Source organism: Paenibacillus thiaminolyticus (assembly GCF_003591545.1).
GTDB lineage: Bacteria > Bacillota > Bacilli > Paenibacillales > Paenibacillaceae > Paenibacillus_B > Paenibacillus_B thiaminolyticus_A.
In genome coordinates, this window is record NZ_QYZD01000007.1 from 1 (window position 1) to 57671 (window position 57671).

At 56.3% G+C, this 57671-nt stretch carries 55 protein-coding genes and 1 riboswitch (1 of these 56 running past the window's edge); of the genes, 12 read left to right on the top strand and 43 right to left on the bottom strand.

The window, feature by feature from the left end:
- Positions 1-108 precede the first annotated feature (108 nt).
- From DQX05_RS10070 to DQX05_RS10150, 16 genes are all read right to left on the bottom strand, one after another.
- A complete protein-coding gene (locus tag DQX05_RS10070) occupies positions 109-327 on the bottom strand; it encodes a hypothetical protein (RefSeq protein WP_119793185.1) in 219 nt (72 codons plus the stop codon).
- The gene (locus DQX05_RS10075; RefSeq protein ID WP_182914691.1) at positions 270-620 is read right to left on the bottom strand and encodes a sigma-70 family RNA polymerase sigma factor; all 351 of its coding nucleotides are present in this window, start codon (positions 618-620) and stop codon (positions 270-272) included. Before DQX05_RS10075 ends, DQX05_RS10070 begins: the two co-directional genes overlap by 58 nt.
- A gap of 129 nt (positions 621-749) precedes the next feature.
- On the bottom strand, positions 750-1166 hold the full coding sequence (locus DQX05_RS10080; protein ID WP_119793188.1) for a phage holin family protein: 417 nt from the start codon (positions 1164-1166) through the stop codon (positions 750-752).
- Positions 1167-1817: 651 nt separating this feature from the next.
- The gene (locus DQX05_RS30645) at positions 1818-2987 is read right to left on the bottom strand and encodes a pyocin knob domain-containing protein (RefSeq protein ID WP_182914692.1); all 1170 of its coding nucleotides are present in this window, start codon (positions 2985-2987) and stop codon (positions 1818-1820) included.
- A 97-nt stretch (positions 2988-3084) separates the two neighbouring features.
- The gene (locus tag DQX05_RS10095; protein WP_119793190.1) at positions 3085-3723 is read right to left on the bottom strand and encodes a hypothetical protein; all 639 of its coding nucleotides are present in this window, start codon (positions 3721-3723) and stop codon (positions 3085-3087) included.
- The gene (locus DQX05_RS10100; RefSeq protein ID WP_119793192.1) at positions 3716-4900 is read right to left on the bottom strand and encodes a baseplate J/gp47 family protein; all 1185 of its coding nucleotides are present in this window, start codon (positions 4898-4900) and stop codon (positions 3716-3718) included. The genes DQX05_RS10095 and DQX05_RS10100 overlap by 8 nt, the downstream gene beginning before the upstream one ends.
- Positions 4872-5240, bottom strand: coding sequence for a contractile injection system sheath initiator (locus DQX05_RS10105; RefSeq protein ID WP_119793193.1), 369 nt, complete (start codon positions 5238-5240; stop codon positions 4872-4874). Before DQX05_RS10105 ends, DQX05_RS10100 begins: the two co-directional genes overlap by 29 nt.
- A complete protein-coding gene (locus tag DQX05_RS10110) occupies positions 5237-5509 on the bottom strand; it encodes a hypothetical protein (RefSeq protein WP_087444607.1) in 273 nt (90 codons plus the stop codon). The genes DQX05_RS10105 and DQX05_RS10110 overlap by 4 nt, the downstream gene beginning before the upstream one ends.
- A 49-nt stretch (positions 5510-5558) precedes the next feature.
- Positions 5559-6353, bottom strand: coding sequence for a phage protein (locus tag DQX05_RS10115; RefSeq protein ID WP_119793195.1), 795 nt, complete (start codon positions 6351-6353; stop codon positions 5559-5561).
- Positions 6337-6657 (bottom strand): phage baseplate plug family protein, encoded by a 321-nt coding sequence (locus DQX05_RS10120; protein WP_119793197.1) that lies wholly within the window; start codon positions 6655-6657, stop codon positions 6337-6339. Before DQX05_RS10120 ends, DQX05_RS10115 begins: the two co-directional genes overlap by 17 nt.
- 61 nt (positions 6658-6718) lie before the next feature.
- Positions 6719-7453, bottom strand: a complete 735-nt coding sequence (locus tag DQX05_RS10125) for a LysM peptidoglycan-binding domain-containing protein (protein ID WP_119793199.1) — start codon at positions 7451-7453, stop codon at positions 6719-6721.
- Between the two features lie 37 nt (positions 7454-7490).
- Positions 7491-9266 (bottom strand): hypothetical protein, encoded by a 1776-nt coding sequence (locus tag DQX05_RS10130; protein WP_119793200.1) that lies wholly within the window; start codon positions 9264-9266, stop codon positions 7491-7493.
- A 164-nt stretch (positions 9267-9430) separates the two neighbouring features.
- Positions 9431-9715, bottom strand: coding sequence for a hypothetical protein (locus tag DQX05_RS10135; protein WP_119793202.1), 285 nt, complete (start codon positions 9713-9715; stop codon positions 9431-9433).
- A 33-nt stretch (positions 9716-9748) separates the two neighbouring features.
- The gene (locus DQX05_RS10140) at positions 9749-10153 is read right to left on the bottom strand and encodes a phage structural protein (RefSeq protein ID WP_006677497.1); all 405 of its coding nucleotides are present in this window, start codon (positions 10151-10153) and stop codon (positions 9749-9751) included.
- A 262-nt stretch (positions 10154-10415) separates the two neighbouring features.
- Positions 10416-11414: a DUF3383 family protein gene (locus DQX05_RS10145; RefSeq protein WP_119793204.1), complete on the bottom strand. Its 999-nt coding sequence runs from the start codon at positions 11412-11414 to the stop codon at positions 10416-10418.
- On the bottom strand, positions 11414-11890 hold the full coding sequence (locus tag DQX05_RS10150) for a hypothetical protein (protein ID WP_119793206.1): 477 nt from the start codon (positions 11888-11890) through the stop codon (positions 11414-11416). The genes DQX05_RS10145 and DQX05_RS10150 overlap by 1 nt, the downstream gene beginning before the upstream one ends.
- A 393-nt stretch (positions 11891-12283) precedes the next feature.
- Between DQX05_RS10150 and DQX05_RS10155 the strand changes: the two genes are divergently transcribed.
- The gene (locus DQX05_RS10155; protein WP_119793208.1) at positions 12284-12745 is read left to right on the top strand and encodes an ArpU family phage packaging/lysis transcriptional regulator; all 462 of its coding nucleotides are present in this window, start codon (positions 12284-12286) and stop codon (positions 12743-12745) included.
- An 85-nt stretch (positions 12746-12830) separates the two neighbouring features.
- On the opposite strand, the gene DQX05_RS10160 is transcribed toward DQX05_RS10155, so the two are convergent.
- A complete protein-coding gene (locus tag DQX05_RS10160) occupies positions 12831-14462 on the bottom strand; it encodes an ABC-F family ATP-binding cassette domain-containing protein (RefSeq protein WP_119793210.1) in 1632 nt (543 codons plus the stop codon).
- Positions 14463-14984: 522 nt separating this feature from the next.
- On the opposite strand from DQX05_RS10160, the gene rsgA reads away from it, so the two are divergent.
- Entirely contained in the window at positions 14985-16085 is a 1101-nt protein-coding gene (gene rsgA / locus DQX05_RS10165; protein ID WP_397335252.1) for a ribosome small subunit-dependent GTPase A, read from the top strand.
- Between the two features lie 159 nt (positions 16086-16244).
- On the opposite strand, the gene DQX05_RS10170 is transcribed toward rsgA, so the two are convergent.
- Both DQX05_RS10170 and DQX05_RS30265 read right to left on the bottom strand, forming a co-directional pair.
- On the bottom strand, positions 16245-17210 hold the full coding sequence (locus DQX05_RS10170) for an MBL fold metallo-hydrolase (RefSeq protein WP_119793214.1): 966 nt from the start codon (positions 17208-17210) through the stop codon (positions 16245-16247).
- Positions 17211-17338: 128 nt separating this feature from the next.
- Positions 17339-17530, bottom strand: a complete 192-nt coding sequence (locus tag DQX05_RS30265) for a hypothetical protein (protein ID WP_147385170.1) — start codon at positions 17528-17530, stop codon at positions 17339-17341.
- 184 nt (positions 17531-17714) lie between these two features.
- On the opposite strand from DQX05_RS30265, the gene DQX05_RS10175 reads away from it, so the two are divergent.
- Positions 17715-18866 (top strand): virulence factor, encoded by a 1152-nt coding sequence (locus DQX05_RS10175; protein WP_119793216.1) that lies wholly within the window; start codon positions 17715-17717, stop codon positions 18864-18866.
- A 175-nt stretch (positions 18867-19041) separates the two neighbouring features.
- Here DQX05_RS10175 and DQX05_RS10180 read toward each other — a convergent pair whose 3' ends face one another.
- The 4 genes from DQX05_RS10180 to DQX05_RS10195 form a co-directional block, all read right to left on the bottom strand.
- Complete coding sequence (locus tag DQX05_RS10180; protein WP_119793217.1) at positions 19042-20889, bottom strand: ABC transporter ATP-binding protein; 1848 nt, start codon at positions 20887-20889, stop codon at positions 19042-19044.
- 959 nt (positions 20890-21848) lie between these two features.
- Positions 21849-22712: a MurR/RpiR family transcriptional regulator gene (locus DQX05_RS10185; RefSeq protein WP_472924365.1), complete on the bottom strand. Its 864-nt coding sequence runs from the start codon at positions 22710-22712 to the stop codon at positions 21849-21851.
- A gap of 15 nt (positions 22713-22727) precedes the next feature.
- The gene (locus DQX05_RS10190; protein WP_119793219.1) at positions 22728-23606 is read right to left on the bottom strand and encodes an ROK family protein; all 879 of its coding nucleotides are present in this window, start codon (positions 23604-23606) and stop codon (positions 22728-22730) included.
- Positions 23607-23676: 70 nt separating this feature from the next.
- Complete coding sequence (locus tag DQX05_RS10195; protein ID WP_119793221.1) at positions 23677-24372, bottom strand: N-acetylmannosamine-6-phosphate 2-epimerase; 696 nt, start codon at positions 24370-24372, stop codon at positions 23677-23679.
- Positions 24373-24663: 291 nt separating this feature from the next.
- A riboswitch (Lysine riboswitch) is annotated at positions 24664-24850 on the top strand.
- A 121-nt stretch (positions 24851-24971) separates the two neighbouring features.
- On the opposite strand from DQX05_RS10195, the gene DQX05_RS10200 reads away from it, so the two are divergent.
- The 6 genes from DQX05_RS10200 to DQX05_RS10225 all read left to right on the top strand — a co-directional run bounded on the left by DQX05_RS10200 (position 24972) and on the right by DQX05_RS10225 (position 35371).
- The gene (locus tag DQX05_RS10200) at positions 24972-26423 is read left to right on the top strand and encodes an amino acid permease (protein WP_119793223.1); all 1452 of its coding nucleotides are present in this window, start codon (positions 24972-24974) and stop codon (positions 26421-26423) included.
- Between the two features lie 154 nt (positions 26424-26577).
- Positions 26578-27951 (top strand): cytochrome ubiquinol oxidase subunit I, encoded by a 1374-nt coding sequence (locus DQX05_RS10205; RefSeq protein WP_119793225.1) that lies wholly within the window; start codon positions 26578-26580, stop codon positions 27949-27951.
- Complete coding sequence (locus DQX05_RS10210; protein WP_119793226.1) at positions 27948-28985, top strand: cytochrome d ubiquinol oxidase subunit II; 1038 nt, start codon at positions 27948-27950, stop codon at positions 28983-28985. Before DQX05_RS10205 ends, DQX05_RS10210 begins: the two co-directional genes overlap by 4 nt.
- Positions 28986-29099: 114 nt before the next feature.
- Positions 29100-31589 carry a GH39 family glycosyl hydrolase gene (locus DQX05_RS10215; protein ID WP_119793228.1) on the top strand — a complete coding sequence of 830 codons (2490 nt, stop codon included), beginning with the start codon at positions 29100-29102 and terminating at the stop codon, positions 31587-31589.
- Between the two features lie 197 nt (positions 31590-31786).
- Positions 31787-33034 (top strand): PTS sugar transporter subunit IIC, encoded by a 1248-nt coding sequence (locus tag DQX05_RS10220; protein WP_119793230.1) that lies wholly within the window; start codon positions 31787-31789, stop codon positions 33032-33034.
- Positions 33035-33058: 24 nt separating this feature from the next.
- Positions 33059-35371 carry a beta-glucosidase family protein gene (locus tag DQX05_RS10225; RefSeq protein WP_119793232.1) on the top strand — a complete coding sequence of 771 codons (2313 nt, stop codon included), beginning with the start codon at positions 33059-33061 and terminating at the stop codon, positions 35369-35371.
- 67 nt (positions 35372-35438) lie between these two features.
- Here the strand turns inward: DQX05_RS10225 and DQX05_RS10230 are convergent, their stop codons facing one another.
- The 10 genes from DQX05_RS10230 to DQX05_RS10270 form a co-directional block, all read right to left on the bottom strand.
- The gene (locus DQX05_RS10230; RefSeq protein WP_119793450.1) at positions 35439-36362 is read right to left on the bottom strand and encodes a response regulator; all 924 of its coding nucleotides are present in this window, start codon (positions 36360-36362) and stop codon (positions 35439-35441) included.
- Between the two features lie 30 nt (positions 36363-36392).
- On the bottom strand, positions 36393-37646 hold the full coding sequence (locus tag DQX05_RS10235; RefSeq protein WP_119793234.1) for a sensor histidine kinase: 1254 nt from the start codon (positions 37644-37646) through the stop codon (positions 36393-36395).
- 95 nt (positions 37647-37741) lie between these two features.
- Positions 37742-38392, bottom strand: coding sequence for an amino acid ABC transporter permease (locus DQX05_RS10240; RefSeq protein ID WP_119793235.1), 651 nt, complete (start codon positions 38390-38392; stop codon positions 37742-37744).
- Positions 38392-39063, bottom strand: a complete 672-nt coding sequence (locus DQX05_RS10245) for an amino acid ABC transporter permease (protein WP_182914704.1) — start codon at positions 39061-39063, stop codon at positions 38392-38394. The genes DQX05_RS10240 and DQX05_RS10245 overlap by 1 nt, the downstream gene beginning before the upstream one ends.
- Before the next feature lie 85 nt (positions 39064-39148).
- The gene (locus DQX05_RS10250) at positions 39149-39955 is read right to left on the bottom strand and encodes a glutamate ABC transporter substrate-binding protein (RefSeq protein WP_119793239.1); all 807 of its coding nucleotides are present in this window, start codon (positions 39953-39955) and stop codon (positions 39149-39151) included.
- A gap of 70 nt (positions 39956-40025) precedes the next feature.
- Entirely contained in the window at positions 40026-40754 is a 729-nt protein-coding gene (locus DQX05_RS10255; RefSeq protein ID WP_119793241.1) for an amino acid ABC transporter ATP-binding protein, read from the bottom strand.
- A complete protein-coding gene (locus DQX05_RS30650; protein WP_182914693.1) occupies positions 40732-40944 on the bottom strand; it encodes a hypothetical protein in 213 nt (70 codons plus the stop codon). The genes DQX05_RS10255 and DQX05_RS30650 overlap by 23 nt, the downstream gene beginning before the upstream one ends.
- 28 nt (positions 40945-40972) lie before the next feature.
- A complete protein-coding gene (locus DQX05_RS10260) occupies positions 40973-41656 on the bottom strand; it encodes a response regulator transcription factor (RefSeq protein ID WP_119793243.1) in 684 nt (227 codons plus the stop codon).
- A complete protein-coding gene (locus tag DQX05_RS10265) occupies positions 41610-43085 on the bottom strand; it encodes a HAMP domain-containing sensor histidine kinase (RefSeq protein WP_119793245.1) in 1476 nt (491 codons plus the stop codon). The genes DQX05_RS10260 and DQX05_RS10265 overlap by 47 nt, the downstream gene beginning before the upstream one ends.
- Positions 43082-44032 carry a substrate-binding domain-containing protein gene (locus DQX05_RS10270; protein ID WP_259391893.1) on the bottom strand — a complete coding sequence of 317 codons (951 nt, stop codon included), beginning with the start codon at positions 44030-44032 and terminating at the stop codon, positions 43082-43084. Before DQX05_RS10270 ends, DQX05_RS10265 begins: the two co-directional genes overlap by 4 nt.
- 402 nt (positions 44033-44434) lie before the next feature.
- Here DQX05_RS10270 and pgtP point away from each other — a divergent pair, with 402 nt between their 5' ends.
- Positions 44435-45799: a phosphoglycerate transporter PgtP gene (gene pgtP, locus DQX05_RS10275; protein WP_119793248.1), complete on the top strand. Its 1365-nt coding sequence runs from the start codon at positions 44435-44437 to the stop codon at positions 45797-45799.
- Between the two features lie 112 nt (positions 45800-45911).
- On the opposite strand, the gene DQX05_RS10280 is transcribed toward pgtP, so the two are convergent.
- The 4 genes from DQX05_RS10280 to DQX05_RS30655 form a co-directional block, all read right to left on the bottom strand.
- Positions 45912-46937 carry a type II TA system antitoxin MqsA family protein gene (locus tag DQX05_RS10280; RefSeq protein WP_259391894.1) on the bottom strand — a complete coding sequence of 342 codons (1026 nt, stop codon included), beginning with the start codon at positions 46935-46937 and terminating at the stop codon, positions 45912-45914.
- A gap of 573 nt (positions 46938-47510) precedes the next feature.
- Positions 47511-48713: a transglutaminase domain-containing protein gene (locus DQX05_RS10290; RefSeq protein ID WP_119793252.1), complete on the bottom strand. Its 1203-nt coding sequence runs from the start codon at positions 48711-48713 to the stop codon at positions 47511-47513.
- 293 nt (positions 48714-49006) lie between these two features.
- The gene (locus tag DQX05_RS10295) at positions 49007-49978 is read right to left on the bottom strand and encodes an alpha/beta hydrolase (protein ID WP_119793254.1); all 972 of its coding nucleotides are present in this window, start codon (positions 49976-49978) and stop codon (positions 49007-49009) included.
- 2 nt (positions 49979-49980) lie between these two features.
- On the bottom strand, positions 49981-50154 hold the full coding sequence (locus tag DQX05_RS30655) for a hypothetical protein (RefSeq protein ID WP_182914695.1): 174 nt from the start codon (positions 50152-50154) through the stop codon (positions 49981-49983).
- Positions 50155-50407: 253 nt separating this feature from the next.
- On the opposite strand from DQX05_RS30655, the gene DQX05_RS10300 reads away from it, so the two are divergent.
- Complete coding sequence (locus DQX05_RS10300) at positions 50408-50773, top strand: FlxA-like family protein (RefSeq protein WP_119793256.1); 366 nt, start codon at positions 50408-50410, stop codon at positions 50771-50773.
- Between the two features lie 205 nt (positions 50774-50978).
- On the opposite strand, the gene DQX05_RS10305 is transcribed toward DQX05_RS10300, so the two are convergent.
- Both DQX05_RS10305 and DQX05_RS10310 read right to left on the bottom strand, forming a co-directional pair.
- Positions 50979-51632, bottom strand: coding sequence for a bifunctional 4-hydroxy-2-oxoglutarate aldolase/2-dehydro-3-deoxy-phosphogluconate aldolase (locus DQX05_RS10305; protein ID WP_119793257.1), 654 nt, complete (start codon positions 51630-51632; stop codon positions 50979-50981).
- A gap of 84 nt (positions 51633-51716) precedes the next feature.
- The gene (locus tag DQX05_RS10310; protein ID WP_119793259.1) at positions 51717-52700 is read right to left on the bottom strand and encodes an ROK family protein; all 984 of its coding nucleotides are present in this window, start codon (positions 52698-52700) and stop codon (positions 51717-51719) included.
- 376 nt (positions 52701-53076) lie between these two features.
- Here DQX05_RS10310 and DQX05_RS10315 point away from each other — a divergent pair, with 376 nt between their 5' ends.
- Positions 53077-53286 carry a hypothetical protein gene (locus DQX05_RS10315; RefSeq protein WP_119793261.1) on the top strand — a complete coding sequence of 70 codons (210 nt, stop codon included), beginning with the start codon at positions 53077-53079 and terminating at the stop codon, positions 53284-53286.
- Between the two features lie 174 nt (positions 53287-53460).
- Here DQX05_RS10315 and DQX05_RS10320 read toward each other — a convergent pair whose 3' ends face one another.
- The 4 genes from DQX05_RS10320 to DQX05_RS10335 all read right to left on the bottom strand — a co-directional run.
- Positions 53461-54195 (bottom strand): YkyA family protein, encoded by a 735-nt coding sequence (locus tag DQX05_RS10320; protein ID WP_119793263.1) that lies wholly within the window; start codon positions 54193-54195, stop codon positions 53461-53463.
- Positions 54196-54218: 23 nt separating this feature from the next.
- Complete coding sequence (locus DQX05_RS10325; RefSeq protein ID WP_259391895.1) at positions 54219-55076, bottom strand: polysaccharide deacetylase family protein; 858 nt, start codon at positions 55074-55076, stop codon at positions 54219-54221.
- Positions 55077-55504: 428 nt separating this feature from the next.
- The gene (locus tag DQX05_RS10330; RefSeq protein WP_119793264.1) at positions 55505-56491 is read right to left on the bottom strand and encodes a D-2-hydroxyacid dehydrogenase; all 987 of its coding nucleotides are present in this window, start codon (positions 56489-56491) and stop codon (positions 55505-55507) included.
- Positions 56492-56530: 39 nt separating this feature from the next.
- A protein-coding gene (locus DQX05_RS10335) for a DNA topoisomerase III (protein WP_119793266.1) crosses the window boundary here: on the bottom strand, positions 56531-57671 show its 3' portion. Its footprint extends 992 nt past the window's final position; only the last 1141 of its 2133 coding nucleotides appear in the window; its start codon lies off the right edge, out of view; the stop codon is at positions 56531-56533.

The following is a 57671-nucleotide window of genomic DNA, read 5'->3' on the forward strand; positions in this document are numbered from 1 at the left end:
GCTCGTTATGATAAATCTGTTCTGCTTTCCCGTAGGGTTCATTTCGCCGTAAAAAGCCGCAACCTTCCAGGCAGCGGCAGCGATCATACAAATGGTTCCTCGCCTATGCTATACCTCGGCATGCTTCAACAGATCAATCAGCTCCAGGCGAAGGCTCTGCTCCGCATCCTCCTTCGGCATGCGCATGAAGCGGCACATATATTGAATATCGGGTTCGAAATAGCGAATCAAGCGCAAAAGGGCGTCCTTATCATGCTGCCGGGCCTGCTTCATCCATTCGGCGAACTCAGCTTCTGACATAACCGGTGAAGGGATTTGCGTTTCCATTTGCTCACCGCCTGCTGGGTCAGATTCAGCTTCCGCGCGACCTGTACCTCCGTCTCATCCTCGACATACAGGCGATACAGGATAACCCGCCCCTTGTCGCGGGGCAGCTCCTGCAGCAATTGCCGGACGAGCAAGCGGTTGTCGGCTTGCGTCGTGAAATCGGGAGCGGCGAAGGATTCCGCCCTCCATGGGATCTCGCGGCTGCGGGCCGCCTTCGCCCGGTATTGCAGCCTCCAGGCCCTGCGATACAATTCCTTGCGAACACGTTCCATAAGAGTCGTCTGCGGAGTCACTTCGTCATTCCTCCCCTGTGGAAATCCTTCAAAAGGCCCAGCGTCAGCCCCTTTCCAGCGCAAAACCGGCCCTTTGAACGCTCCGTTTATGTGCCGGCCTCCGTTGGCCTTGGCCGCAGGGAACCGCGCTTACTGCTGCTTGTCGCGAATTTCGCCCTTGCCGCGCAGTACCTCGACCGCCTGCTTAATGATCGGCGGCAGCGGCACGCCCAGGCGGCCGCCATTCTCAATGATCGACAGCAGCTCATTGGCCAAATAGAAAAAAATCGTCGCGTCGCGCAGCAAATGCTGGTCTCCCAGCACGCTATCCACCTGGTGCGCCACCGCCACGACGAAAAAAATAAACACCTTGCGCGCAATGCCCATCAGCCCGATGCTGCTGCGCAGCCGCCCTTCGGCCCCGGCCGCCATCACGCCCGTCACGTAATCAATCGCGACGATGATAAGCAGCACTTGCAGCAGCGCCGGCCAGCCGCCGAAGAAAAACGCCGCCGTCCCGCCAGCCGCCGCAAAGGCCGACTTCAAAAGCACGTCCAGTCTTTCCATATCTAGTCCCTCCTTTGCGTAAAATAGCCCCCGGAGGGTGTCCGAGGGCGTGAAAAAAAGCGCCTGTTCGGCGCTTAAGCTTGCGGCCTAATATCCGGCCGTTGACTATATACATAGGCTATGACTCTCTCGGAATCGGGAGCAGCCAGATGATAACTTGAAACGACAGTGCCAATATCCCCTTCGCCCAGGTCATACCGAGTAACACATGCCCGAGCAAGAACACGGATTTGGAAATCTTTCAACATCGAAAACCTCTCCTACTATTTTGATGAGACCAATTCGGCAATAGTCAGTTCAAGATCCGCTACTCTAGCTTTGGTTTGCTCCAACTGTTCAGATAGCGGCGGCCGATATGCTGGCAGTTCCGGCTCTGGATTATCTGGATCTGGGTAGCTAAATTCCAGTTGCTTCGTGGTCGGATTGACTCGATATCCGGAGCAGGTTGCGAAGTCCTCAGCGTATTGGCCGTATTCGAGCTGGAGTACGCCAAAAGTCTCTCGGTTACGCTCAGACAGGGCTTTGTATACTGTCATATCATATTCGACAGATGATTCGATAACATTGCCCGAGCGCTCTCCAGTATCAACTATGACAGTGCCAGTTGCAATATCAAAATAAAGTCAACGTCCTACTTCCATTTTCCCCCTCCTAACCAATTGCGACTACATACAACTCTTTCCCCCATCCTGCCTCATCGGTACCAATAGGCATTAAAAAACCATCAGGCGTAATTGTACCTTCCAACCACCCATATGAATTTTGGCTAAAATCAGGCAAGGTGTCTGCTAGTACAACCTGCATATCATAGTCGTACTCTCCAAAACGAAAATTCGTGACTCTTACCCTGTTAGGCCACTTCTCATCATATATAGCCCAAGGAGCAGAACTTGTCGGTGTTTGAATCGTGATGCGTTTAGCTCGAAATCCGAGACCTGTCACCACCACAAAATACATGCCTTGACCGCGACTGCGACTATCATAATCCCAAAAACTTCTCTTGTGGTAAGATGATGTGATATTTATTCTCGTGACAGGAAAACCAGTATAAATTTTATCGATCTTTGCAGCTAACTGCCCAAACGTATCATTCGCGGATGCCGGCACTCCCTTGGCGTTGATGGCACCCGCGATACGAGTTTTCGCGTCAACGCCAGATTGAAAAAGGTCTTGCGTCCATGCTGTCCAGCCGCTGTCTGTCAGCCTGCGCATATAGAAACGATCCGCATGTAAATCGTAAACCTTTTGCAGTACCCAGGAGCCGGGAGCATGGGTAATGACCTCAACGTAACCCCAACCATGCAGGAGCACAGGGGCATTCCCTAGATTCGTACCCTTATAGAAACCAGTGTGTACAATGCTGTTCAAATCACGATTCGTGATATCAATTGCTGCACCATCATCACCAGATACCTTATGGCGTTGCCACGGTTTGGCATCAATATATGACTTCGCATTCGTTTCAGCTTGGTTCCACGCTGTCCGTTCCACCACCGTAATATGCTTCACCGCGTCGGCCGCGTGTGCGTCCAGGTCGGCCTTCTTGGCGGCCCCGATGGACTCCGGCGAGATTTTAGTCAGGTCGATATGGGCGACCTTCTCGTCCGTATACGCCTTCGCCTCGCCCAGCGCCTGCGATACGTCCTCCTTCTCCGCCGCCTTCTCCTGCAATTCCTGCAAGGCTTCATAGGTTGTGTTCATTTGCCAGTTCAGCCAAGCGGCTGGAGGCTTGTCGAGAACCTGGTAGCCTTCTTTGATTTTGGACTCCGGCGGACGGATGCCGGGCTGCTTCCACTCCGGAAGCGGCTTTTGAAATGCCATATGGCTCCCTCCCACATTGAATATATTGAAAAAGTTTCAGAACATTTCGGGAATCTACTTCTTCAAGAAAAAACTAATAGGATATGCTGCAACTCTCTTACACCGGAATCGGATAATCATGTCCCGGCGTATAAACATCCCCGAGCGTGCCGCCGACGGTCATCGCTTCATCGGCCAGCCCGTGCTCGCTCTGCTCCGGATTGTCCACCACGGACGACAACTCGAACGTCCCCGACAGATCCACCTGCGCCACGCTAACGCCGGCAGAGGTGACGCTTTGCACGAGGCGGACGAACTGCGCCGGGCTCATGCCGACGCGGTTCAACTGCTCGTAAGGAACCTTGACAACCTGAATCGCCGCAGGCTCGGGATCATGGGCGTCGTTCTGCTTTTCCCGAATCGCCAGGACGGACGGATCGGCATTGAGGGCCAAGGCCAACACGCCGATGATGGAATCGATATCCCCGCTCGCATTCATGCGAGCCAGCTTCGAGCGCAGCAGAATGCGGTAGATCTCATCGGTCGCCTGCCCGCGGGGTTGGCCCAGATTACCGCCGATGTCGTCCAGCGCGGCCCCTTCCGCCTGATCGATGCTCTTCCAGGCCGAGATGCGCTCCACCGTGGCCCGAATCTCGTTCATCTGTTCGAGCCAGACGCTCACAAGCTGGGCGAAGCGGCTGTCTTCCTTGTCGATCACATCCGGCAGCAGCGCCATCACGTCATGCAGATTAATCATCGCTTACCGCCACCTTAATCCGCTCCGGCGCCACGCGGGCTACCTCGTAGAGCGGAATATCCACGTTGCCGCTGACCCAGTCACCCGTGCCCAGCTTCACCTTCAATTCGCTCACTTCTTCGACGCCGTCCACGTTCTGAATCGCCGCCACCAGTCGGCTATACACGATGCGCGAGCCTTGCGGCAGGCCGGTATAATCCTGCCGATCCGCGCCGACGCCGCCGATATACTGCGCGATCGCGGTGATAATATCGTCCTCGCCGCGTGCCGGGAACGACGACCCCGCCTTGACGACAGCTTCCACATGCGCATCCAGCAGCTTCATGCGGCTGAAGCGGACCTCATGCTCGTTCCCGCTCACATCCCGCACCTTGACGGTCTCCGCACCGTCGGTGCCGATGCCGGCTGCCTTTTTCTCGAAAAGGGTCCGTGCAATCTGCTCCGACTGCCCGCCATGCACATAGGCGCGGATCGACTTCGGCGGAACGCCTTCCGCGTTCGTCTCCATCGTATCGTTGACGCGTACGGCCGCCGACTTTACCTCCGGAAGCTGCAGCAGAGCCGATACGATCGCGTCCACCGTGGCGGCTTGGCTGCCATCCCGGGCCGCCCGCAGCCGATCGCGGAACTCCGTGTCATTTTCCCGCTCGCGTCCGTCGGTCATGCTATCCTGATTCGTAATCGCCGCAATCTCCTTCACCGATGTAAGCAGCTCCGTGACCGAGCCCGCCGGAACGTTGCCGCTGCTGCCCGGCACAATCGCTGTCACCGTGACCTCGCCCGTGCCGCTCCCATCCAGTACGCAAGCCTCGTCCGTGGTGAACCAGACCCCCGACTTGGTACCAACCTGCAGCCCAGGCTGCACCGTATAATTCGGGGTTCCGGTCACCTGAACGCGACCGTGCGCGGCCTGCTCCAGCTTCCGCCGCAGACCGTAGAACACGGCCAGGGCATCCAATTGGACGCCTGTCGCATATTGAATGTACGACTCGTGGTACACCTGCTCGACATCCTCCCATAGCTCCGCCAAATGCCAGGCGAACACCTGCATCATCATGCCGAGGGGCGACGTCTCCGACATATTGATATCCTGGCCCAGCCGTTTGCTCACGCCGGCCACCATTTCCTCATAAATCTCGTGATACGTCTTACGCTTCAGTCCCGCTTCTGTCAGCATAGACAAGCTCAACCTCCTCTCCGTCCGCGCTCGTCATCCAGACATGCGCCTGCACGGCGCGTGAATGCGCATCCCACTCCACGACGACCTCTTCCACCGATTGCACACGCGGTTCATCCGCGATGCAGCGCATAATCGCCTCGCGAATGCTGTCTTCGCTTACCTGCTTGCCGACAAGCCGCTCATGATCAAGCCCCATATCCGGCGCCAAAAAATATTCTCCCAAGCGGGTGCTCAGCCGAATGCGAACCGCTTGCGCCAGTTCCTCGCGCCCGTCGATCCAGGCGATATCTCCATCGGTTACCCGAATATCTCCTTCATGGAGTGCCCATGTTCTCATGATCCCGCCACCTTTCCGACAATGACGCCGCCGTTCTGGCCTGCCTCGGTGAACACGACGAGGACGCGGCTCCCCTGCTCGATCACGATGTCCGGAGCCTGCTCCACCAGCGGAAGCTGATAACGAATGAGGCCGGCTTCCCCGTCCAGCTCCACATCCGCCGTCCCCGACGCCAGGCTGACGACCGTACCGATCTGCGCGCCCGCCGTCCCGGACATCTTATGATCGATCCAGGCCTCCAGGGCGCCGACCGCCCGATTCGTTCCCAATGCGCGCCACCTCCTTCTCCAACTGCAATTTCATCAAAATGACAACCGCCTAGATTTTGACCAAATCCACCTCTGTCAAAAATTGTTCCGCCGACACCGTATGCTTGCCCCGCTTCACCTTGTACACACCTTCGAACTCTTCGCTGACAAGCCGGATCTGCGCGCCCGCATGCAGCCGGTAGTTCAGGAGCGATGTCGCCCGGACCCCGGCCTCCTTGTTCTCCTCATAGGACTGCGGACTGCCGATCATGCCGCTCTTCGGCGACAGCCTGACGATGGAGCCTGCGCCGCCCCCTTTGCTCTGGGCCTGGAAATAAAGCTTCCCCTGCCGCGTATATACGCCGGTCTTGCAGGCGGAAGCCGCGCGGCGAATCGCGTCCACCGGATCGCCCTTCATGATAAAGCCCTTCATATAGGCATGATCCGATTCCAAATCTACCGGTCCATGCGGAATCTGCGCCCGCGTCAGCAGATCGTGAATGATCTCGCTCGCCTTCGTTCCTGGGCGGTACGTATGCGCCATCTCATAGATAGATACCGCCACGTCATCCTTCACTTGAATCGTCGTGATCCGCTCGGTCTGTTCCCGCTTCGTCCGCACCTCCACGATGCGACCCTGCAGCACCGTGCCGAGGTCTTTGCCGTACCCCGCGTTCACGATGACGCGCATGCCGGTCCGAATATTCGCCAGCGTATGCTTGGACAAATTGTAGATCTCCACCGTCGATTCGCTCGGCTCCTTGTCGTCGTCGAAGTCAGCGATGACCTGCATCGTCAAGTCCCCGTAGGTGAAGCGGTATCCGCCGATCAAAATCTCGCAGCCGCGCTTATATAAGTATTCCATCGTCATCCCCCAAATGAAGGTGCACAGACTGCCCCAGCGTGTCCCAAGTAATCAACTCTCCCGGATTGTCGCCATAAGGCACGATGACCTCCAGCGGGAACTCGCGTGTCTCCATGCTCTCGAACAAGGGCATCCCCCACACGAGCTTCACGCCGAGCGCCAGCGGCTTATCCCCTTCGGACAGATCCACCGTAAAATAATCATGCGCCGCATTGTAGCGCACTTCGAACGTGTATGTTCGTTCCCCCAGGTCCATATCGAAGGAATAGGGAATCAGATCTTTGTCGATCCGGATAATTGCCATGCTTCTCCCCCTTTCCGGCCGCCCCCAGTCAAGCGGGGCGGGCTATGTCAATGGGCTCGCATCATTTGACGCGAATGACCGTTCCTGGCGCTGGACTCATATAGATGTTGACCCTTTGGACATTGAAGGCTTCCAATTGTGATTTACTGATTCCAAAATGCTTGGCGATCGATTCCCAACTATCACCGGGCTGAACCTGATACATCTGGATCGGCTCGCCCTTAACCTGCTTGGGCTGCGACGACTTCGCAGCCTGAAGCGCTACGATCATGCCCGCCTGCGCGATGCCCGGCATGCCGGAGAGCTTCATCCCGGCCCGAATCCCCGCTTCGCTGACTTGGTGGTAGGCCGCGATATCTTTGATAGATTGGCCGTGGCGCACAACATGAACATCCGGCTTCGGCCGGTAAGCCGTATTCCGCTTGCCGGAGCGGCTCTTCGGCTTGACGGCTGCTTTTCGCTTGGGCGGCAACTTATCATACGCAATCTTGACAAGATTGACCTGCTTCAAGGTCATCGCGAACGACATGCCGTTCGCGATTGAGTTGTCATGCGTCGTCCGCAGACTCGTAATAACGCAATTAAGCAGCATATTGCGGCCGCTATACTGCAGCAGCTTCCCTTCATTCATCGCGGTGACGAGCCGATGCCGGTAGTTCGAAGCCTGCGGCCCGATCAGCAAGCCTTCCAAATGCAGGCTCACGGTCTCCCTCTGTACATGGTCCGTGACCATGCCGCCCTTCTCGATGTTATGGCTGCTTACCTGCACCGAATATTCCGGCTCCTCGGAAATCACGAACAGATCGACTCCGCCTAACTTGCTTTTTCGCGTATTAATAGGACATCATGCCTCCTTCCGCAACGACCGGCTTCGGCATTGGCTTCGGCGACGGCAGCTTGCTCGCGATGCTCCGCTCGAACGAACGGAACGACGCGTCGAATTGCTCCCGCGCAATCCGCTTAATCTCCTCGATCATCCGCATATCGATATAGCCGTTCACATTCAGATTCATGACCACGTTGCTGTTCGCGGTGACATCGAGGCCGCTCCGGTTCCCGGCAGGAAGTGGCGGACCGAAGCTGCCCCTGCTTCCGGAATGGACAGGCTCCGGCAGTGGGGAAGGCGGAGCAGACGCCAACGGAGCATCTGCCATGGGCCGGTACGTTCCCGCGGCAACCGCAGGAGAGGGGAGCCGGCTTTGCACGCTCAGCTTCTTCGCGTCAGGCGCGGCGGCGGGCTGTTCCTCCTCTTTTGGAAGCAAAAACTTCTCTGCCGCCCACAACCCGGCATCCAAAGCAAGCCCGCCCAAAAATCCGGCCGGCGTAAAGCGCAGAAACCTCGTCGCCTTGCTCACGGTGCGGGCGCCTTTCAGCAGCTTGCCGAACCAGCCCGTCTTCTTGGCGGCGGACGCGGCCTTGCCGACATCCGATGCGGTTGATGTCGAAGTGGCGATCTCCGCCATCGTCCCGGTGGCGGCTTGAACCGATTGCACGGTCTCTGCCGTCGTCTGGGCGGCCGTAATCGCATATTCGCCGCCTTCCTCTTCCTCTTTCTCTTCCTTCTTGCGGCCGAACATATTCAAGGCGAAGTCGCCCGCCATGGCGGCCACTGCGCCCCAGGTCCCGACCTTTTTTAAAAGTCCCCGCTTGGGCTTGGGGCTCGTTACTTTCCGTCGCGCGCGCGCAAACGGCGTGGACGCCGATGCACTCTTGCCTTGCGGAGCCGAAGCGGGCGAAGCGGCGGTTGCCGACGGGGAGGCCGTTCCGCCTGCTGTCGGCGGAGTGGCTGGACCGCTTTTGGCCGGCGAAGCGGCCGGAGCGCCTTTGGCCGGCGGCACGGCTGTACCGCTTTTACCCGGCGGCGCGGCGGTCCCGTCCTTGGACGGCGCAACGGCTTTGCCAAGCTCCTTCTGCCGCTGCGCTCCTTCGCCCCCGCTTCGGCCTGGAGCCCCTTTCTTCAGCTTGAGAGGTTTGCCCCGGCCCGGCTTTTTCTTCTTGTTCCGTCCTCCCCCCGCGAGGCCGGACGAGATGCCTCCTCCACCCTGGCAGCAGCAGCATTTGCATTGGCTGCCGCCGGATTCCCCGGTGAACAGCTTTTTCACGTACTTCGCATTATCGATGACTTCTTTTACTTTTTTGATGCTGTCACTCGCGGCGTAGACATAGTCTTGGGCGGTTTTCGCGAATTCAAGCGCTTTTTGCCAGTATGTTTTCTCCTCATTCCCTGGCTTCTTCTCCGGCTGATCCGGTGCTTTCGCCTGGCCCTTATTCGCGGCCAGCGTTCTTTGAAGCGCCGCCAATGAAGCCGACAACTGCTGCCCGACCGAGAGCGCCAGCTCATTCGGCTGGGCCGCATTCGCGAGGTTCGGCCCTCCTGAGCGGATCGAGGCCTGTCTTCGCATCATATTCGCGATCGACTTCACGTCCGACGCGATGCCGCCGGTCGCCAGGGCGGGTCCGCCCCGCTTCGGTCTGGCGGCTCGCTTCATCTCCGCGATCTGCTCCTGCATGCTATCCGTCATAATCCGGAACACGGAGCCAATCTCAGCCAGATTGCCGTTCATCGTGCGAAGCTCGCGGTGCACATTTTTGGTGATCCGATCATCCATTGACTTGCCCCCCTCCTGTCCCGTACATCCATTCCATAGCTGCGGCAGCCTCGCATAATTCCTCGATGCTCATGCCGCTCGCTTCCGCATACGTAATGCCGCCCCGGCTGTTCAGGACGACACGCCAGAACAATTGCCGGAGCGGATTGCGGGAGATGGAATGTCTATACGTCGGATGATTCGGATTCCAAGGGCGTATCCACCATGCCCAGGAAGCGCGCGCATTCGAGCCAGAGCGGCGTCATGATGTCCGTCTTCTCTTCAAGCGCTTCCCAGCTCAGGCGCGGAGACACTATGACATGCTGGAGGAAAAAATCCATCGACGGCTCCAGCTTCCATCCCCCGTCTGATTTGAGCGCCACATCATAGAGCCGCATTAGGGCGCGGGCGCCCGGATGCTGCAGCACATATTCCTCTTGCTCGATCGTTACCGTCTGTTGCTTGCTCACTTCATTCACCCTTTCCGAATCCCAATATGGAAATTAGTTCACCCGATGCGTATAATCCAACACTTGAATCTCAAATTCACGATCCTCCAGCTCCGAGCCGTAAGCGGCAGCCGGCAGCTTTTTCACGATCGCCTGCGTGCCCCCGATCGTTTCGCCCGGCTCGTTATTGGATTTCACCCAGATCGAGAACAGCTTTTTCTCGCGTGCCAGACGATGCAGCAGGGCAATCTGCGGCGAAGTCGACATCAGCGTCAGCTTAATCGTGCCGAGCGGATTATTTTTGTGCGCGATCGCCACCTCGCCGCGCGCGCCGACATGAGCCACGCTCTGCTCCTCGTCCTTTTCGCAGGAGACGAAGGTATTCTCGCCGAATCCCGTAATATACTCGCCGTTAATGACGACGGACACTTGCTTCGCATCATAAATGCCGATACTCATGAATGTGCACCTTCCTTAAATTGAATTGTGTTTAGAAAGTCACTTTTCAGCACCGAGAAGGTTGCAAGAACTCGAAGCGAATACTTCCGAAGCGAGTTTTGCTTTGCAAAACTTGTAAGGAGCAGCGCAGTGTAGGCGAGACTACATGAGCTGAAATGTTTCCGCAGGAAACATACTTCGGAAGCATAAGCTCTTCAAGAGCGAATGCAAGATTCGATGCCGAATTATGCTCCAGAGATACTTCGTGATTAAAAGTGATATCTTAGAAACGGATGACGCCGTTCACCTTCACCTGATGCACCGCTCCGGCAATCTCGAACCAGAACGATCCGCCGCGGTATTCGCGGTTCGCGCGATCGCCCGGATCGACCAGGTTGCGAAGCAGGAAGGAGGTGCCGAACAGCGGCTCGCCGCTGTCATCCGCGGCAATGATGCCCATGCGGGACGACTCCAGCAGCACATTGATCACCGTGCTCTCGATTTGCGCGATGCCGGCATCCGTATATGGAATTTTGCACGATTGATTGAGCAGATGCTGAATCTGCATTTCCATGCGAGCACGAACATAGTCGCGCGCCATAATGACATCGATATATTCGCCGGACAGCGTCTTGCCTTCGGACGTGCGGGCTTCACCCTGCTTGTTCACATACGTAATCGCGCGGCCGTCATGAATCTCGATCAATTCCCCGGCTGTCAGCTTCAACGGAGCGATCCCGGTGCAGGTCTTGAATTTCCAGGTCACGGAACCGACATCCGCGGAGCCGACCGAGCCGACGAGCGCGGCATCCGGGTAGGCGCTGGCATCGGTATGATAGAACGCGACCGTGCGGTTGAATCCGGCGGCTTTCAACGCATGCAGCTTCGTCTTGTCGGACACCCGCGTCACGAACAGGCGATAATCCTCCTTCTCCAGCTCCTGCGCCAGCACCGTAACCGTCGCTTCGCTGTTATCAGGGGAGAGAAGATAGTACCAGCCCATATCCATGACGGAACGGAGGCGCTCCACCGCGTCTTCCTGCTCATCGCATGCCGCAATCGCGATGCGGGCCGGAGAGCGGTCCCCTTGGCCGAACAGAGCCGCAGCCATCTTGTACTCTGCCGCCGATTCGGCGAAGTCCGCCTGAACGGCCTTCAGATCGCCGTACTCCTTATAAGCCGATCCTCCCGCCTTCTTGCCGAGAATGAGCGGCATGCCGAAGGACAACCGTCCTGTCGGTTTTTGCAAATCAATCGTCACTTGAACATCCTGGATCGTCATTATTCCTTCATCTCCTTCAATGTCATATGAACCTTCTCAATATCGCCGGGACTTGTCCGGGCGAACGAGTCCCGCATGCGCAACCGGACGCGAATCTCCAGTCCGTGAACCGGTTCCGCCACCCATTGCGCGTCGCTGACATGAACCAGCGCGGCCGACAGGCCTTCCAGCTTGTCTACGCCTTCGGTCCAGAGCCAGCCGATCGCTTGGCGGCATTGCTCCATCGCCGTCCACGGATCGGGCGAACACCAGACCAGCTGCCATTCCATCTCGACCAGCCTGGTCAACGGCCCGGTCATATCCCGGTGCCGCTGCGAACGATCCGCATAGGGCACGGACACGCGATACAGCAGCCTGGCCCCGTCTGGCGCCGGTCCTTCCCCGGACGCCTGCAGCGGCAGCGGTTCGAGCGGAAGTCCCGCGGACTCTGCCAGCGGCTGCAGCCATTGCTCGAAATAATCGCGATACACAATCAAGCCGTCTCTCCCCCCTCTCATCGGCAATAAAAAAACCGGCAGCAGTGCCGGCATTGTTGCGGAGCGAGGAGCAGAACAAGGGAAAATTCGGTGCCTCTGGCCTCTTTGCCCGCACCTGTCGTCCGCCGAATGCGTGTCCCTTCTGCTCAACTCGTCCACAATAGCATTATAATACAGGGAACATACGTTTGTTTTATCGTATTTTTATAGAATAGCAACAGTATTTATAAAACGTTATTTTAAATATATTAACGAACATTTGTTCTCGTTTTGTGGTATAATGAGTATATTCTCATCTATTCATGAATCTGTCGGCGGGAGGCACAGAATCGGCAGGCTCATTTTCATAAGACAAGGATATATCGCAACAGATTATGGAGGAGGACAATCTATATGGAAGACCGGCAATTCACTATCCCTTCGTTCGATTCCTTCGATCCGAAGGCGGCCAAGCGGTTCATGGAGGAGACTTTCGCGAAATACCGGATGTGTAAAGTAATGCGGTATGCGGTGCGGGAAGCGGCGGTCACGATGAAATATGAAGCGAAGGAGCACGGCGCGACGAACCGGGTCGGCGATCCGACGGGCAGTATCGCCGTGCATAATGCGGACAAGGCGAACGAATGTCTCGCCTTCTGCGAAGTGATCGAATCGCTCGTCGACCAGCTGGAGCCGGACGAGCAGCTCCTCATTCGCGAGCGCTATATGAAGGGGGCGCGCGTCACGGACACGAACGTGTACAGCTTCGCCTTCGATCCGCCGATCAGCGCGGTCACGTACGGCCATATCCGCAAGCGGGCGTTCCAGAAGCTGCTGCACGCGTTCCAGTATGTGTTCCCGGGTCATGGCGGATGAGGGCTCGCAGGGGAAGAATACAACAACAAATAAGCCCGGACCGCCTGTTCCCAGGTCGTCCGGGCCTTTCTTTTTCAGAGGAGGCTTACTTCTTGCTCTCCTGCGGATACATCTGCTCGCGCAAGCCCTTGATCTCGTCGCTGTCGAGGTACTCGTCGAACGTCGTCACGCGGTCGATGATGCCGTTCGGCGTAATCTCGACGATGCGGTTCGCGATCGTCTGCACGAACTGATGGTCATGCGACGTGAACAGCATCGTGCCGTCGAAGTCGATCAGACCGTTGTTGAGCGCGGTGATGGATTCCAGATCCAAGTGGTTCGTCGGCTCGTCGAGGATGAGCACGTTCGCGCCCGCCATCATCATTTTCGAGAGCATGCAGCGTACCTTCTCGCCCCCGGACAAGACGCTAGCCTTCTTCAACGCCTCTTCCCCGGAGAAGAGCATGCGGCCCAGGAAGCCGCGCAGGAATGTCTCGTCCTGATCCTTCGAATATTGGCGCAGCCAATCGACCAGATTGTCTTCCACCCCGTCGAAGTAAGCCGAGTTATCTTTCGGGAAATACGCCTGCGACGTCGTCACGCCCCAGCTGAATGTGCCGGCATCCGGCTCCAGCTCGCCCATCAAAATCTGGAACAGCGTCGTCTTCGCCAAGCCGTTTGATCCGACGAACGCGATCTTGTCGCCTTTGTTCACGACGAGATGCATATTATCGAGCACCTTCTCGCCCTCAACCGTCTTGGTGAGGCCTTCGATCGTGAGCAATTGCTTGCCTGCTTCCCGTTCGGACTTGAAGTTGATGAACGGATATTTCCGGTTCGACGGACGGATGTCGTCGAGCGTGATCTTGTCGAGCATTTTTTTGCGGGCGGTCGCCTGCTTCGACTTGGACGCGTTCGCGCTGAAGCGCTGAATGAACGTCTGCAGCTCTTTGATCTTCTCTTCCTTCTTCTTGTTCTGGTCGCGCGTCATCTTCAACGCCAGCTGGCTCGACTCATACCAGAAATCGTAGTTCCCCGCATACAGCTGAATCTTGCCGAAGTCGATATCGGCGATATTCGTGCACACCTTGTTCAAGAAGTGACGATCGTGGGATACGACGATGACGGTGCCTTCATAATCCATCAGGAAATGCTCCAGCCAGTTGATCGACTCGAGATCCAGATGGTTCGTCGGCTCGTCAAGCAGCAGGATGTTCGGGCGTCCGAACAGGGCCTGCGCCAGCAGGACGCGGACCTTCTGGTTGCCGTCCAGCTCCGACATTTTGTCGTCGTGGAGATTCTTCGGAATACCCAGCCCGATAAGCAGCTCGGCCGCATCCGCTTCGGCTTCCCAGCCGTTCAGCTCGGCGAATTCGCCTTCCAGCTCGCCAGCACGCATGCCGTCCTCTTCGCTGAAGTCGGCCTTCGCATAGAGCGCGTCTTTCTCCTTCATAATGCTGTACAGCCGCTGGTGACCCATAATAACCGTCTCCAGCACCGCAAATTCATCGTATTCATAATGGTTCTGCTTCAATACGGACATACGGTCTCCCGGAGTAATGTGGACCTCCCCGTTGGTAGGCTCAATTTCACCGGATAATATTTTAAGAAATGTCGATTTACCTGCTCCGTTCGCACCGATAAGACCGTAGCAATTGCCTGGAGTGAACTTGATGTTCACATCCTCGAACAAAGGCCGCTTGCCGTATCGGAGCGTAACGCCGGTTGTACTAATCATGGCATTCCCGTCCTTTAACACGCGATTTATCATTCAAATGACTATTATAGCACACTATGACCGGTTATGCCCGCTTCCTGTGCAATGACGCCCCTGTTATCTGAATCTGACAGATTGTCCCCCCGTACCCCTCGCCCTTCCCGAGATGTTCGGATAAATATGCCAGGGGACTATTTCCGCTGCTTTTTTTCCTATATAATGTAGCTATCTGTGAAAGAAAGCGAGGGATGTTATATGGTGAATCCATCTGTATATAACGTTCGGGAGGAACGAGCAAGCGCCCGGCGCTTCGGCATGATTCAACTCTAACCCCAAGCGTCGGCCCGCCTGATACCGTGCTCCCGAACTTGCTGCCGCTACGTCGTTTGTCCCTGCATGGGGCATCGTTGGTACTGCAATGCAAGTTCATTTTATGCGGCATCGACCGCACCGAAGGAGATATCAGGCTTGAACGAAACCGATAGCTATTGCAACATCCATAATGACCACAATCAACAACGAAATGAAATAAATGGAGCTGCCATGGGCAGCGATGCGCTGGCCGGGCTGGCCAGCCTCGGCTGGGACAGCCGCTGGACCGAGACATGGAGCCACTGGTTGAACGGGCTCAACGAAGCCGCTCAGCGCCGCTATGCAGGCGGACTGGTACCGGCGCGCGTCTTGCTCGCGCACAAGCATCTGTACCGCATCGCCGGCCCCGACGGCAGCGAATGGCTCGCCGACGTGTCCGGCCAGGCGCGCAACCAGATGGCGGCGGCGGCCGATTGGCCGGCCGTCGGCGACTGGGTTGCCGCCGCGCCGCGGCCGGCGGAAGGCCGCGCGACGATCGCGGGCGTGCTGCCGCGCCGCAGCCTCTTCGCGCGTAAGGTCGCCGGCAGCCGCCCGGAGGCGCAGGTCGTGGCGGCGAACGCCGATGTGGCGCTGCTCGTCACGTCGATGACACTCGACTTCGAGCCGCGCCGGCTGGAGCGCTACGCCGCGCTTGCCTGGGATAGCGGCGCCGTGCCATGCATCGTGCTCACGAAGGCCGATGCGGCCGACGATGCGGACGCCTTCATCGCGCAGGCCGAGCTCGCCGCACCGGGCACCGACGTGTTCGCGGTGTCCGCGCTGACCGGCGCCGGCCTGGAACGGCTGCGCGCACGGCTTGCCCCGGGCACGACGGTAGTGCTCGTCGGCTCGTCGGGTGTCGGCAAGTCGACGCTAGCCAATGCCTTGGCCGGCGGCGAACGGATGGCGACGCAGGAGGTGCGCGCCAGCGACAACAAAGGGCGGCATACGACGACGCACCGCGAGCTGCTGTCGCTCGAAGGCGGAGCGTGGCTCATTGACACGCCCGGCATGCGCGAGGTCGGCATGACCTCCGCCGACCATGACGGCTTGTCCTCGGCCTTCGAGGACATCGAGGCCTTGGCGGCCGCCTGCCGCTTCCACGACTGCGCGCACGGCCAGGAGCCGGGCTGCGCGGTGACCGCCGCGATCGCCTCCGGCGAGCTGGAAGCGGGCCGTCTCGCCAGCTACCGGAAGCTGCTGCGGGAAGAGGCCCGGATGCGCCGGGCCGAGGAAGCCCGCTTGCGGCGCCTGGAGGCGAAGGGCGCGAAGAAGCCGGCCAAGCGCCGCTAGGCGGGAGCGGCTCGTCCGTCCGCGGAGCGGGCCGTTCGTACTGCGGGCGGCTTCGCCTTCCCGCTCGCTGGACGGGCAGCGCCCGCCCCAAGATCAATAAAGCCATCTGCTTCAGGCGCAGCGCCTTGGCAAATGGCTTTTTTTGCATAAAGTGCACTTCTATTGCTCGCCGCGCCACGTCTCCCCGAGCGCCAGCAGCCTTACTTGTGACTCATCAAGGCTCCGCCGCAGCCGCTCCGCTTCCAGCCGATCGAGCGCTTCCTTCGGCGTGTCATCCGCCAGCTTGAAGGCCCCGTAGTGCATCGGGATCATCAGCTTCGCGCCGACATCCTCGAATGCCTGCAGCGCTTCCTCCGGCGTCACATGCTGACGGGACATGAACCATTCCGGCTCGTAGGCGCCGATCGGCATCAGCGCGACATCGATAGCGAAGCGGCGGCCGATCTCCCGGAAGCCCCGGAAATATCCGCTGTCCCCGGCAAAATAAACCGTCTCCTTCGCAGGCGGCCGTTCTCCCGTCTCCACGGCTTCGAAATCCATCTGTTCCAGCACATACCCGCCCCAGTGGGAGCGGTTCATATCGGAAAGCGTCCGCCGCGTCCAATGCTGGGCCGGCACGAAGGTCACCCGCACGGAGCCGATCACGAGCTCCATCCACCATTCCAGCTCGACCGTCTGCGGGAAGCCTTTGCGCACCATCTTTGCCTTGAGCCCTCCCGGCACGACCAGCAGCGTGCGCGGGCTTACCAGCTTGCGAAGCGAGCCCATATGCAAATGATCATAATGGGAGTGCGAGATGAGAATGACATCAACCGGCGGCATCTGATCAATCGGAATGCCGGGAGGAGACAATCGCTTCTCCATCGCCATACTCTCTGCCCATACCGGATCCGTGACGATATTCAAGCCGCCCATTTGCAGCAGGAAGGTGGAATGTCCAATCCAGGTGATGGACAGGCCGCCATCATTATCATGCAGTCTGGCTAGATCCGGCTTCACTTGCGGAACGATATAAGAATAATCCTTCTGTTTCAGCCGCACTTTGCGTTCGGCGCGCCAACGCCGGAATTGCTTCCAAGCTTTTTCTGTCGACACATTGTCCATATTCGTGTAATAGCGCTTCATCGCACCACCTCATTTGCACACCAAGTATTCGTAAGCCTTGCCGTTCGAACGTGCAGCAGCAAGGAAGGGGCCGGGCAAGAAAAATTCATTCTCGTACTAGAATAACAAATCGGTCCGGCGAACTCCAATCACCCCACGGCCTTGCTGCCGGTCAGCGTTCCCCAACCGGGTCCGTCGCTCCCGCTTCCATGCGCGCCGCACGCGGCCAGGCGCTGTCTGCCTCTATCGTATGCGCGCGCCGCAGTGCCGTCTATTCCCGCCCCGCAAAAGCAGCGAGTGCCCACGGCGGCACGCCGTTTGCGGCATGTCGGTTGCGGCATGTCGGTTGCGGCATGCCGGTCGCGGCATGCCGCTGCCGCCGAGCACCTTTCTCTATTTTTAACTAAAAGCGGCCCGTTCCAACCTCCCGTTCTCACAAAATGCTTGTCCGAGCACCTGCATTGTTCCCGCCTATGCCTTCATGTAGAATGGAGACATACCAGAATGATACAGGAGGTGCCGTCAATGCAATTGATCACAATCGAACCGACGCCGAGTCCGAATTCCATGAAGCTTCATCTGGATGAGACGCTGCCGGCGGGCGTACGGCGAACCTACTCTGAAGACAACCGCCGCTCCGCGCCGCCGATCATCGGGCAGCTGCTCGATATCGACGGCGTGAAGAGCGTCTTTCATACCGCGGACTTCATCGCGCTGGATCGCTATCCGAATGCCGATTGGGCCCGCATCCTGGCAGATGTGCGCGATATTTTCGGACAGCCGCAGGAAGAGAGCGCACAGGGCGAGGAATGGTCGGCCTGGACCTCCTTCGGCGAGGCGCAGGTCTATGTTCAATATTTCCGCGGCATTCCGATGCAGATTCGGGTGCAGGCGGACAACCGGGAGGAGCGCGTCGGCCTGTCCGAGCGCTTCGTGAAGGCCGTTACCGAGGTCGCCAGCGCTACCTTGATCAAGGAGCGCAAGCTGAGCGACTATGGCATCCGCTACGGCGAGCTGGCGGATATCGCGCGCGAGGTGGAGCAGGAGCTGGAGGCCGCGTATCCGGAGGAGCGGCTCGCTTCGCTCGTGCGCCAGGCGATCGAGAAAGCCAAGAGCGATGAGCCGTTCATCGAAGAGCGCCGCGAGCTGACAGAGGAAGAGTTGGCCGCCCGCCTGAGGGACAGCGATTGGCGCGTGCGCTATGCGGCGCTGGATCGGATGGAGCCGGAGGCCGCCCGCCTGCCGCTGCTCACGGAGACGCTCCGCGACCCGCAGAGCCAGATTCGGCGCCTGACGGTCGTCTATCTGGGCGAGATCAAGACGGCGGAATGCCTGCCGCTGCTGTTCGAAGCGCTGCGCGATGCCTCGGTCAGCGTCCGCCGCACAGCAGGGGACACCTTGTCCGATATCGGCGATCCGGCGGCAATCGAGCCGATGATCGAAGCGTTGAAGGACAAGAACAAGCTGGTCCGCTGGCGCGCGGCCCGCTTCCTCTACGAAGCGGGAGACGAACGGGCCGTGCCGGCGCTGGAGGAAGCGGCGAACGACAGCGAGTTCGAGGTCGCGCTGCAGGTGCGCATGGCGCTGGAACGCATCCGCTCCGGCGAGGAAGCGGTCGGCACGGTCTGGCAGCAGATGGCCCGCCTGCGCGAGCAATCCGAAGCCGAACGGTCCTGACAACGAACCGGGGCTGCAGCGGTTCAGCAGACAACGGAATAAAGGGAAAACGGAACGGCGGGGTATCTCCCTTTCACGTGGACGATACGCCTGCCTGCCCGCAGTAAAAGACGGTATCCGTTCTGGATACCGTCTTTTGGTTCATTTCCCGACTCTACAGCCCCTCTGATTCAGCTCAATGTCCCGGCGACGGAGCCATTGCCGCCTCTTCCGGATGCAGCGTCGCGTGGAACTGCGTCGTGTACAGCGAGGCATAGCGCCCATCCAGCTTCAGCAGCGCTTCATGCCGTCCCCGCTCCACAATCTCGCCCTCTTCCACGACCAAGATTTGGTCGGCGGAGAGGACAGTGGACAAGCGGTGGGCGATGACGATGGTCGTCCGACCCTGCATCAGCTCAGACAGAGCTGCCTGCACATACGCCTCCGACTCGGAGTCCAGATGGGATGTCGCCTCATCGAGAATCAGGATGCGCGGATTTTTGAGAATCGCCCGCGCGATCGCCAGCCGCTGCCGTTCCCCGCCGGAGAGACGATGCCCCCGCTCGCCGACGACGGTATCATAGCCTTGGGGCAGGCCGGCAATCATATCGTGAATATAAGCCTTGCGGCAAGCCTCCTCCAGCTCGGCCCGCGTCGCGCTATCCTTGGCGATGCGCAGGTTATCGGCCACCGTCGCGTGGAACATGAACGACTCCTGGGTGACGTACGCGACCTGGGCGCGCAGCGACTCCAGCGTCACGTCCCGAACATCATGGCCGTCGATGAAAACCGTGCCTGCGGTCGCGTCATACAGGCGGCCGATCAGGTTGATCAGCGTCGATTTGCCGGCGCCGCTCGGCCCGACAAGAGCGACCACTTCCCCAGGCTCCGCATGGAAGCTGATGCCGCGCAGCACCTCTCCTCCGCTTCCATAGCGGAAGGTGACATCTGAGAATTCCACCGCGCCTTGTACCGTGCCAAGCGTGGTCGCATTCGTCCGGTCCGTCACCTCCGGCTCCATATCCATATATTCGAAAATACGATGGAAGACCCCCATCGCGGTAACAACCTCGACGTGCAGATTCAGCAAGGTACCGAAGGGCTGATACAGTCGGGACAGATAGGCCGCGAAGGCGACAATCGCGCCGATCGTCATCGGGCCGTAGATGACCTGATAACCGCCATACATATAGATCAGCGCCGTGCCGAGCGGCCCCAGCGTCGAGACGAACATGAAGAACCAGCGTCCGGCCAGGTTGAGCTTCACTTCCAGCTCTTTTACCTTGTTGTTCTGCTCCTCGAACCGGGCTTGCAGCGCAGCTTCGCGCCCGAAGATGCGGGACAGCATTGCGCCCGAGACGCCGAACACTTCCCCCAATTGCGCGGACATATCGGCCCGCACCTTCTGGGTCTCCGAGCGCAGCCGCTTGCGGTAACCCGATACTTTGCGCACCGGGATCATCGACAACGGCAGGATGACGATCGCCATCAGCGCCAGCTTCCAGTCAAGGGTGAACAGGATGCCAATTGTCGTGCAGATGATAACGATCTGCGTGAGCGAAGAGACGGCGACATTCGTGACGACATTTTGAATCGCGGCCACATCATCGGTCACCCGCTGGATGACCTCGCCGGAGCGGGCGGCGGTGAAGAAGCCGACCGACTGCCGCTGCAGGTTGCGGAACAGCCCCTGCCGCAGATCGGACATAATATGCTGCGTCACGAGCGTATTGAGATGGCTCTGCAGCACGCTGAGCATCCCGCTTGCGATCGGCAGCCCGACGAGCAACGCGGCGCAGGTCAGCAGCAGCGACACATCCTTGTTCGGGATGGCGATGTCGATAATGCGCTGCATGACGAGCGGCGGCAGCAAGCCGATAATGGCGCCAGAGAGCGCCAGGAAAACAATCCAGAAAAGCCGGAACAGATACGGTCGGAACAAGGCCCCGATCCGCTTGAAGGACACGTCCTTCACCGAGACACGCGGCTGCCCCTTCGCATCCCGAATTGGGACCGCCGAGCGGTTGCCCCAGCCTTGGTACATTCAGATTCCCCCTCATCATCCGGCTTCTCTCCCCATTTATGCCGGTATATGTCTTGCCTTACACTGTCACCATTGTAGTACTGTGATGTTGCTTCTATTATAATCGCAATTATGTCGTTAGGAAGACATTGTCCCGAGAAAAAAGCAGAGGTATTCCACGTGACTCGCTGCACAGCTCTCGAAAATCCTGCGAATATACAGGATTCTTTACCGCATCCTCTTCTGAAAAAAGAAATCCTGCTAAAGTGCAGCAATTCGTGGCGCCACGGCTTGAAATGGAGGTGAAACGAGCGAAAAGCTGCATTCTAGCAGGAATTTTACTAAAAAGTCGCAAAATCAAGAGAAAAAGCTGCACTTTTGCAGTAATTCTGCTCCATGCAGGTTTTGCAAATAATTCTGCTCAATGGAGCTTTTGCAGCAATTCTGCTGTATGCGGGTTTTATAGAATAAGCAGGTTTTTTAGGTTTTGCAGTCTTTGCAGACGCAGGTTTGCAACAATTCTGCTCTATGCTGATTTTTCAAGTTAAGCAGACTATGCAGGTTTTGCAGGTTAAGCTGGTTTGCAAACTAATCTGACGAAGCTGACGAAGTAGGCTTTACAGACTAAGCTGGTTTTGCAAGTTAAGGCTTTGGAATAAGTAGGCCTTGCGGACTGGTGCAGACAAGCAAGCTTTCGAGGTTAAGCAAGCTTTCCAGGTTAAGCAGGCTTTCCAGGTTAAGCAGCTTTACAGGCTAAGCTACTAAGCTGACGAAGCAGGCTTTGCAGACTAAGCTACCCGCGCAACCTGCGCGCAAAAAAGAGAGCAGTCCGCGACTGCTCTCCGGCTGAGGCAGGCCATCAAAATCCATAATAGCGATCGATACGGGAAAGAAAGCGAAGGGGCCCATGGGACACACGCCAGCAGCACTTTTCAAGGCTGACAGCCCCCCACCGATGCTATCCCCTTAACCTGCCTGCCCTATAGCAGCTTCTCAATGACGGCGTTCGCCGTGCTCTCCTTGTTGTCGATCGATTCCTGGTACGTGCGCTTGAAATACTCGACATACAGCACATCCAGCAAGTACAGCTGCGCGATCTTCGCGGACAAGGAGCCACCCTGGAGCGGGCCCTCATTCGCTCCGCAGAGGAGCGTAACATCCGAGTGCAGCGTCAACGGGGATTTGACGAAGCGGGTGATCGAGATGATCTTGGCCCCCTTCTCCTTGGCCTTCTTCGCAACCTCGATCGTGTCCTTGGTCGAGCCCGAATACGAGAACATGATCGCCACGTCGCGTTCGGTCATGAGGGCGGCCGACATCATCTGAAGATGGGAGTCGATGGAGCATTCCGTCTTTCTCGTGATGCGCATAAATTTGTTCTTCGCTTCCAGTGCGGTAATCAAGGACGTGCCCACGCCAAAAAAATGAATGCGCTCCGCCTGAATCATATAGTCGATCGCCTTCTCGATATCATCCGCCTTGAGAAGATCATACGTCTCGTTGATCGCATTGACATTCGTGGTCAATACTTTGGATGCCACCTGCCCGATCGTGTCGTCCATCCCGATCTGCTCGGTCAGCTGCGGGATTTCATTTTCCACCGTAATGCTGTGCGCCAATGCGATCTTGAATTCCTGATAGCCTTTGAAAGTAAGCGACTTGCAGAACCGGAAAATGCTCGATTCCCCGACATCGCAGGCATCGGCCAGATCGGTGATGGACATATAGATGACGCTTCTCGTATGCTCCAATATATAATCCGCTACTTTGCGTTCGGTGTTCGTGAAGGAATTATACATGGAATGAATGCGGGTCAGAATACTTATATTACGCAGTGCATCCACCCCCTTCGTGAATAGTTATGGCAAAAAACGCGATGCGGCGCCCAACAGCCCCGCCTTATTCCCGAGCGAAGCCTTGACGATGCGAACCCCGGCGAAGCTGGCCATAATGAACTCCTTCGTCCGCGCTTCCGCTTGACGGACCAGCTCGTCCCGCTCCATGACGCCGCCGCCGACCACGATGGCGGAAGGATTGAAGATATGGACGATGGACGCCAGCCCGGCCGCGACTTCCGTGATCCAGTCGTCAACGACACGCCGCAGCGGCTCGTTGCCCTTGTCTATTTTATCAAATAATATCCGCCCGTTGATACATTCCGGATCAACCTGCCGCGCCATATGGACGAGTGCCGTCGTTGAGGCGAATTGCTCGTAATATGGCTTGAATTCCGGATCGCGGCGTTCCGCCCAAGCATGCGTCATCATATGGCCGAACTCGGCGGCCACGCCGTTCGCTCCCCGGTAAATGCCGCCATTCAAGACGATCGCGCCGCCGATGCCTGTGCCGTAGGTCAGACACAGGAAGTCGGCATAGGAGCGGCCGGCGCCGAAGCGGCCCTCGCCCAATGCAGCCGCATTGACATCATTCTCGACCCGGACCGGCTTGCCGAACCGCTCCGTCAGCCTATCCGCGATGCGCATCCCCGTGTACCCCGGAATATTTTCATTGGCGTAGACGATCACGCCCGCATCCGCATCAACCTGTCCCGCCGTGCTGACGGCAATCGCGTCATAGCCGCTGTACTCCTCCAGGTGAGCAATAAGCTTCCCGATGACATGCTCGCCGCCGCGCTTGCTCTCGGTATCGTACTCCTGGAACCGCTCAATCCGCCCCGACTCGTCGCACAGGCCGATCTTGGTCGTCGTCCCGCCAATATCCGCCGCCACAATTTTCATAACGAACGCCCTGCCCTTCTATATGCGCTGTGTAGACAACAATCAGAGCATCATGACTAGACGATGCTATTCAGCCCCGCTCAATGGCCTGCACGAAGCGCTTCGTAATCTCCATCGGTCTCGTAATTGCCGAGCCGACGACGGCTGTGTGCACGCCAAGATCGAATGCCCGCTTCAGCTCCTCCGGCGCCGAGATGCCGCCTTCCGCGATGACCGGGACGGGGGAAGCGGCCACAAGCTTCTCCAACAGCTCGAAGTCCGGCAGCGCCTTGCCCCGGGTCGCTTCCGTATAGCCGCTCAGCGTCGTGCCGATGCAGTCGAAGCCCAGCTCGATCGCCGTCATGGCCTCCTCGTATGTGGAGCAATCCGCCATAAACAATTGATCCGGGTACTTCGCTTTTAACTGCGGGAACTGCTCGGCAATCGTCGTGCCGTCCGGCCGCACCCGATCCGTCGCGTCAATGGCGATAATATCAACGCCTTCGCGATAAAGCAGTCCGACCTCCCGGTCCGTCGGCGTAATGAACACATCCGAGCCTTCATAGTCTTGCTTGATAATGCCGATGATCGGCAGCTTCACCTGCTTCTTCATCTCCTGAATATCTTCGACGCTGTTCGCGCGGATTCCCGCCGCTCCGCCCAGGAAGGCAGCATACGCCATTCTCCCCATGATGAACGGGCTGTGCAGCGGTTCATCCGGCAGCGCCTGGCAAGACACGATCAGCTTTCCTTTGACCTGTTCAAATACAGTGGAATTTCGGTTCATCTGCATGCATCTCCACGTAATTAATGTATATCTCCACTCTGTAAGGTATCCTTACTATATCACCGTACGGATTATATAGTAAATTATTTTCTTTTTCCGATTTGTTTTTGAAAAAAATTTCTTCCGATCATAACGCCATGGACATGGTCACGTGTGCGGACTCCGGAATGGCTTCCGTCACATTATGCAAACTTTCGGGAACATTTGTCATTGATTCCCCCCGGGGCATTCTTTATACTTAACGAATATAACGTGCCATTGTGCACATCATGCAAATCCTCATCCTATCCGAGATGAGGTAGAGGTTGCGGTTGTTAGTAGTAGCTCTGCGGAGGCGGGAAGCGCCGAGGATGCGGAGGGAAAGGAACCACCGCCGAAGTCTGCGGGCATCTTCCAGCACGCGGGCTGGGGCTGTTGCCGAAAGGCGCAGCACTGTCATACGGGACTACCCGTCCCCGTATGGTGCGCTATCTTTTTTTAAGGAAGGGTATGATGGGGACGGTCTAACCGTCGGACGTAATACGCTCGAACGGTTTTTTGTCATGTCACCGCTCCTTCCGACCACTGTTCAATTACCAAGGAAGCGAGGGTTTTCAACAATGAAGGCAACAGAAGATAATCGGCAGTCCGGGCTGCGCCGCAGCCTGAAGACCCGTCATATTACGATGATCGCGCTTGGGGGCTCCATCGGCACAGGGCTGTTCCTGGCCAGCGGCGGAGCCATCGCCCAAGCGGGACCGGGCGGCGCGCTCGCCGCCTATATTGCCGTCGGCATCATGGTCTATTTCCTGATGACCAGTCTCGGGGAGCTGGCAACCTATATGCCGGATCCCGGATCGTTCAGCACCTATGCGACGCGCTTCGTCGATCCGTCGTTCGGGTTCGCGCTGGGCTGGAATTTCTGGTTCAACTGGGCGATTACGATCGCTTCGGAGCTGGTGGCCGCTACGCTCATCATCAAGTACTGGTTCCCTGACAGCAATTCATTTTTATGGAGTCTGCTCTTCCTCAGCGTCATCTTTTTACTGAATTTTTTGTCCGTCAAAGGCTACGGGGAGTCCGAATATTGGTTCGCTATCATTAAAATCGCAACGGTTATTATATTCCTCGTCGTCGGCGTGCTCATGATCTTCGGTATTCTGGGCAGCGAACGCGTCGGCTTCGAAAATTTCCGGATCGGAGACGGTCCGTTCCACGGCGGATTCTTCGCGCTGCTCGGCGTCTTCATGGCAGCAGGGTACTCGTTCCAGGGCACCGAGCTCGTCGGGGTCGCCGCCGGCGAGAGCGAGAACCCGCGCGAGAGCGTGCCGCGCGCCATCCGGCAGGTATTCTGGCGGATCCTGCTGTTCTACGTGTGCGCCATCTTCGTTATCGCGCTGCTGATTCCGTACACGCATCCGAGCTTGCTGGCTGGCGATGTGGACAGCATCAACACGAGCCCGTTCACGCTCGTCTTCGAGAAGGCCGGATTCGCGTTCGCAGCCGCGATTATGAATGCCGTCATTCTGACCTCCGTGCTATCGGCCGGCAACTCAGGCATGTATGCCTCGACGCGCGTTCTCTGGGTGCTTGCGAAGGAAGGCAAGGCGCCCAAGTTCTTGAGCAAGCTGAACAAGCGCGGCGTACCGATCAACGCGCTCATCGTCACGTCGCTTATCGGCATGCTCGCCTTCCTGGCGACCTTCTTCGGCGACGGCGTCGTCTATATCTGGCTCTTGAACGCCTCCGGCATGTGCGGCTTCATCGCTTGGCTCGGCATCGCGGTCAGCCATTACCGCTTCCGGCGGGCCTTCGTGAAGCAAGGCCACGATCTGAAGGAATTGCCTTATAAAGCGAGATTCTTCCCGTTCGGCCCGCTGTTCGCCTTCGCGCTCTGTATGATCGTCATTGTCGGACAGAACTATCAGGCCTTCACCGGGGAGGGCATCGACTGGAAGGGATTAGTGATGACCTATATCGGTCTTCCGATCTTCCTCTCCGTCTGGCTCGGTTATAAATGGAAGCACCGGACGAAAATGATTCCGCTGGACGAATGCAAATTCGACTCCTGATCCGAATCATTCGATGATACGGCCCGCTTGCGCTTGGGATTTTCCCTGCCGCGCAAGCGGGCTTTTTCGGCTTCCGCGAATTGGGTAATCATGTATATCCAGCACCTATTTTCCACACACTAGGCGGAAATGACAGCAGAAGAGGTGTGTATGTATGGATTCCGTTACGATGACCCGCTCCCTGTTCGGCACGTCGATGGCTTTCCACATTATATTCGCGACGCTGGGGGTCGGAATGTCGCTCATGATCGTCTTCGCGGAGATTATGTACTGGCGCAAGAAGGATTCGGATTATGCGATCATGGCGAAGCGCTGGACCAAAACATTGGGCATCCTGCTCGGCGTCGCCATTCCTTCAGGCACCATCGTCGGTGTCATGCTCGCTCTCTTGTGGCCGGGCTTCATGGAAATCGTCGGCCAAGTCATCGCGCTTCCGTTCCAGATTGAGATCTGGGCCTTTTTCTTCGAGGCCTTATTTATGGCCATCTACTTCTACGCGGCAGATCGCTTGACCCATGGCATGCGCATCTTGAGCGTCTTCTTCGTCATGGTCGGAGCCAGCGCCTCCGCCGCGCTGATCACGGCCGCCCAGGCATGGATGAATACGCCGGCCGGCTTCCGCATCGTCGACGGGCAGATTACCGATGTCGATCCGTGGGCGGCCTTCTTCAATCCTTCGTATGCGACCTCGGCGCTGCACGTGCTGAGCACGGCCTATATGACCGGTGCTTTCTTCGTCGTGACGGTCGCGGCCTGGCGCCTGCTCAAGCGCAATGTGACGGAGCGGGAAGCCGCCTATCACCGCAAAGGACTTATGCTTGGCCTCGTCATCGGGCTCGTCATGACGCTCGCCACCGCGATTAACGGCCATGCCGCCGCCCAATCGATGTACCGCCACAATCCGGAGAAGCTGGCTGCGGCTGAGGCGCTGTTCGAGACGACGACCCATGCGCCGCTCGTCCTCGGCGGCATTCCCGATCCCGAGACGCGAACGATCAAGTACGGCATCGAATTCCCTGGCATGCTCAGCTTCCTCGCCTCGAACCGGTTCGATGCCGAGGTGAAGGGGCTCAATGAGATTCCGCGCGAGGATTGGCCGCCGCTCTTCGTCCACACCTTGTTCAATCTGATGGTCGTCATCGGCTTCGGGCTGCTCGGGCTGGCGCTCGTCGTCGTGCTGTGGCGCGCGTTCACGCGCAAGTCGCCGCGCCCGTATCCGCGCTGGCTCCGCTATGTGCTGGCCGTTACCGGACCGCTGTCGCTGCTGTCCATCGAGATCGGCTGGATTTTCAGCTGCTCCGCGCGCCAGCCGTGGACCATCTACCGCATCCAACGCACATCGGAAGCGGCACTGCAGAGCGACGATATGGGCTCGTTGTTCCTTCTCTTCGTCGGCATCTATGTGCTGCTGCTCGTGCTGACGGCAATCGTGCTCCGCTTCTACTTCCGGCGGCATCCCGTCTCCGCGGAGCTGCAGGAGCCGACGCCGGATCATGACCGTCCGCATACGGAGGAGGCATTCACATGACCGACGCTACAATTGCCATTTCGATATTGTGGGTGTTCCTGTTCGTCTACAGCCTGCTCGGCTCCGTCGATTTCGGGGCCGGCTTCTGGTCGATGATCTACGGCCGCCGCAGCGAGGACGGCCGGGCCGCCGAGCTGGCCAATCGGTATTTATCACCTTCATGGAAGGTCACCAATACGTTCCTCGTCCTGTTCGTCGTCGCGCTCGTCGGATTTTTCCCCGGGGCGACGCTCGGGCTCGCTTCCGTGCTGCTCGTCCCCGTCTGTCTCGTGCTCGTGCTGCTCACCCTGCGCAGCGCCTTCCTCGTGTACGGATATTCCGTCCATCGGTACGGACGCACGATCAGCATCATCTCGGGCGTGACCGGGCTGCTCATCCCGGGGCTGCTCGTCTCGGTGCTGCCCGTGACGCTCGGGGGCTTCATTATGGAGACTCCGGACGGCGGGCTGATGCTCGACTTCGGGAAGCTACTGGCCAGCCCGACGCTGTATGCCCATCTCGCCTTCGGCTACGCGACGGAGCTGTTCTTCTCGGCTCTGTTCCTGGCCGATTACTCCCGCGAGGCGCGCGATGCCGCGACCTACCGCATCTACCGGCGCTGGGCCGTCATCTTCGGCCCCTTCAGCCTGCTGACCGCGCTCGCCGTCACGCTTACCGTGCAGCCGGAGGCTGCCTGGATCGTGGCGGGCTTCCGCGAGCAATGGCTCGGCTTCGCGCTGTCCGCGGCCGCCTTCGTCATTGGCTATGCGTGTCTGTTCGCCCCGCGCCAAGACGGATGGAAGGGGCATTCCCGAGCCGCCGTCGTGCTCGTTATTTTGCAGTACGCCTTCGCCAGCTACGCGTACGGGAGAGCCCATCTACCTTACATTATTTATCCGCAGCTGACGATTGAAGCGAGCATCACGAATCCTGCGATCTTCCGCTCGCTGCTCATCAGCTACATCGTCAGCGCCCTGCTGCTCGTCCCGGTCTTTTATTTGTTCTGGAAGCTGTTTTTGAAGGACCGGCGCTACTTCGAGAACAAGCCGGAATGACAGGAGCGGGATGGCGTGCTACAGTGAAAGGGCTAAAAGAGCAAGCAATGGGCGCACGCGTCCGGTGGATCAGGCTGGGAGCTGGCGGATGCCGCGCTTGCGAGGAGGAATTCCATGAAATACTTGTACGAGTTCATCGAACACCAGGATGACATGCCGTTCCGCATGTTCGTCAACAGCGTGGATCATATTCAATTCCATTGGCACAAAGAGGTGGAGATGATCTGCGTCCTGCAGGGGAGCGTGCGGATCTATGTCGGCCAGCACAATCATGAATATCATCCCGGCGATTTCCTGTTCATCAACAGCTTGTCTGCGCACAAAATTGAAAAGACGGGCCAGGACAATGTATTGTTGGCCCTGCAATTCAGTCCGGAACTGCTCGAGCGGCCCATGCATATTCATTGCAGCTCGCTTGACCGCGGGGCCGACGGCAAGCCTGCGCATGACAAGCTTCGTCATTACTTGGCGCGAATGGCGTGGGAGTTGAACAAAAAGCCGCCAGGCTACCGTTCTTGCGCTGTAGGGCTGCTGCATATGCTGATCGGGCATCTGGTGCGTTCCTTTCCGCACGAGGCGCTTCCCGATGGCGAACCTGGCGCTGAACCAGGCAACGATTATGAGCTCAGACGGTTGAACCGGGTGCTTCAATATATTGATAAGCATTACAGCAAAAAGATTACGCTGCAGGACATCGCGCGGCAAGAACATTTAAGCCTGCACTATTTTTCCCATTTTTTCAAAGACAAGATCGGCATCCCGTTCCAAAAATACTTGACGCTTGTCCGCTTGGAGAAATCAGTCGAGCTGCTCGCCGGCACCAATAAAAACGTAACCCAAATCGCTTCGGAATGCGGCTTCGCCAATGTGAAAGCCTTCAACACCTATTTCAAGGAAAAGTACGGCACGACCCCGACGGGCTACCGGGAAAAGCAGGAGCGGGACACACTCAAAAAAAGCAGCCGCTGGAATGTGAACACGAGCGCAATCCATGGCGCTTATTACGATATCGACACGATCCAGGCAATGGATTCCTTATACGCTTATCTGGAGCGCGGCTATGAGCTGCCGCTCAGCTCCCCGCTGGCCAGCGACAGCATCTCCATCGATATTCACGCCGATGATCCGGTTCATCCCTACGAGCCCAACTGGAGGATGCTCACCACGGCAGGGCGAGCGATCGAGGGACTCCGCGCCGATTGGCAGGAACAGTTCCTGGAGATGCAGTCCAGGCTGAAGTTCCGTTACATTCGCTTTCACGGGATTTTCAACGACGAGATGATGATCTATAACGAGGCGGAAGACGGCGTGCCCGTCTATAACTGGTCTTACGTGGATCAGCTTTACGACTTTCTGTTAAGCGCCGGAACAAGGCCTTTTGTCGAGCTGAGTTTTATGCCTTCGCTGCTGCGCCGTTCTGGAGAGACCATTTTTTGGTGGAAGGGAAATATCTCGCCCCCTAGCGACATGGAGAAATGGACGGAGCTGGTGCGCCAGTTCGTGCGCCATTGCGTAAACCGGTACGGGCTGGAGGAGGTGAAGCAATGGTATTTTGAAGTATGGAACGAGCCGGACCTGGAGGGGATCTGCTGGGCGGGAACCCGGGAGGAGTACTTTCGTTTTTACCAAGCTACAGCCGAAGCGATCAAATCGGTGGATTCCGAACTAAGAACGGGCGGTCCGGCGCTTGGTTACGGATCGATATGGAACGACACATGGACGGAAGACTTTTTCAACTATTGCAAGACCTCCCAAGCGCCGCTTGATTTCTTCTCGTTCCACGTCTATTCCGAGTACCCGTTCACCAAGTATGAAGAGCGGCTGACTACCATCATGCCGCCTGATTTTTACGGCAGGACGATCGAGCGAGTCCGCGGCAAGCTGCAGGCCGCCCAGCTCCCCGTAATGCCGGAACTTCATGTTACGGAATGGAACTTCTCGCTCTACGACCGGAATTATATTCACGACACGATGTTCATGGCCCCGTTTATTTTGCGGCATGCGCTGCAGTCCCAGGGGCGTCTCCATTCGCTCGGCTTTTGGTCGTTCACGGACGTGTTCGAGGAGAGCCAGGCCGTTCCCGCCATCTTGCACGGCGGCTTCGGCTTATTCAACCGCAATGGATTAAGGAAGCCCGCCTATTACGCGTTCGAGCTTCTCGCCAAGCTAACAGGAAATCTGCTCCGCCAGGGCGAAGGGTATGCCATTGCCACATCGGGCGAAGACTATTCGATTCTGCTGTACCATTACGTTCATGTCGATCCTTTGTTCGCGAGCGGAGATTGGTCCGGGCTGACGGAGCGGGACAGATATACGGTATTTGAGGAAAAAGGGGATCTTGAAGTCGCGCTTCATCTCGACGGGCTATCAGGGGATTATAAGGCGACAACGTACCGGCTCGACCGGGATCATGGCTCGCTGTTCGACGAGTGGGCGCGCATGGGGGCTCCCGGCACGCCGGGCGAGGAGGAGATCGATTATTTACGGCGGAGAACCGGGCCGGCCGTCACGGTGGAGTTCCTCGAAGCTGTCTCCTCCTTCGATCGCCGCTTCGTGATTCCTCCGCATGGCGTGCAGCTTGTTACCTTGCAGCGCCAATATTGAAGATGCAGACACCCTTTTTGACATAAAGGGTGTTTTTTTGCTGTATCGGGGCGCGTTCTCCGCTTCCCGTTCCGATTCACTGCGGCAAGAAGAACAAAAAACAACCACAGGGTCGGCAACAAAGGCCAAGAAAACGCATTCATTTTCATCTACACTGAGGATGTGCACGAATGAATCAACATAAGGAGGAACGGCCTATGGATCGGTTTATGAAGTGGATGAATGAACGTTTTGCCCCCAAATTAGATACATTCACGAAAAATGTATGGGTTGCCTCGATCCAGGACTCGATCATGATTGCTCTGCCGATGGTGTTTATCGGCTCTCTGATTACACTGCTGTCGATCCTGAACGATTTTATCCCGGGAATGCCGGATTTGTCGCCGGTCTCGACCTTCAGCTTCGGCCTGCTGGGGCTATTCATCGCTTTTCTCACCCCATATAAAGTGATGGAGCAGAAAGAACGCCATAAAATCAAACTGATTGCGGGCTGTACCGGGCTAGCCTTCTACCTGATGCTGCTGAAGCCGACGTTCGGGGAAGACGGAACGATCAGCTTCATCCTGGAGCGGTTCGGCCCGAGCGGCATGTTCACCTCGCTCATCGTCGGCGTGCTTGTCGCCGTTGTCTTCAGCGCGTTTCACAAGTTCTCTTTTTTCAAAAAAGATACGAGTCTTCCGGAATTCATCGTCGATTGGTTCGACTTTCTCGTGCCGATTGCCTTGATCTTGGGTGCCGGATGGGTCCTGACGTATCCGCTGCAGTTCGACATCTTCGTCTTGATCTTGAATGTGTTCGAACCGCTGAACCAGATTAGCCAGAGCTTGCTCGGGTTCGTGCTGTTCAATTTCATCGGAGTGTTCCTGTATTCCTTCGGAGTCAGCCCGTGGGTGCTGATGCCGATATTTTTCGCCATCTGGCTGCCGGCCATTGAAGCCAACGCCGCCGCTGTCGCCCAGGGCATGGAGCCAACGAATATCAACACCTTCGAGACCTTCTTCTCCGGTTGGGTCGGCGTAGGCGGCATGGGCGCCACGCTGCCGCTGGTCATCTGGTTCCTCTTCGCCAAATCGAAGCGGCTGAGCGCCATCGGCAAGACGACGCTGGTGCCTTCGCTGTTCAATATCAATGAGCCGGTCATCTATGGCGCCCCGATCGCGTTCAATCCGATCTTGATGATCCCGATGTGGATTAACGGATTGATTGTTCCGATTATCGTCTATGTCGCGCTAGATCTTGGTCTTGCCGCCATTCCAAGCCAGCTGTTCCAGATGTGGTATACCCCGCTTGGCATCTCGACTTACATCGTGTCGGGACTTGGCGGATTGCTCTTATTGGCAGTGGTCCTGCTTATCATGTTCGCCGTCTGGTTCCCTTTCTTCAAAGCGTATGACATGCAGGAATACAGAAAAGAACAACAAGCGCAATCGAAAAAAGAGATATGATAGCATGATACAGGAGGTCTGACAATGAAAACAGTAACTGAAACGGACATGATACTGACGCAATTGACGCTGGAAGAAAAAGCGTCGCTATGCGCGGGATTGAACATGTGGATGACCAAAAGCGTCGATCGCCTGAATATTCCTTCGATCGCCATGTATGACGGCACGAACGGAATCCGAAAAACAGCCAGCATGGAAGAACTCGGAATCTTCGGGGACAATGTGCCGGCTACGTGCTACCCGACAGGTTCGGCGATCGGCTCATCGTGGAACGTGGAGCTGCTGCGCGAACTCGGGGTCGCGCTTGGCAAGGAAGGAAGAGAGCTCGATGTCGATATATTGCTCGGACCGGGCATCAATATGAAGCGAACTCCGCTCGGCGGGCGCAACTTCGAATATTATTCGGAGGATCCATGCCTGACAGGGGAACTGGGCGCCGCCTTCGTGGACGGGCTGCAAAGCCAGGGCGTGGCAGCATCCGTCAAGCACTTCGCATGCAATAATCAGGAGTACGAGAAGATGATCACCAGTTCGGAGGTGGATGAGCGCACGCTGCGTGAAATCTATCTCAGCGCGTTCGAACGAATTGTGAAAAAGGCGAATCCATGGACGATCATGTGCTCTTACAACCTGCTCAATGGCGAGTACACCAGTGAGAACGAGTTCTTGCTGAAGCGAATTCTGCGGGAAGAATGGGGATATGACGGCGTCGTCCTCTCCGACTGGACCGCCGTTGACAATCGCATCAAGGGCATCAAAGTTGGTCTCGATCTGGAGATGCCGGGTCCGGCCCACTACAATACGAAGGCGATCGTCGAGGCGGTGCAATCTGGAGAATTAGAAGAGCGGCAATTGGAAATTTGCGTAAGAAGAATTCTGGAGCTGGTTCGCCGGACGAGAGAGCAGCCGGCGGTAGAGCTTCCATCTCCCGAAGAGCGGCATAAGCTGGCCCGCCGTGCGGCCGCCGAGAGCATGGTTCTGCTGAAAAACGATAAGGGACTGCTCCCGCTACAGCCTGAGCGCCTGTCATCCGTCGCCGTCATCGGCCGATTCGCGAAGCAGCCAAGAATCCAAGGGGCGGGAAGCGCCAAGGTGACACCGACGCAGGTCGATATCCCTTGGGATGAGATGCAGGACATCGCCGGAGAGCACCTTGAGCTTCGCTATGCGGAAGGCTATGCTCAAGATAGCCCGCTCGATACGATCGACGAATGCTTGATCGAGGAGAGCGTCGCATTGGCTAGACGTTCGGATGCAGCGATCATCTTTGCCGGACAACCTGAATCCTCTGAATCGGAAGGGCTCGACATCGCCTCAATCGACTTGCCGTGCCATCAGAGTAAGCTGATTCAAGCGGTAGCCGAAGCCCAACCGAACTGTATCGTCGTTCTTAGCAGCGGTACCGCCCTCGTCATGCGCCCTTGGATTGATCAAGTATCTTGCGTGATTCAGGGCTGGCTGTCCGGGCAAGGCGGAGGCCGAGCCATCGCCGAAATTCTGTTCGGCCTCGTTAATCCGTCGGGCAAGCTGTCAGAGACATTCCCAGTCAAGCTGTCGGACACCCCTTCGTATCTGTACCCGCGCGGCGAGAACGGCAAGCTGTATTATGGGGAAGGACTGTTCACCGGATACCGATACTATGATCGGAAGCAGTTGGAGCCTCAGTTCCCGTTCGGCCACGGCTTGTCCTATACGACATTCGAGTACGTGTCGCTTGAGGCGGTTCAGGCGGGAGACGAAGTGCATGTCACCTGCGCCATTCGCAATACAGGCACGCGACACGGCAAGGAAATCATCCAGTTGTATGTGAATGACGAGGAATGCCTGTGGCAGCGTCCAGACAAAGAATTGAAGGCTTTTGCGAAGGTAGACTTGGAGCCGGGAGACACGAAAATGGTTCATTTTACGTTAGACCGGCGGGACTTTTCGTATTACAACACCAAGCAGCAGCGCTGGGTAGCCGATATGGGCTTTTTCAATATCCTCGCGGGAAGCTCCTCCCGTGATATCCGGCTTCGCTGCCGGCTGCACTGTGATTTCGGCACGCAGCAAGCCGTAGAATTTCACACCTTCAGCCTGCTCAGCGATTGGCTGCGCTATCCCCATTCGCGGGCGGTGCTGGAGGAATACCTGGCGGATATGAACCGGCATGTGGAAGAGGCCGTCATCTTGAACGAGGAGTTCATCGGATTCTGGAATGATTTCCCGTTAATTAAAATTATTCAAATGTTCGGTCAGCAATGGCTGCAAGACACATCGCCTCATCTCGTCATCGAGGAGATGCTGGAGCGCGTAGCGCGCTGCCAGCCTGCTGATGAGGAATTGCCGGAGCGCTAGTAAGCGGTGCAGCTCCTTCCGGGCTTATGCCTTGGAAGGAGCTGTCTTGCTGTGCAGGAGGGCTGGTTCACAGGCCGGGGGATGAGGACTCGATATAAAATACGTACAAAAATTTTCTCAGATTAATTTTGGAAGCGGATGACTTGTTCTGTTCCTCCAGCTCCCGCATGCGCAGTCGCACTTCCTGAAAGTCGAATAAACGGGATGCAAAGTATTCGAAGGTCGGGTTGCCGTAATCGCTCAAGCCTAGCGACGCCAAATTGGTAAGCGCTTGCAAGGTTAAGCGGCGGATACGCTGCTCGATCGCGCGCACGTCCTTCTGCAGATGGGCATCGGAACCAGCCTCCTTGCGGCTGCGGAGTGCCACCTGTTCATAGAGGGTCTTGAGCGGGGGCAGATCCGGCAGGATGCTATGCCCTTGCTCCTGTTCCTTGAGCCAGGTCATAGTTCGAATCAGATCGGGAGCGCCCGCTTCACCGGCAATCCCCAATTGCAGCAGCAAGGACCGGGCCTGTTGTTCGATTGGTTTTTCCTTGTTGGGAGGAATGCCCGGCGCGGCATCCGCGGCCCCGGACCTTTCCAGCGTGCGAAGCGAATTGCGGATCGTCTGCATCGACTTCTCCAGCAGCAGATGATCAGAGACGCGCCGCAGCACGGCCAGTACCTCCAGACGGTTAATCGGCTTTTGGATAAAGGTATCGACGCCTTGCTGGTAAGCTTCGCCGATCATCTCCTTATTCTCCACCTGGGAGATCATAATGAATCTGCCGCTGTACTTTTCATCGCGCAGCGCTTTGACGGTCTCAATCCCGTCGCGCCCCGGCATAAGCAGGTCGAGGATGACAATGTCCGCCTCCCGGACAGCGGACGCGGAAGCATAAGATCCGTCCCCCGCTTCGCCGACGACCTCTCCCAGGCCGCTCTCGTTCACGATGCGCGACAACATTTTGCGAATGGCAGGGTCGTCTTCAACCAGATAAAATTTCAACAACATTGACAGCCTCCCTTTCGATCAACCTCTTCAAGTCAGCCGCTCCACAGGAATTCGGATCTCGAAGCGCGTGTTCCCGGGAGCGCTGCGGACACGGATGTCTCCATCAAGCAAGCGCACGATATCGGCGGCGTGCGACAGTCCGATGCCCGTGGAAGAGTTCCCTTCAGCATCGAATTTGGTCGTGAATCCGGGATGAAAGATCAAATCGAGCTCATCGGCGGATATGCCCGGGCCGTCGTCCGTGACGGAGAACAAGATCGATTGGTCGCGGAGATCGACGTGCACCCGGATGCGGCCTTGATGTGGCAGCGCTTCTACGGCATTCGATACGATGTTGTTGAGTACGGAGAGAAGCGGATAAATTTCGGTGGTGGACAGATTGATGTCGCATTTGGCCTGGATGTCTGCGCTTTTGCCGATCAGCAAGCCGTAATTCGCATTGGCCCGCGTCACCATGGCGCATAGGTCGGCAATCGAGATGCGTTTGGACAGCATCCGTTCCTGCTGGATAATTTTGAATAAGCCGGATAAAATCCGTTCCGAATCCTTTTTTACCTCATGCACATGCTCCGCGATATGAAGCGCCTGTGCCGCACCCGGGTGAGATTCGGTTTTGAGCGCGCGGTACAACCGGTAGCTTTCCCGCGTAATTTCTTCAATATGGGACATCGACTTGCGAAGATAGATGGCCTCTTCGAACAGATCCGAATTAATGAGCATTAACCGCTCCAATTCCTTCTGCCTCTGTTCTCCCAATGCCCGAACTTGGCGAATCGCCAACATATTGCATAGGCCTACGGCAAAAAAGCTGCGCAGCAAGCCAACGAGAATAACCAGCATTGTCTCGTGAACCGTCATGTTCGGCGGCGTGCCGGCAGCGAACCGAACGAGCAATTCCGCCCCATTCGATACGATATCCGCCAACGCACCGAATATGGCGACTTTGACATGATATTCTACGTTGGTTTTCAATTTGAGCAGGAAGATCATCGCCGCGAAGGTGACATAATAAAAAAATACGGGCATATGCTGCATAAATCCTTCGTCTATCGGGATGCCATGCAGCAGCGTCCCTAACATGATGCGGAAGACAACGACGAAGGCGCCCACGGCGATGCCGGTCGCAAGCACAGGCACGGAGAACCATAGCAATCCGAAAAAATAGGCCATAATTCCGAGCGAGAAGCGAAAATCACCGCCGAACGGGGTGATCTTCATTTCGCCCAGCAATCCCGTAGATAAGAGAATGATGCTCCAAATAAGCAGCCTGTGGTCTCGCACGCTGATTGTATCGCCCCTTTCCTCCCGATGCCCTCAACGTTCTTCCTCTTATCGTACAGGAAAAGAGCCCATTTTGTCTCGCAAAATATCCATTTTCAGGAGCGTCTGCTTTCGAGCTTTAGTGAAGCGATCGACAGCACGTAATTGACCATGAAGTACAGCAGCGCCGCGAACACGAACGTCGGAATGACGTAGTTGACATTCTGGCCGTTAATGATATTGACATGATTCATCAGCTCCGGCAGCGCAATGACGACCGCCAATGACGTGTCCTTCAGCAGAGAGATGAACTGGCTCACCATGGGCGGCACCATGCGGCGCAGCGCGATCGGAAGCACGATATGCCTCAGCGTCTGCACCTGCGTCAAGCCGGAAGAACGCCCTGCTTCAATCAGGCCCTTCTCGACGGAATTCAGTCCGCCCCGCACAATCTCCGAGATCATCGCGGACTCGAAAATAACAAGGGCAATGACCGCGGCGGTAAATTTATCAAGCTTAATGCCGAGCTGGGGCAGGGCGAAATAGGTAAAAAAGATAATCAGCAGCAGCGGCAGGTTGCGAATCATCTCGACGAGGACCGCGAATAACTTGCCCAGCACCGGCACCTTGGCGTAACGGACCGTGCCGACCAGGACGCTGATGACAAAGCTGAGTGCAATCGAGATCAGAGCCACCTCGATCGTAATGAGAAAGCCCTGCAGCAGAAATTGAATATTGACGGGGGACAGCGCTCCGAGAAAGTCCATTAGGCTTCAACTCCTTTGCCGGTCTGATACTTCTGTTCCAGGAAACGAATGCCGAAGCTCAGCGGAATCGTCAAAAGCAAGTAAAACGCCGCGGCAAAAATGTACGTGCTGAACGTGTCGAAGGTGTCGGAATTAATCAGATCGGCTTGGTACATCAAGTCCGAGGCCGACAGCACGGTCAAGATCGAAGAGTTTTTTACCAGGTTCAAAAATTGATTGCCCAACGGCGGAATGACTAATTTAATCGCTTGCAGCAGGATGACATGCCGCATCGCTTGAATATAGGTCAGCCCGGAGGAACGTGCCGCTTCCATCTGTCCGGCGGGAACCGCCTGGATACCGGCGCGAATCACCTCCGCGATAAATGCGGAGGTATATACCGTCAAGGCGGTCAATCCGGCCGCAAACGGCACCAGAAGGACGCCCGTCAACAGCGGCAAGCCAACGAGAACAAAAATGGCGAGCAGCATCAGCGGGATATTGCGAAGAAACTCGACATACGCGGTGCCGAACCATTGCAGCGGCTTAATGGGGGTAATGCGGAATACGGCAATGACGGCGCCGAGGATAAAGCTCGCGATCAGTGAAATGAGGCTGACTGCAACGGTCCCCCCCAATCCGATTAAGTAGCGGTCGAGATGCTCGGTAAAGACGCTAAATTGAATCAATATCGTTTCCCCCTTCCAGGATGGGTCAGCTTCGGTCACAGTTTTCTAAAAAGGGGGCGAGCGCCTGCTCCCCCCTCATGCCTTTGGTTTAGTTCGGTTTTTTGCCGATCCATTTCTCATAGATCCGGTCGTATTCGCCACTGTCCTTCAATTCCTTCAAGGTGTCATTGACCAATTTGACGAACTCCTCATCGCCTTTCCGGATTCCGATGCCATAAGGCTCATCTGTGAAGGTCTCATCCAGGACGTGGAAGTTCTTGTCCTGCTGCGCCATTCCGTACAGCAAGGCATTGTCGGTCGTCAGGGCGTGTCCTTGCCCCGCTTTCAAGGCCGTAAACGCCTCGGCATAGTTCTCGAATTCAAGGATCTGTGCATCCGGCGCCGATTCGCGAATGTTTTTGGCGGATGTCGATCCTTTCGCGGTCAACACTTTCGATTCCTTGGTCAGATCTTGGATGGAGTTGATCGGGCTCTCAACGGGAACGAGCAGCGATTGGCCAGCCGTAAAATAAACGTCCGAGAAATCGATTTCCTTTTTCCGCTCATCCGTAATCGTCATCGTTGCGATAATGAAGTCAATGTCGCCGTTCTTCAGCATCGGAATGCGTGTTTTGGAAGTAACCTCCATCATCTCGATTGCGTTTTCGTCGCCGAACACCTTTTTCGCGATCTGCTTCGCGATGTCGATATCGAGACCCTGCACTTCCCCGGTGCCCGGATCCTTCAGCCCGAACAGATTCAGATCGTACTTCACCCCGGCAACGACTTTGCCTCTCTTTTTAATCTGGTCAATCGTTCCTTCGCCTCCGGCGGATGTCTGGGAGCATGCGGATAAAGCGCTTACAACTAATGCGGCGGCTACGGCGGCCCCAATAACTTTAAACCAACGTTTCATTAAGAACACTCCTTTTTTTTCGATTCGATGCCGGGTTGCTACCTGGGTAACTTCGTGATCAGAAGCAGCCTTAGTGGTTTAATATCCGGCTGAGGAACACTCTGGCCCTCTCCTCCCGCGGGTTGGTAAAAAAGTCGGCCGGCTCGGCCTCTTCAATAATCCGTCCTTGATCCATAAATACGATGCGATCCGCCACTTCTCTCGCAAAGCCCATCTCATGGGTGACGACGACCATCGTCATTCCTTCCTCGGCCAGCGTTCTCATGACATCAAGCACTTCCCCGATCGTCTCCGGATCGAGTGCCGAGGTAGGCTCGTCGAACAGCATAATTTTCGGCTTCATCGCCAATCCCCGCGCGATCGCGACGCGCTGCTGCTGGCCTCCCGACAGCTGTGACGGGTAAGCCTTCGCTTTATCGGCAATGCCCACCTTCTCCAAGTACAGCATTGCCACCTGCTCAGCTTCTTGCCTCGACATGCCGGCTACTTGTAGCGGAGCGAGCGTTATGTTTTCCAGCACGGTCTTATGAGGGTACAGGTTGAAATGCTGGAACACCATCCCGATATTCCGCCGCAATTGATTAATGTCGGTTGACTTGTCATTGACCCGGACACCATCCACGATCAGCTCGCCGTCCGTAACCGTTTCTAAGCGGTTGATGCAGCGCACCATCGTGCTCTTCCCGGAGCCGCTCGGTCCAATGACGACGACCACTTCCCCCTGCTTAATCGACAAGTTAACATCCTTCAACACGTGGAATTTGCCGTAATGTTTATTAATTTGATGGAATTGAATCATTGCTTTCCCCCCTTTGCGCCGGAATGAAATTGGTGATAACAAACAGGTTAATAGGAAAACAACGGAAAACTACCGAATCCGACAAAATTAAAATAATAAAATTTATAGGGAAATGTGCAGCAGATCGATTGACGGCCTGCTCTCCCAAGGCCGGGCACAAAAAAATCACCTTCAAGCCATCGGCTTTCAAGGTGATTTTCCTCAACCTGTTCACAACGCTACGAATCCGGTCCGCCCTGCAGAAGATGATGCTTCATGGCATACTCGACAAGCTGGCTTCGACGCGTTACATTCAGCTTATTCATCATTCTCGTCTTATGCGTATCGACCGTCTTGATGCTGACCATCAACTCCCGGGCCGTCTCCACCAGCGTATAGCCTCTGGCGAGAAAACGGAGCACTTCGATCTCCCGCGGGCTCAACAGCCGGTAAGGATCGCCGGCTTCCGTATCATACGGCGTTTTTTTCAGCATCGACGACAGCAGTATCCGCGTTTCCTGCGGCCGCAGGTAGACATATCCGCTCATCACCGAATCAATGGCTGTGTACAGCTCTTCATCCACTGCCGCCTTCGGAATATAACCGGATGCTCCCGCCCGCATTATCGATGTGATATAATCTTCATCTTCATGCATGGTGAGGACGATGACTTTCGCCTGCTCATGACGCTGCTTGATCTCGGCAAGCACCTGGATGCCGTCCAGGCGCGGCATGCTGATGTCGAGCAGCAATAGATGCGGCTGGACTTCCTCATACAGCCGCAGGGCCTCCACGCCGTCGGCGGCTTCGCCCACCACCTGGAAGGATGGCTTTTTGTGCAATAGCAGCTTCAAGCCTGCGCGGAGCAACGCGTGGTCATCCACGATCATGATCTTGACGGTCTGAATGGTCTGTTCTTCCATCACTGTCCCCTTTGTCCAGCGCTAGCGGGATGGACGCCCGAAGCTCGGTCCCGCCGGCACTCATCGTTGTCACATGGAAGGAACCGCCAAGCAGCTCGGCTCTTTCCTTCATGCCGTATAGTCCGATCCGCTGCTGCTCGCGCGCCCGTGTGAAATCTTCCGGAGCGATGCCGTGACCATTGTCCTGAATCGTCAACTGAATGCGAGAATCGGAGACGTCCATCCTTATCTCAATCCGGGTCGCCGCCGCATGCTTCACGACATTGGTCAAGCTTTCCTGCAAAATCCGGTACAAGGCGACCGCGATATGGCTGCCGATGGCGATATCCGCTTCGGGAACGGACAGCAGCACCGCAATCTTGTGCTTCTCTTGGAATTTTTGCGCATATTTCTTGATGGCGGGAATCAAACCCAACTCGTCCAAAATCGGCGGTCTTAGCTCTACCGCCAAGTCCCGGATCTCCCGCAAAATCCCGGCCGCCATATCGCGGCTGGCATACAGCAGCTCCCGCTGTTCGGCATCCTTCGCTTCATTGCCCAGCACGCGCATCGTCACCATCAGCGACGTGAGCGCCTGGCTCGTCTCATCATGCAGCTCGCGCGAGATTCTCTTTCTCTCATCCTCCTGCGCGGACAGCAGCTTCAAAATCAGCGTATCCCGCAGCCGATCCTTGTGCTGCAGCTCGGTCAGCAGCTTTTCGACTTCAATGTTGGAGTCAATCAGGTTATCTGCCATTTCATTGAACGCCTGTGCCAGCTTCCCTACCTCATCATCGCTCGTCACCTGCGCCCGCAAAGACAACTTCCCGGCCGATATCCCGGTCGCCACGGCAACGAGATTGTTGATCGGCTTCGTAATGAAGCGGGTAACATAATACGTAATGCCGGCCGTGGCCGCGCACACCACTAATGCCGCGATAATCAGTTCCCCTATTTTCATAAAAATATAGGCCCTCGCCTGCGTCTCCTCCATGCCAACCCGTACGAATCCTACATCTCCCCCCTCGATGGGGACCAGGATATCATGAATACGGCCTTCATCCGTTAACAGCGTAGCAGCCTGCTGGCCATCCGAGCCATCGGACAGATGCGCGGTCCGGATGCCTCGCGGCAGTTGTCCGGAGAACGTGTCCCCGACCAGACCGTTATTGCTGTTGAGGACCAGGATGTAGCGAACATCTTCGTTCGTCTTCTGTGCCTGGGAGATGAGCAAGTGAAGCAAAAATTGATCATCCGTTAAAATGTAATCCGAGCTTAAAGCCGCAATATTGTGCGCGATATTGGCGCCGCGCTTCTTCAGTTCCTCCGCCATCATGCTCGTCAGCGAGTCCCAGATGATCGAGCCGAGGACCAGGGCGAGAAAGATCAGGGCGGCGAAGATGGTGCCGAATATTTTCTGGTTAATCCGAAGCCTGCCCATCCATCTCATAGGCGGGAGCCTCGCGACGAAGGCTTGTCTCTGTAAGCGGTCTCATAGAGCCGTGGATCGAAGGGAACGAAGCGATCGATGAACAGCCCATCCAGTGCAGGCTTCATCGCTTCCTGCTCATGCATGGACAGAAAAATTTCTTGTAACATCTGCTTCTCTTCCTCCGGCAAGCTGCTGCTGATGACGACGGGACTGGTGCCTGCCGGCTTCGACTTGGCGATAATATGCAAGGAATCAGCCAAGTCCGGATTTTTCCGCTTGGCCTGCTCATAGACCAGGCTGTTCACCGCCGCGGCATCCACGACCCTGTCAATGATGGCTTTGAGCGAGCTGTCATGATTGTAGGTATACAGATAGCGTCCGAAAAAATGCTCCGGCGTTTCCCCGATTTCCGCTAGCCGCTCACTAATGAAAAAATAACTGGAATAGCTGGCAGGGTCGGTAATGGCGATGCTTTTCCCCTTCAAATCGTTAATATCGGTCATCCCGCTATCGCGATTGACAACCAGATAACCATAATAATAGGGCACTCCCATTCGCTCCTGCATCGCAATCGCTTCAAGCCCCTCGGCTTGCTTTTGCTTATAGGTCAGATAGGCCCCTGACGACAGCAGAGCAATATCCGCCCCGCCATTCATCATTAACATGGTGATTTCATTGTAGCTCTTGCGCTGAATCAGTATCGCGGGCCGGTTCAGCTTATCTCCCACATAATTGGCAATCGCTTGATAATAATTGATGGTATCCGCCGGTGACAGCACACTGGAAATCGCCACTCGAACCGGTAAAGGCGAATCGTCTCGGGAATCGATCGGCGCATTTTCCGTCTCGGCAAACACAATGTCATAGCTGGAGCTCCCGGCCGTGCACCCCGGTAACATCGAGGCAAGCAGCATCAGAAGCAGCATCCTTCTCACGCTTGGCAGCCTGATCCTCATTCTATTCATGATGCGTGTAGGCTCCCTCCCTCGAAATCGCCCATCTCGGAGGCGCTTTTTTGCATCCCCAAGTATAGCATGAAAAGCATGCCCTCTCTATAAACGATGCCCTTTCCAATGGATTTTAAGAGTTTATGCCTACTCATCCCGGACGGTGTAGGATTTTTTCCGACATCACTCTCAATAACTCCTACAAAAAATCAGAACTTTGCTGATAGTATCGCAGCTTGCCTAACCCCGATAATGAAAAGCGAGGAAAGCAAATAGGAAGACAGGGGGGTTGCGATAAGACAGTGGACAGCCAATAGACAGCACGCTTATGAAACCGGTTCCCCAAACCGTTGAAAGCATCGTGCCCAACGTTATCGTTATCTATTTTATTATCAACAGCTAAGAATCGAGGTTGATCGCATGATTTCCTTTTTGAAGCCTAGAGTAAGCGCTGCCAAGGTTCCGCCCGAGCAAGTTCAAAAAACGTATAAGCGCTTCCGGGTCCAATCCTTGCTTGGTGTTTTCTTCGGCTACATGGCCTATTACATCGTTCGCAACAATTTTGCCTTATCGACGCCTCATCTTCAAAACGACCTCCACCTCAGCGCGACGGAAATCGGTCTGCTGAGCAGCTGCATGCTCATTGCCTACGGAATCAGTAAAGGCCTGATGAGCAGCCTTGCGGATAAAGCCGATCCGAAAAGGTATATGGCGCTAGGCCTTCTCATGTGCGCGTTGGTCAATATTATGTTGGGCTTCTCAACGGGATTCTGGATGTTCGCCGGGCTCGTCATATTGAACGGCATCTTTCAAGGAATGGGAGTCGGCCCCAGCTTCATCACGATCGCGAACTGGTTCCCGCGCAGACAGAGAGGCGTCGTCGGCGCCATCTGGAACATCTCGCATAATATCGGTGGCGGCATCGTTGCCCCTGTCGTCGGCGTCGGCTTCGCCATGCTTGGGCAGGAGCACTGGCAAGCGGCAAGCTATCAAGTGCCGGCGGCGGTTGCCATCGTGTTCGCCATGATCGTATTGGCACTGACGAAGGGCTCTCCGGTCAATGAAGGCTTACCGCCATTGAATGAAATGGTTCAAGATGACTCGGATCCGGCGATGAACGTCAAATCGGATTCCAAGCCGCCGGAAGATATGACCGTCTGGCAAATTTTCAAAAATTATGTCTTGTTCAATAAAAACGCGTGGTTCGTCTCATTCGTCGATGTGTTCGTATACATGGTGCGCTTCGGTATTATCAGTTGGCTGCCGATCTATCTTTTGAACGTGAAAAATTTCACCAAAGCAGAGATGAGCGTCGCCTTTCTGTTTTTCGAATGGGCGGCCATCCCTTCCACACTCCTGGTCGGCTACGTATCGGACCGGTTTTTCAAGGGCTACCGCATGCCGCCGGCTATCATTGCCATGGTGTTGATTTTCTTCTGCATCATCGGCTACTGGCAGAGCGGCTCCTTGCTGGTCACGACCATCTTCGCGGCCATCATCGGGTGTCTGATTTACATTCCACAGTTCCTCGCTTCCGTGCAGACGCTGGAGGTCGTGCCCCCCTTCGCCGTTGGATCGGCGGTTGGTCTGCGCGGATTCATGAGCTATATTTTGGGCGCTTCCTTAGGGACTACCCTCTTCGGCTTCATGGTGGACCGGGTGGGCTGGAACGGCGGCTTCTATGTATTGCTGACCGCCGTAGTATGCTGCATTATTTTCTGCATCCTGACCCATATGGGGGCCAAGGAAATGGAGCGTAACAAGCAGGAAGCGGTGAAATCGTAAGCGACGGGATTCCAAAGGTTACCACCGATTATCATCAGTTCAGAGAAGCTCCTCCCGGGCAGATGCCCGTCAGGAGCTTCTTGTCGTGCGGGGGATGCTTGTGTCAAGAAGGTTATTGGAGCTGGATGGTTTCAGCATAACTGTATGGTATCAACTCATCATTCTCTGTTTCCTTCCAAGCCAATGTATCATGAGCAAAATCACTGATTTTACCTGAACCAAAATGTTCAAAATATGTTTTTACAAAACCTATCACTTCATTTTCTTGTGAAGTGAATAATTCATATTCAAATTCCTCCAGCGATGTAATTGTTATTCTGGTGAATCCATCCCGTTCCTCTTCCGTAGAAATCGAAATTTGATTCAATCCTTCAAGACATCCCAACACCATTTCATAATCTTTGGGGACAGGGCCAAATGGCTTGTGTATATACGGTACACCACTGATCGACATACGATTTCGTTTGTACATCAAAAAGTCAGCATACCATAGAAGCTTCATCAGCTTTGTTTTTAAAACTCCCTCCTGCCCGAAGTAGAAAATCATATGAAAAAACTTCTTCATATTGACCGCAGAAAATCCATTATTGACGGTGTTTTGGAAGGGTTTATATATCATTTCGAAGAGTTGCGAAGACATTCGTTCCAATTCATTTTCGGAAAAAAGCTGTGTAAACTTTTTCTCCACAGCATGCTGTTCTTCAGAAGTGAGCCTTACCTTGTTTTCTTCGTAGAACTTCAATATGGACTCTGGATTATTCTTTAGTAACTTCAGAACATGAATTTGGGTTGTTGAGGGCGAAGAACTTCCGCTTTCATACCTTTTTATCGTAGCAATTCCCATGTTCAAGATTTTTGAAAATAGCGATTGAGTCAGGCCGAACTGCTGGCGTAATTCTTTAATCGACTCCGCATTGATCGAATGTTTATTTTCATATGCCTGGCTTAATTTTTTCAAGGTTTCCGTGCCCAATTTCTCATCGGTAACATCATTTCCGCATATGTTACATTTCATATACTGCTCAATAATATCAAATGGCTCCTTCCGGAACGTATACCTTGCTTCTCTTTCAAGAACCTCGACCTCACGTTCACATTGGCAATGATCGCAGAATCTGATTCTTTTGTCATATTTCATAAGCGGCCCTCCATCATGTAATCGCTTCTTGACGAGCGTAATCTCCACTCGCCCTAAGGTTCATCCTCGTGGAAGGATAGACATACGCATCCACGTCTTTCGGTTTCATCTTTCAGCTTAATATAAGCCATAATTCCGTTAATTTCGTTTTTGAAGACCCAGATTACTAGACCACTGGCTATATCCCATAATCAAGACTTGGTCCAGAATGATAATGGGTAGGTTCAAGGTCCAATACACATTCCCAAGCCTCTTCAACATCTGTAAGCCCTAGGTCTGCAAGATGCTGAAGATACGACACGCCGTTCCGAGTCCGTGCTACAAAATGTCTCCGACCTGTACGAATAAATTCCTTCATCTTAGTTAAAAACTGTTCCGTAGATAAATCACTCACTCACGACGGCCCTCCTTTATAACCTCCCCAACGAAGTATCATTTGATACCAAAATTTTATCACACACTTCGTAAAGTATCAATTGATACAAAAATTTTATACTTTATATATAATAAATAGGCCCCGGTTCCGCCTGAACGGAACCGGGGCCTTATAGAGAGGAAGAGGACTACCGTAAGTTAGGGCGAAGGCTGAATCGTAATCTCCACGATCCGATCCTCGCTGTTCGTTAGCGACGAGACGCGGTATTCCAGCGGAGAGGGAAGACCGAGCATCGCCACCATGTCATGCAGATCCGATCGGAGCTGAAGCTCGTCGCCTTCATACCGCAGCTGCATCCGCTCGCTGCCGGACTCGCGGGCCGTCTGGAACCGCTCGGCCAAGGTGGATGCGTCATGAACGGCGCGATCGGCCAGGAGCACGTCCGGACTCCATACCTTCTCCAGTTGGCGGGCGAAGCTGCTCAGCACGCCGCCCTCCGCCTTCATCTGATCGACGGCCAGCGCATAGGCCCGGTCAGCGGCCGGAGCCTGCTCCGCCGTCCAGATATGATCGCCCCGCATCTCCTCATCGGTGCGCAAATAATACGTATACCGAATCTGGCCCTCCCGGTTAGGCAGCGGGTCGTCCCAAGTCGCATCCAAGTGGTACCAGGAACCGTCCAACTGCACCAGATTCCAAGCATGCAGCGTCCCGCCCGCCTCGCCTTCGATAATTTGGCCCGGAATGCCCGCTTCGATCAGCATGGCATGTACCAGCAGCGCGTACCCTTGGCACACGGTCTTGCCCTCGGTCAGCGCTTCATACGCTGTGAACTTGGTCATTCCCTCGTCATAGGTGAGATGGCTTACGACATAGTCGTGTATCGCTTTCACCTTCTGATGCGGCGAATCATTCGGGGCCGTAATCTCCTGCACAATCTCATGGGCGCGGTTCAAGACGAACTGCGTTTGTTCCCGCGTTTCTCTATATTCCACATATACGGTGACGAGCGCATAATCGACGCTCCCTTTCCATTGGAACGAATACTTGCTTACATTGTACCTGATAAATGGATCAGAATGAAGCGCGGCCGACAACGCTTCCGTCACCTGCGCCGTCAGCGTGTCCGTGCTGCCTTCATAACGGAAAGAGGAGATGCCCTCCCGCTCCGTGAACCGTTCCTCGAACCATTTCGTCATCGCCTTCACATCATTCAGCACGACTTCGAAGGGACGGGCTTCCACCGTCGGCCACAGGGCTAGTCCGGCCACTACGCTGACGATGAAGCAGCCCAAGAGCAGAATACGCAATACGGAGAACGGGGAGCGCCGTCTTGGCCGCTTCCGGATGGCCGTTCCCTCATCGTATTCCCCGCCCTCTCGCATGTCTGCATCAACCAATCCGCAACCCACCTTTCCATCCGGCGGTGTTGTCCGCCTTTGGTGGTTCGTATCGTAACATATGGGTTTTGCAGATGCTGTCTAGTTATGGAATGCGCTTCGCGGTTCCCGTTCTCTGACGATTCTATTCCGCTCGACAGTGTCCCCCAGCAACAGTGCGGGTTCCGGCTTGTTCCGCCCGGCCATCCCTTCCCCCCCTTCCTGGAAAAAGACGAGCCGTAGCGAATCAATGCAGCATTTGCCTATAAAAAAATACGCAACCAGCCTAAAAAAACGGTTGCGCATCATCGGATTCAAGTCAATAATGTCTGCCGCGCCGCAGGCGCCCGCTCCGGATAAGAACAAGGCATCTCGGCCGACAGCCCCAGATGCCAGCGGAAGAACGGGAGCACCTCCGGCCAGAAGCGGGGATCCTGCTCCGAGCAGCTATGCCCCGGACTGTCGACCAGGACGTGCTGCTGCGGATACGTCAGCCGGGTCAGAATCCCTTCCAGCTCCCCGGCCGGGATGAAGCCGTCCCCCCGGGAATGCACCATTAACACCGGCACCCGGCCTTCCGCCCGGGCTTCGTTGTCGGACAGCGAGCGGGCCAGATCCAGCTCTTCATAGACCGACACGGGAATCTGGGAGCGGTACAGCCAGATGCGCGGAATAACCGTAGCGAGCGGATAAGACGGCAGCCGCCTCCGGCGCAACTCCGCAGCGACCAGGGTCAATGGACGCGCAGGCATGGAATCCGTCACCAGCGCTTGCACATCGAGTCCGCTATCGAGAGCCATGACGGCGCCGAAGCCGCCCAGCGAGTGGCCGAGCACTCCGATTCGATCCGGCTCGACGTCGGAACGGGTGCGCACATATCGAACCGCGGCGAGCAGGTCATCGCGGAACAGAAGCGGCGAAGGGGCCTTGACCGCCTCGCTGTCTCCATGGCTGCTGACATCATACAGCAGCAGATTGAAGCCGGCATCCGCCAGCGGATAAGCGTAGCGGAGCACGCGCTCGCGGTTCGAGCCCCATCCGTGGCACAGGATGATGACCGGAGCACGCTTCGCCGGCGTGTTCCCCTTGCCCCAGACGAACCAGCCATGCAGCGTGGCGCATCCGTCCAAGAAGATGCGCTCGAACGGGCGATCCGGCTCATTCCGCACCGGCAATTGCCGCGGAGACTGGCTCTTCACCGCCAGCGTCCAGGTTCCTCCGGCGAGGCAGCCCAGCGCGGCCATCGCCCCCATGCTGTAAGACCACAGATCAGTCATCTCTGTCATATTCATATCGCCTCACTTTCCGGTTCATCCATCCCATCGGTGCCGCGCCGTTGTTGCATGTCCGGCATGCATTGGAAGCGGCGATGTGCAGGATCTCTTGTTGAAAATTTTCTTATATCGGTAGCCGCCACAATGGCTATCCTTCCCGAAATCAATTTACTTTTATTGTATACCATATGTCCAAATTTTCCTAGATTTACGACTCAAGATGCCATAAAGGCAAGCTTGCACCTGGATCAACCACTGCCTTCCGGGAAACACCATTCGTTACAACTCGTTTCCACGAACTCAAATATCCTAAATTTTTCCGTAACTGTTCAAATATTGCGATAGAAAACCGATAACTTCAGTATTATGGCAAGATGCCCGTGCTGCCGCCAAGCGGCTGCGGCACTCATCTATCCCTTGGGGAGAAAGGAAGGATTGAATATGAATGTATCTGCGGTATCTGCAGGCGGTCTAGCCAGTTCTGGCAGCGGTGCGGCCAGCGGCATCGACCGGCAAATTGAAAGGCTGAACAAACGAAAAGCCGTCATTGCGGAGAAAATCTTGGCCGTGGCTACAGGCGACGACGAGCAAAAGGTGAAGGACGAAAAAATAAAGGCGCTCAAAATGGAGATGCAGGTCATTGACATGCAAATTCAGCAGCTGATGAAGAAAAAAATGGAGATGGAGAAGAAAAAACAAGACCCCTCCCAAGCGGACGAGGGGGATATCGGGCCTTCGATTAGCGAATTGATTCATCCGGACGATAAATCGCAGGGCGATTCTATTTTTATTGATATGAAGCTCTAGCGCGGGGCTTTCTCCCCAAAATAGGAAGCTCCCTTCGGGCTCCGGCATCTCGCTTGCGGTTCATCGCAGCGCCCCATGCCGGAGCCCCGAAGGGGAGATCTCTCCTCCGCTGCCGTCTTCGCCCTTGTGCGGGGACTCGACTCTCCATTGGCAGCAACGTCTCTCATGAATCTGCTAGCAGTAGCAGTTCTGCCGCATAGTACCGCTATCCCAAGGTCCGGGCAAGCCGGACGAAGCGGGCGGCATGTTCTGCCAGCCCCGCGTAATTGCCGGAACGGATATCCTCGCCCCGGACGAGCTTCGAGCCGAGCCCGAATGCCGAGGCGCCGGCCGCGGCATAAGCTTCCATCGTCGACAGATCGACTCCGCCAGTCGCCATAATCGGAATATGGGCCAACGGGCCACGAATCTCGCGGATATAATTCGGACCCAGCGTGCCAAGCGGGAACAGCTTGACCGCCTTGGCCCCGGCATTCCACGCCCGCACGATCTCCGTCGGGGTCAGCACGCCCGGCCATACATCGACGCCGCGCGCAGCGGCATAGTCGATGACGGCCTCGTCCAGATTCGGCGAGATGAGGAACTCCGCTCCCGCCGCCATTGCCTCTCGGGCCATATCGGCATCCAGCACCGTGCCTGCGCCGATGAAGGCGCGCCCCTCGAACCGATTCCGCCACCGGCGAATGATGTCCGGGGCGCCCTCGGTATTCATGGTGACCTCCATGAACCGGATCCCGCCGGCTACCAGCGCTTCCCCTGCCTGATCGGCAGCTTCTCCGGTAAAGCCGCGGAATATGGCGACAATCCTTTCCTGTAGCATGAGTGAGGTTAAATCTTCCTTGCGATCCGGATACTCCATCCTTCCGCCTCCTTCCCGGCGCTTCTTATCGTGACAGCCGATAGGGCTGTTCGTTCGCTTCGCATGGAGGCGAGGCTCCAATCGTTATATGATCCCCTCGCCCGTCTGCCGCAGCTTCTCGGCCCGGCGCTTGGCGAAGGCCGCGCTGCCGATGACGCCTCCGTCATCGATTAATTCGCCCTGGCGAATCGTGAGCCGCTCCAGATAGCCGTGATAGACGGTACGGGACAGCGTCTCCCGCACCGGCTTGAGCAGCCGGTCGCCGGCCATGGCGCCGCCGCCGCCGATGACGATGACATCCGGGCTTAGCAGCGAGATGGAATATGACAGTCCAGTGCCGAGCACCTGGCCGGTATATTCCATAATCTCGATGGCAAGCGCATCTCCTTCGTCATAAGCCTGCGATACATCGGACGCGGACAATTCTCCCCGCTCGTACGGGCCGCGCAGCAGGCTCTCGCGTCCTCCCTCCAGCGCTTGCTTCGCTTGGCGTACGATGCCTGTCGCCGAGACCACCGTCTCCAGGCACCCGGTCAGCCCGCATCCGCACGGGGTCGTCTCGCCCGGGATCGCGACATGGCCCAGCTCTCCCGCCATGAAGCCGCTTCCGTAATAAAGCTCCCCTTGCACGACGGTAGCTGCCGCCAATCCGGTCCCGATGGTGACGCCGTGCACGACGCCGGCGCCCCGGCCGGCTCCGCTCATCGCCTCGCCATATACGTACATCCGGACATCGTTATCGATGAATACCGGCACACCGACCTTGGCGCTAAGCCGTCCGGAGACATCTACATTATTCCATTTCAGATTGGACGCGAAGATGCTCACGCCGCGCTCCGGATCGATGAACCCCGGGATTCCGGCGCCGACAGCCAGGAGAAGGCTGCGATCCCCCTCGAACTGAACGAACAGCTCATCAATCATATTGGCAATCTTGTCCAACACATGGTCGACGCCAAGCGCCGCTTCTGTAGGCCGCTTCAGCTTTCCAACCATTTCATACCGCTCATTCACCAGGCCGCACACGATATTCGTGCCGCCAACATCGATCCCTACCATATATTGCATGCTGGTCTCCTGCCCTTCCTTCTTGTTCGATAGCTCTGTTTGATCCGTATTATAGCACGAGAGGCGCCGATCTTTTGCGTGAATAAATCACCGGATTACAAATTTCCCGCAAACGAAGAGAGAGGGCTTCAGCCGGCAAGCCACCATTCGAAGGCGCAACCGGTGCCTGCAACTGCCCTTCGACAGCGCAACCGCAGCATTTTCCTCCAATTTGCCTCAAAATCGCCTTAATCTTGGAATCATAATGGAAGACGCGGGGACAGCAAATCGCTATAATGATACTGTGATGTATATCACTGCATAGGGAAGGCTACATTTGGTTATAGATGTGCAATCAGGAGCTACGCTCAACCATCGGTTCAAGAGGTGATTATTCATGACATACGTCGATATCAGTTCCATAAGCCCGCAGTTGTTCGTGACGGTGCTGTTTTTTCTGCTCATCGTGTGTCCGCTCGTCAGTCTGGGGATCGTCCGTCTCTTTCAGCAGCGTGTGAAGATCGGCATCACCTACATTGCTTCCGCCATCGTTTCTTACATCGTCTTTCTCATCGCTGCCGAATTTGTGCACAAGACATGGGGGTAACGGGGCAACCCGTAATACGGTTCTTCCGGAGCATCCTTGCGGATAAGGATGCTTTTTTTGATCCGACCGCCCCTTCATAGGACATGCAAGAACCTGTTGCAACGGCAAATAGCCCCCGCCGCCAATTCCGCCGCCTGCAGGGCGGAGAAAAAGCGATGAGGGCTAAGCATTACATCATTCGCTGCCGTCGTTCTCGATTGGCGGAATTTCTAATTCGGGATCGACGGAGTCATCATTTTCCTTCGGCTGCTCAGGCTTCTTCACCTGCAAGCCCGCCTTCTCGTAGAAGGACGATTTGAGCGTATTGAACTGCGTCGTGTAATCGTTGAATTGCGTCTTCAATTCTTCGACCTGACGGTAAGCTTCATTCCGTTCCGCGACCGCCTTATTGATCGACTTCAGCTTCGTATCCTCCGACTTCAGCTGCTCGTACAGCGACTGCTCATGTTCAATCCACTTCTCGTAGCTCTCGAAGAGCGACTTGAACGTGTCATACCTCTTCACGTACGCTTGATAGGCTTCTTCCGCCGGCTTCTTCAGCTCCTCTTCCTTCAGATTCGCGATGATGCCGTCCATCTCGCCAATCTGATCGCGCGCCTCGTCCAACTGGGCCTTCATCTGCTCCAGCACCTGCTTGCGCTCGGCGAGCGCCTGATTCGTATTGTCGATCAGTGTCTGCACGTTACGGTTATCCTGCTTGCCTTGATTAATAATGGAAATGTATTGCTTCTCATCTTTATCTTCAAGGGTTTTCAGCGAGCTCATCGCGGCCGGCACATTCACTTCCGTCGACGAAGCCTTCTCGAACCGGTCGAAAATTTGCGATGTCGGCGATGCGCCGCATCCTGATATCGCCACGGCGATGGACAATATTGCCGCCGCTGCGCCCCATGTTCTCAATCCTGCCACTCTTCGTACCTCCCTAGGTCCTGCTACAGACGCTTGTCATGATGAAAATTGCAGACAAAGTGAGCGTTCGGATCATAGACCTCGAACTCATACCCTTTGCTCTGGATATACTCGATAATCGACGGCAGAGCCTCCAGCGTCTGCTGTCGATCATGCATCAGGATAACCTCCACGTCCTCCGTCAGTCCTGCCTTGACCTGCTCCAGAATCCGGTTCGGCTGCCCGACATAATTCCAGTCCAGCGAATCGAGCGTCCAGTCCCACATCTTGAATCCGGCCTGCGCGATATCGCCGCGGAATGATTCCCCAATCTGCGGAGCGCTGCCGTATGGAGCCCTGATAAGCGTCGGCGTCACGCCGGTCAGATCGTTGACGATGCCTTGGGCTTCCTGGAATTCCTTGATGAAATTCCCTGAACCGCCGCTCTTGTACAGCTTATTGTAATCATGAGACATGCTGTGAAGGCCCGGATAATGGCCGTCTTCCACGATCCGCTTCACCGCGTCGGGATAGGTTCTCATATTGTCGCCAAGCATGAAGAACGTTGCCTTGATACCGTTTTTGTCCAACAGATCCAGCATGTCGTTCGAATACTTGCTTGGTCCGTCATCGAATGTAAGATAGGCGACCTTGCGGGTCATGCCATTATATTCCTTCGGCACTTCCTTCTCGACCGCTGCCGAGGCGAATGCGGCTACTTCCGTGACAACCAGTTCACTGCCGGTCGCCGACGCGGTGCCGGTGCCTATCAAGCTCTTGGCGACCGAATAAGCACCATAGCAAATGCCAATCACGAGCAGCAACAATACCGTCCGCCCGATCCATCTCTTCTTGCTCTTCCGCTTCCGTGTGTTTCTCGTCATCACGTTTCGATCCTTCATCCTCTTTCTCCACTTCCTTCTCCTTCTTTCGACACTACTATAATACAAGTCTAGCATTTTGACATTACAGAAACATGACAAAAAGGGAAAATAAGCGGGATTAATATAAACAATGTTGTTACCATCTCATAGAAAAAATATGGTAGGAATCGAGATTCAATCGGATAGAAAAACGAGGACAATCTAGTAAAACAAAGGAAGCGCCATGCCTTGCACCTGCGGACCGGCCGCAGGAATCGCCTCTGCCTGTTCCAGGGATGTGGCCTGGCTGAACATAATCATAATCGAAGCTTTACGCTGACCCGTCCCTCATGCCGCATGCAGCATTCAGAAGCGCCCCAACTATTTATATTCATGGCATGCCAAAAAAATGACCCGGGAACGAATCCCGGGTCATTCCTGAGCGGCGTCTTCATCGCCGCCTTCTCCTAGCGATGGACGACATGCTGCGGAGAGCCTATCAGATAGGCACGTATATTGTCGGCAGCGATCGCGAGCAGGCGTTGGCGGGCTGCTTGCGAAGCCCAGGCCATATGGGGCGTGACGATAAGCCGCTGATGAGGCATGAGCAGCGGATGCGATGCCGAAGGCGGCTCCTCGGCGAGCACATCCAGCAGGACGCCGCAGAGCCGCCCTTCCCGCAGCGCGTCGGCCACCTCCTGCTCATGCAGCAGCCCGCCGCGGGACGTATTAATAAGCACTGCGGTCCGCTTCATCTTCCCGATGAAGGTCCGGTTGACCATGCCGCGCGTCTCTTCGGTCAGCGGACAATGCAGCGACACGACATCCGCCTCGGCCAGGAGCTCATCCTGACTGACGAACCGAATCCCGGCCTCGCCCTCCGGCACCGTGCGGGGCTGCGATGACATCCATCCCGAAGGCCCGGCCGGCCCGGCCACCTTGCGGCCGATCTGCCCGTAGCCGATGATGCCGAACGTCCTGCCGGCCAATTCCGTCTGCGGCGACAGCCAGTAGCTGAAGTCCGGCTGGCGGGACCAGCCGCCTCGCTTCACCGAGCGATCATGGGCTTCCACGCGGTGGCACCAGGAGAGGAGCAGGGCGAAGACGAATTGGGCGACATTGTCCGCGCCATACCCCGGGACGTTCGTCACGGTGATGCCCAGCGATTGCGCCGCATCGACATCGACGATATCATAGCCAGTCGCCAGCACGCCGATATAGCGGAGCGACGGCAGCTTCCGCAGCGTCTCCGCAGTCAGCGGCGTCTTGTTCGTCAGCACGATATCCGCCCCTTGCGCCCGGGCTTCAATCTCCTCCCTATCCGTGCGCGCATGCGCCTCCACCTGCACCTCGGCTGCTGGAATACACGCCGCCTCCGCGACCGCCGCGCGCAGCACGTCCCAGCTCAGATCGCCGGGATTGAGCGCATGGCCGTCCAATATGACGATCCGCATCGCGCCTCTCGCCCCCTTATCCTTTTCGCTTGCGCTTCCTTATTCGTCGTTCTGCTTCGCCAGCGCCGCCTTGAGCAGATCGCCCAGATTGTTGCCGAGCGGCTCCTGCTTCTCGAATTGCTTGACCAGCTTCCGCTCTTCATGCTTCTTGATTCGGCCGCCGCCTTCCTCCAGCTTCTCCGTAATGTTGCAAGGAAGGCACTGCACGAATTTGCCGGCTTTTCCGATTTTGAACTCCATTTTTTTATGGCATTGCGGGCAGCGCCGGTTCGACAGATTCTTCTCCTCCGAGCGCCGGTACTCGCATGACTTGTTGGAGCAGACGAGCCACTTGCCCCGCTTCCCCTTGCGCTCCATCAGCCGCGAGCCGCACTCCGGGCAATGGCTGCTCGTCAGGTTATGCGGCTTATACTCCGCCTGACTCCGCTTCACTTCGCTCACGAGCTGCTCCGTCATGTTGCGGATATCCGTCATGAAGGCGGACGTCTGCGACGAACCGCGGGCAATCTGCTCCAGCTCGCGCTCCCACTGCGCCGTCAACTCCGGCTTACGAAGCTGCTCAGACACGAGGTTGATGAGCTGGGTCCCCTTGCCGGTCGGCTGGAGCGAAGAGCCTTGGCGTTCGATCGTGTCGGAGGAGACCAGCTTCTCGATGATATCCGCCCGGGTCGCCGGCGTGCCGAGTCCGTATTTCTCCATCTGGGTAAGCAGCGTAGCTTCGGTATATCTTGCAGGGGGCTTCGTCCGTCCGCGGCGGGTGAAGACGCGCTTCGCCTGCAGCCGTTGGCCCTGGGTGAGGCTCGGCAGGCGCTGCTCGGCCCTGCCCGCTTCGTCGGCATCGTCCTCGTCATCCGCCAGCTCCCAATCGTTCTCATACGCCTTTTTCCAGCCGTTGTCGATGACCGTCTTGCCTTTCGCATGCAACTGCTCCCCCCCCATGCCGATCGTGACCGCGACTTGCTCGTAACGGACCGGGGGCAGGAACAAGGCGAGGAATCGGCGCGCGATTAGATCATAGAGCTTGCGCTCCTCCGGCGACAGATTGGCCAGCCGCAGCGGCTCATCCGTAGGAATGATGGCGTGATGATCCGTCACCTTCGCATCATCGACGATGCGCTTCGTCACATGCAGCTTCCCGCGCAGGAGCGGCTTCGCGATCGCGGCGTACGGGCCGACGGCC

Bases quoted from the DNA above. Each gene is read 5' to 3' on its own strand.
- DQX05_RS10070 (WP_119793185.1), bottom strand. From the start codon at position 327: ATGGAAACGCAAATCCCTTCACCGGTTATGTCAGAAGCTGAGTTCGCC.
- DQX05_RS10080 (WP_119793188.1), bottom strand. From the start codon at position 1,166: ATGGAAAGACTGGACGTGCTTTTGAAGTCGGCCTTTGCGGCGGCTGGC.
- DQX05_RS30645 (WP_182914692.1), bottom strand. From the start codon at position 2,987: ATGGCATTTCAAAAGCCGCTTCCGGAGTGGAAGCAGCCCGGCATCCGT.
- DQX05_RS10095 (WP_119793190.1), bottom strand. From the start codon at position 3,723: ATGATTAATCTGCATGACGTGATGGCGCTGCTGCCGGATGTGATCGAC.
- DQX05_RS10100 (WP_119793192.1), bottom strand. From the start codon at position 4,900: ATGCTGACAGAAGCGGGACTGAAGCGTAAGACGTATCACGAGATTTAT.
- DQX05_RS10105 (WP_119793193.1), bottom strand. From the start codon at position 5,240: ATGAGAACATGGGCACTCCATGAAGGAGATATTCGGGTAACCGATGGA.
- DQX05_RS10115 (WP_119793195.1), bottom strand. From the start codon at position 6,353: ATGGAATACTTATATAAGCGCGGCTGCGAGATTTTGATCGGCGGATAC.
- DQX05_RS10120 (WP_119793197.1), bottom strand. From the start codon at position 6,657: ATGGCAATTATCCGGATCGACAAAGATCTGATTCCCTATTCCTTCGAT.
- DQX05_RS10130 (WP_119793200.1), bottom strand. From the start codon at position 9,266: ATGGATGATCGGATCACCAAAAATGTGCACCGCGAGCTTCGCACGATG.
- DQX05_RS10140 (WP_006677497.1), bottom strand. From the start codon at position 10,153: ATGAGTATCGGCATTTATGATGCGAAGCAAGTGTCCGTCGTCATTAAC.
- DQX05_RS10145 (WP_119793204.1), bottom strand. From the start codon at position 11,414: ATGACGATCCAGGATGTTCAAGTGACGATTGATTTGCAAAAACCGACA.
- DQX05_RS10155 (WP_119793208.1), top strand. From the start codon at position 12,284: ATGGAAGACCGGCAATTCACTATCCCTTCGTTCGATTCCTTCGATCCG.
- DQX05_RS10160 (WP_119793210.1), bottom strand. From the start codon at position 14,462: ATGATTAGTACAACCGGCGTTACGCTCCGATACGGCAAGCGGCCTTTG.
- rsgA (WP_397335252.1), top strand. From the start codon at position 14,985: ATGGGCAGCGATGCGCTGGCCGGGCTGGCCAGCCTCGGCTGGGACAGC.
- DQX05_RS10170 (WP_119793214.1), bottom strand. From the start codon at position 17,210: ATGAAGCGCTATTACACGAATATGGACAATGTGTCGACAGAAAAAGCT.
- DQX05_RS30265 (WP_147385170.1), bottom strand. From the start codon at position 17,530: ATGCCGCAACCGACATGCCGCAAACGGCGTGCCGCCGTGGGCACTCGC.
- DQX05_RS10175 (WP_119793216.1), top strand. From the start codon at position 17,715: ATGCAATTGATCACAATCGAACCGACGCCGAGTCCGAATTCCATGAAG.
- DQX05_RS10180 (WP_119793217.1), bottom strand. From the start codon at position 20,889: ATGTACCAAGGCTGGGGCAACCGCTCGGCGGTCCCAATTCGGGATGCG.
- DQX05_RS10190 (WP_119793219.1), bottom strand. From the start codon at position 23,606: ATGAAAATTGTGGCGGCGGATATTGGCGGGACGACGACCAAGATCGGC.
- DQX05_RS10195 (WP_119793221.1), bottom strand. From the start codon at position 24,372: ATGAACCGAAATTCCACTGTATTTGAACAGGTCAAAGGAAAGCTGATC.
- DQX05_RS10200 (WP_119793223.1), top strand. From the start codon at position 24,972: ATGAAGGCAACAGAAGATAATCGGCAGTCCGGGCTGCGCCGCAGCCTG.
- DQX05_RS10205 (WP_119793225.1), top strand. From the start codon at position 26,578: ATGGATTCCGTTACGATGACCCGCTCCCTGTTCGGCACGTCGATGGCT.
- DQX05_RS10210 (WP_119793226.1), top strand. From the start codon at position 27,948: ATGACCGACGCTACAATTGCCATTTCGATATTGTGGGTGTTCCTGTTC.
- DQX05_RS10215 (WP_119793228.1), top strand. From the start codon at position 29,100: ATGAAATACTTGTACGAGTTCATCGAACACCAGGATGACATGCCGTTC.
- DQX05_RS10220 (WP_119793230.1), top strand. From the start codon at position 31,787: ATGGATCGGTTTATGAAGTGGATGAATGAACGTTTTGCCCCCAAATTA.
- DQX05_RS10225 (WP_119793232.1), top strand. From the start codon at position 33,059: ATGAAAACAGTAACTGAAACGGACATGATACTGACGCAATTGACGCTG.
- DQX05_RS10240 (WP_119793235.1), bottom strand. From the start codon at position 38,392: ATGGACTTTCTCGGAGCGCTGTCCCCCGTCAATATTCAATTTCTGCTG.
- DQX05_RS10250 (WP_119793239.1), bottom strand. From the start codon at position 39,955: ATGAAACGTTGGTTTAAAGTTATTGGGGCCGCCGTAGCCGCCGCATTA.
- DQX05_RS10255 (WP_119793241.1), bottom strand. From the start codon at position 40,754: ATGATTCAATTCCATCAAATTAATAAACATTACGGCAAATTCCACGTG.
- DQX05_RS10260 (WP_119793243.1), bottom strand. From the start codon at position 41,656: ATGGAAGAACAGACCATTCAGACCGTCAAGATCATGATCGTGGATGAC.
- DQX05_RS10265 (WP_119793245.1), bottom strand. From the start codon at position 43,085: ATGAGATGGATGGGCAGGCTTCGGATTAACCAGAAAATATTCGGCACC.
- DQX05_RS10270 (WP_259391893.1), bottom strand. From the start codon at position 44,032: ATGAATAGAATGAGGATCAGGCTGCCAAGCGTGAGAAGGATGCTGCTT.
- pgtP (WP_119793248.1), top strand. From the start codon at position 44,435: ATGATTTCCTTTTTGAAGCCTAGAGTAAGCGCTGCCAAGGTTCCGCCC.
- DQX05_RS10280 (WP_259391894.1), bottom strand. From the start codon at position 46,937: ATGAAATATGACAAAAGAATCAGATTCTGCGATCATTGCCAATGTGAA.
- DQX05_RS10295 (WP_119793254.1), bottom strand. From the start codon at position 49,978: ATGACAGAGATGACTGATCTGTGGTCTTACAGCATGGGGGCGATGGCC.
- DQX05_RS30655 (WP_182914695.1), bottom strand. From the start codon at position 50,154: ATGGTATACAATAAAAGTAAATTGATTTCGGGAAGGATAGCCATTGTG.
- DQX05_RS10300 (WP_119793256.1), top strand. From the start codon at position 50,408: ATGAATGTATCTGCGGTATCTGCAGGCGGTCTAGCCAGTTCTGGCAGC.
- DQX05_RS10305 (WP_119793257.1), bottom strand. From the start codon at position 51,632: ATGGAGTATCCGGATCGCAAGGAAGATTTAACCTCACTCATGCTACAG.
- DQX05_RS10310 (WP_119793259.1), bottom strand. From the start codon at position 52,700: ATGCAATATATGGTAGGGATCGATGTTGGCGGCACGAATATCGTGTGC.
- DQX05_RS10315 (WP_119793261.1), top strand. From the start codon at position 53,077: ATGACATACGTCGATATCAGTTCCATAAGCCCGCAGTTGTTCGTGACG.
- DQX05_RS10325 (WP_259391895.1), bottom strand. From the start codon at position 55,076: ATGAAGGATCGAAACGTGATGACGAGAAACACACGGAAGCGGAAGAGC.
- DQX05_RS10330 (WP_119793264.1), bottom strand. From the start codon at position 56,491: ATGCGGATCGTCATATTGGACGGCCATGCGCTCAATCCCGGCGATCTG.